This is a genomic window from Gilvimarinus sp. DA14 (assembly GCF_024204685.1).
Taxonomy (GTDB): Bacteria; Pseudomonadota; Gammaproteobacteria; order Pseudomonadales; family Cellvibrionaceae; genus Gilvimarinus.
Window position 1 is genome coordinate 402,782 of sequence record NZ_CP100350.1, and the last position, 57,671, is coordinate 460,452.

At 52.5% G+C, this 57,671-nt stretch carries 55 protein-coding genes and 2 tRNA genes (2 of these 57 running past the window's edge); 40 read left to right on the forward strand and 17 right to left on the reverse strand.

What is annotated here, in order from left to right; genetic code table 11:
• The 5 genes from NHM04_RS01630 to NHM04_RS01650 form a co-directional block, all read right to left on the reverse strand.
• Positions 1 to 1,725: the 5' portion of a bifunctional serine/threonine-protein kinase/formylglycine-generating enzyme family protein gene (locus tag NHM04_RS01630; protein ID WP_256527045.1), read on the reverse strand. The gene continues 840 nt to the left of window position 1, outside the view; only the first 1,725 of its 2,565 coding nucleotides appear in the window; its start codon is at positions 1,723 to 1,725; its stop codon lies beyond the left edge, outside the window.
• A gap of 6 nt (positions 1,726 to 1,731) precedes the next feature.
• Entirely contained in the window at positions 1,732 to 2,571 is an 840-nt protein-coding gene (locus NHM04_RS01635) for a PP2C family serine/threonine-protein phosphatase (protein WP_254265316.1), read from the reverse strand.
• 153 nt (positions 2,572 to 2,724) lie between these two features.
• Positions 2,725 to 5,667 carry an insulinase family protein gene (locus NHM04_RS01640; RefSeq protein ID WP_254265317.1) on the reverse strand — a complete coding sequence of 981 codons (2,943 nt, stop codon included), beginning with the start codon at positions 5,665 to 5,667 and terminating at the stop codon, positions 2,725 to 2,727.
• A 4-nt stretch (positions 5,668 to 5,671) separates the two neighbouring features.
• A complete protein-coding gene (locus tag NHM04_RS01645; RefSeq protein WP_254265318.1) occupies positions 5,672 to 6,181 on the reverse strand; it encodes a tRNA-uridine aminocarboxypropyltransferase in 510 nt (169 codons plus the stop codon).
• Positions 6,182 to 6,236: 55 nt separating this feature from the next.
• Positions 6,237 to 6,527 (reverse strand): GIY-YIG nuclease family protein, encoded by a 291-nt coding sequence (locus tag NHM04_RS01650; RefSeq protein ID WP_256527050.1) that lies wholly within the window; start codon positions 6,525 to 6,527, stop codon positions 6,237 to 6,239.
• 53 nt (positions 6,528 to 6,580) lie between these two features.
• Between NHM04_RS01650 and NHM04_RS01655 the strand changes: the two genes are divergently transcribed.
• Positions 6,581 to 7,387, forward strand: coding sequence for a methyltransferase domain-containing protein (locus NHM04_RS01655; RefSeq protein ID WP_254265320.1), 807 nt, complete (start codon positions 6,581 to 6,583; stop codon positions 7,385 to 7,387).
• Here NHM04_RS01655 and NHM04_RS01660 read toward each other — a convergent pair.
• Positions 7,373 to 7,846, reverse strand: coding sequence for a molecular chaperone DnaJ (locus NHM04_RS01660; protein ID WP_254265321.1), 474 nt, complete (start codon positions 7,844 to 7,846; stop codon positions 7,373 to 7,375). The genes NHM04_RS01655 and NHM04_RS01660 overlap by 15 nt on opposite strands.
• A gap of 156 nt (positions 7,847 to 8,002) precedes the next feature.
• Here NHM04_RS01660 and NHM04_RS01665 point away from each other — a divergent pair, with 156 nt between their 5' ends.
• The 10 genes from NHM04_RS01665 to NHM04_RS01710 all read left to right on the forward strand — a co-directional run bounded on the left by NHM04_RS01665 (position 8,003) and on the right by NHM04_RS01710 (position 17,113).
• Positions 8,003 to 9,781 (forward strand): carboxypeptidase-like regulatory domain-containing protein, encoded by a 1,779-nt coding sequence (locus NHM04_RS01665; RefSeq protein ID WP_254265322.1) that lies wholly within the window; start codon positions 8,003 to 8,005, stop codon positions 9,779 to 9,781.
• On the forward strand, positions 9,781 to 10,341 hold the full coding sequence (locus tag NHM04_RS01670; RefSeq protein ID WP_254265323.1) for a hypothetical protein: 561 nt from the start codon (positions 9,781 to 9,783) through the stop codon (positions 10,339 to 10,341). Before NHM04_RS01665 ends, NHM04_RS01670 begins: the two co-directional genes overlap by 1 nt.
• A 39-nt stretch (positions 10,342 to 10,380) precedes the next feature.
• Positions 10,381 to 11,415: an agmatine/peptidylarginine deiminase gene (locus NHM04_RS01675; protein ID WP_254265324.1), complete on the forward strand. Its 1,035-nt coding sequence runs from the start codon at positions 10,381 to 10,383 to the stop codon at positions 11,413 to 11,415.
• Positions 11,412 to 12,290 (forward strand): carbon-nitrogen hydrolase, encoded by an 879-nt coding sequence (locus NHM04_RS01680; RefSeq protein WP_305881957.1) that lies wholly within the window; start codon positions 11,412 to 11,414, stop codon positions 12,288 to 12,290. Before NHM04_RS01675 ends, NHM04_RS01680 begins: the two co-directional genes overlap by 4 nt.
• A 1-nt stretch (position 12,291) precedes the next feature.
• Positions 12,292 to 12,990: a GGDEF domain-containing protein gene (locus NHM04_RS01685; RefSeq protein WP_254265325.1), complete on the forward strand. Its 699-nt coding sequence runs from the start codon at positions 12,292 to 12,294 to the stop codon at positions 12,988 to 12,990.
• 15 nt (positions 12,991 to 13,005) lie between these two features.
• The gene (bcp, locus tag NHM04_RS01690) at positions 13,006 to 13,479 is read left to right on the forward strand and encodes a thioredoxin-dependent thiol peroxidase (RefSeq protein ID WP_254265326.1); all 474 of its coding nucleotides are present in this window, start codon (positions 13,006 to 13,008) and stop codon (positions 13,477 to 13,479) included.
• A 321-nt stretch (positions 13,480 to 13,800) separates the two neighbouring features.
• A complete protein-coding gene (locus NHM04_RS01695; RefSeq protein WP_254265327.1) occupies positions 13,801 to 14,238 on the forward strand; it encodes a helix-turn-helix domain-containing protein in 438 nt (145 codons plus the stop codon).
• Between the two features lie 121 nt (positions 14,239 to 14,359).
• Positions 14,360 to 14,692, forward strand: coding sequence for a preprotein translocase subunit YajC (yajC, locus tag NHM04_RS01700; protein WP_254265328.1), 333 nt, complete (start codon positions 14,360 to 14,362; stop codon positions 14,690 to 14,692).
• 70 nt (positions 14,693 to 14,762) lie between these two features.
• Complete coding sequence (locus NHM04_RS01705; protein WP_254265329.1) at positions 14,763 to 15,755, forward strand: 1-aminocyclopropane-1-carboxylate deaminase/D-cysteine desulfhydrase; 993 nt, start codon at positions 14,763 to 14,765, stop codon at positions 15,753 to 15,755.
• A gap of 14 nt (positions 15,756 to 15,769) precedes the next feature.
• Complete coding sequence (locus NHM04_RS01710; RefSeq protein ID WP_254265330.1) at positions 15,770 to 17,113, forward strand: sodium:alanine symporter family protein; 1,344 nt, start codon at positions 15,770 to 15,772, stop codon at positions 17,111 to 17,113.
• A gap of 15 nt (positions 17,114 to 17,128) precedes the next feature.
• Here NHM04_RS01710 and NHM04_RS01715 read toward each other — a convergent pair whose 3' ends face one another.
• From NHM04_RS01715 to rne, 7 genes are all read right to left on the reverse strand, one after another.
• A complete protein-coding gene (locus NHM04_RS01715; RefSeq protein ID WP_254265331.1) occupies positions 17,129 to 17,452 on the reverse strand; it encodes a TusE/DsrC/DsvC family sulfur relay protein in 324 nt (107 codons plus the stop codon).
• Between the two features lie 11 nt (positions 17,453 to 17,463).
• A complete protein-coding gene (gene tusB / locus NHM04_RS01720) occupies positions 17,464 to 17,769 on the reverse strand; it encodes a sulfurtransferase complex subunit TusB (protein WP_254265332.1) in 306 nt (101 codons plus the stop codon).
• A complete protein-coding gene (gene tusC, locus NHM04_RS01725; protein WP_254265333.1) occupies positions 17,769 to 18,128 on the reverse strand; it encodes a sulfurtransferase complex subunit TusC in 360 nt (119 codons plus the stop codon). The genes tusB and tusC overlap by 1 nt, the downstream gene beginning before the upstream one ends.
• A 5-nt stretch (positions 18,129 to 18,133) precedes the next feature.
• Positions 18,134 to 18,526, reverse strand: a complete 393-nt coding sequence (gene tusD, locus NHM04_RS01730) for a sulfurtransferase complex subunit TusD (RefSeq protein ID WP_254265334.1) — start codon at positions 18,524 to 18,526, stop codon at positions 18,134 to 18,136.
• A 48-nt stretch (positions 18,527 to 18,574) separates the two neighbouring features.
• On the reverse strand, positions 18,575 to 19,252 hold the full coding sequence (locus NHM04_RS01735; RefSeq protein WP_254265335.1) for a Bax inhibitor-1 family protein: 678 nt from the start codon (positions 19,250 to 19,252) through the stop codon (positions 18,575 to 18,577).
• A gap of 170 nt (positions 19,253 to 19,422) precedes the next feature.
• Positions 19,423 to 19,513: transfer RNA gene (locus NHM04_RS01740), tRNA-Ser, on the reverse strand.
• 136 nt (positions 19,514 to 19,649) lie between these two features.
• A complete protein-coding gene (gene rne, locus NHM04_RS01745; RefSeq protein WP_254265336.1) occupies positions 19,650 to 22,631 on the reverse strand; it encodes a ribonuclease E in 2,982 nt (993 codons plus the stop codon).
• A gap of 673 nt (positions 22,632 to 23,304) precedes the next feature.
• On the opposite strand from rne, the gene NHM04_RS01750 reads away from it, so the two are divergent.
• Complete coding sequence (locus tag NHM04_RS01750; RefSeq protein WP_254265337.1) at positions 23,305 to 24,300, forward strand: RluA family pseudouridine synthase; 996 nt, start codon at positions 23,305 to 23,307, stop codon at positions 24,298 to 24,300.
• A 3-nt stretch (positions 24,301 to 24,303) separates the two neighbouring features.
• Positions 24,304 to 24,942: an HAD-IA family hydrolase gene (locus NHM04_RS01755; protein ID WP_254265338.1), complete on the forward strand. Its 639-nt coding sequence runs from the start codon at positions 24,304 to 24,306 to the stop codon at positions 24,940 to 24,942.
• On the opposite strand, the gene NHM04_RS01760 is transcribed toward NHM04_RS01755, so the two are convergent.
• Complete coding sequence (locus NHM04_RS01760; protein ID WP_254265339.1) at positions 24,914 to 25,531, reverse strand: nucleoside triphosphate pyrophosphatase; 618 nt, start codon at positions 25,529 to 25,531, stop codon at positions 24,914 to 24,916. The genes NHM04_RS01755 and NHM04_RS01760 overlap by 29 nt on opposite strands.
• A 192-nt stretch (positions 25,532 to 25,723) precedes the next feature.
• Here NHM04_RS01760 and NHM04_RS01765 point away from each other — a divergent pair, with 192 nt between their 5' ends.
• From NHM04_RS01765 to NHM04_RS01825, 13 genes are all read left to right on the forward strand, one after another.
• Positions 25,724 to 26,266 (forward strand): YceD family protein, encoded by a 543-nt coding sequence (locus NHM04_RS01765; protein ID WP_254265340.1) that lies wholly within the window; start codon positions 25,724 to 25,726, stop codon positions 26,264 to 26,266.
• 55 nt (positions 26,267 to 26,321) lie between these two features.
• On the forward strand, positions 26,322 to 26,504 hold the full coding sequence (rpmF, locus tag NHM04_RS01770) for a 50S ribosomal protein L32 (protein ID WP_020209689.1): 183 nt from the start codon (positions 26,322 to 26,324) through the stop codon (positions 26,502 to 26,504).
• Between the two features lie 27 nt (positions 26,505 to 26,531).
• On the forward strand, positions 26,532 to 27,524 hold the full coding sequence (gene plsX / locus NHM04_RS01775) for a phosphate acyltransferase PlsX (protein ID WP_256527057.1): 993 nt from the start codon (positions 26,532 to 26,534) through the stop codon (positions 27,522 to 27,524).
• Between the two features lie 49 nt (positions 27,525 to 27,573).
• Positions 27,574 to 28,509 carry an ACP S-malonyltransferase gene (gene fabD / locus NHM04_RS01780; protein ID WP_254265342.1) on the forward strand — a complete coding sequence of 312 codons (936 nt, stop codon included), beginning with the start codon at positions 27,574 to 27,576 and terminating at the stop codon, positions 28,507 to 28,509.
• Between the two features lie 29 nt (positions 28,510 to 28,538).
• On the forward strand, positions 28,539 to 29,282 hold the full coding sequence (gene fabG / locus NHM04_RS01785; protein WP_254266671.1) for a 3-oxoacyl-ACP reductase FabG: 744 nt from the start codon (positions 28,539 to 28,541) through the stop codon (positions 29,280 to 29,282).
• 188 nt (positions 29,283 to 29,470) lie between these two features.
• Positions 29,471 to 29,707: an acyl carrier protein gene (gene acpP / locus NHM04_RS01790; protein WP_020209685.1), complete on the forward strand. Its 237-nt coding sequence runs from the start codon at positions 29,471 to 29,473 to the stop codon at positions 29,705 to 29,707.
• Positions 29,708 to 29,860: 153 nt separating this feature from the next.
• Positions 29,861 to 31,105: a beta-ketoacyl-ACP synthase II gene (gene fabF / locus NHM04_RS01795; RefSeq protein ID WP_254265343.1), complete on the forward strand. Its 1,245-nt coding sequence runs from the start codon at positions 29,861 to 29,863 to the stop codon at positions 31,103 to 31,105.
• 23 nt (positions 31,106 to 31,128) lie between these two features.
• Entirely contained in the window at positions 31,129 to 31,998 is an 870-nt protein-coding gene (gene pabC / locus NHM04_RS01800; protein WP_254265344.1) for an aminodeoxychorismate lyase, read from the forward strand.
• A 23-nt stretch (positions 31,999 to 32,021) separates the two neighbouring features.
• A complete protein-coding gene (mltG, locus tag NHM04_RS01805; protein ID WP_254265345.1) occupies positions 32,022 to 33,044 on the forward strand; it encodes an endolytic transglycosylase MltG in 1,023 nt (340 codons plus the stop codon).
• An 89-nt stretch (positions 33,045 to 33,133) separates the two neighbouring features.
• Positions 33,134 to 34,834, forward strand: a complete 1,701-nt coding sequence (locus tag NHM04_RS01810; protein WP_254265346.1) for a glutamine--tRNA ligase/YqeY domain fusion protein — start codon at positions 33,134 to 33,136, stop codon at positions 34,832 to 34,834.
• A 26-nt stretch (positions 34,835 to 34,860) separates the two neighbouring features.
• Positions 34,861 to 36,252, forward strand: coding sequence for a cysteine--tRNA ligase (gene cysS, locus NHM04_RS01815; RefSeq protein WP_254265347.1), 1,392 nt, complete (start codon positions 34,861 to 34,863; stop codon positions 36,250 to 36,252).
• Positions 36,253 to 36,314: 62 nt separating this feature from the next.
• A complete protein-coding gene (locus NHM04_RS01820; protein WP_254265348.1) occupies positions 36,315 to 36,668 on the forward strand; it encodes a rhodanese-like domain-containing protein in 354 nt (117 codons plus the stop codon).
• A complete protein-coding gene (locus tag NHM04_RS01825) occupies positions 36,668 to 36,877 on the forward strand; it encodes a hypothetical protein (protein ID WP_254265349.1) in 210 nt (69 codons plus the stop codon). The genes NHM04_RS01820 and NHM04_RS01825 overlap by 1 nt, the downstream gene beginning before the upstream one ends.
• Before the next feature lie 34 nt (positions 36,878 to 36,911).
• Here the strand turns inward: NHM04_RS01825 and NHM04_RS01830 are convergent, their stop codons facing one another.
• Together NHM04_RS01830 and NHM04_RS01835 are read right to left on the reverse strand one after the other, a co-directional pair.
• A complete protein-coding gene (locus tag NHM04_RS01830; protein ID WP_254265350.1) occupies positions 36,912 to 38,189 on the reverse strand; it encodes an HlyC/CorC family transporter in 1,278 nt (425 codons plus the stop codon).
• Between the two features lie 81 nt (positions 38,190 to 38,270).
• Positions 38,271 to 39,113: an inner membrane protein YpjD gene (locus NHM04_RS01835; RefSeq protein WP_254265351.1), complete on the reverse strand. Its 843-nt coding sequence runs from the start codon at positions 39,111 to 39,113 to the stop codon at positions 38,271 to 38,273.
• A 164-nt stretch (positions 39,114 to 39,277) separates the two neighbouring features.
• Here NHM04_RS01835 and ffh point away from each other — a divergent pair, with 164 nt between their 5' ends.
• From ffh to NHM04_RS01905, 14 genes are all read left to right on the forward strand, one after another.
• Entirely contained in the window at positions 39,278 to 40,657 is a 1,380-nt protein-coding gene (ffh, locus tag NHM04_RS01840; RefSeq protein ID WP_254265352.1) for a signal recognition particle protein, read from the forward strand.
• A gap of 123 nt (positions 40,658 to 40,780) precedes the next feature.
• Entirely contained in the window at positions 40,781 to 41,218 is a 438-nt protein-coding gene (locus NHM04_RS01845) for an META domain-containing protein (protein ID WP_254265353.1), read from the forward strand.
• A gap of 54 nt (positions 41,219 to 41,272) precedes the next feature.
• Positions 41,273 to 42,958: an NAD-dependent malic enzyme gene (locus NHM04_RS01850; RefSeq protein ID WP_254265354.1), complete on the forward strand. Its 1,686-nt coding sequence runs from the start codon at positions 41,273 to 41,275 to the stop codon at positions 42,956 to 42,958.
• A 43-nt stretch (positions 42,959 to 43,001) separates the two neighbouring features.
• Complete coding sequence (locus NHM04_RS01855; protein WP_254266672.1) at positions 43,002 to 43,532, forward strand: helix-turn-helix domain-containing protein; 531 nt, start codon at positions 43,002 to 43,004, stop codon at positions 43,530 to 43,532.
• Between the two features lie 26 nt (positions 43,533 to 43,558).
• Positions 43,559 to 45,688: a fatty acid oxidation complex subunit alpha FadB gene (gene fadB, locus NHM04_RS01860; RefSeq protein ID WP_254265355.1), complete on the forward strand. Its 2,130-nt coding sequence runs from the start codon at positions 43,559 to 43,561 to the stop codon at positions 45,686 to 45,688.
• Positions 45,689 to 45,698: 10 nt separating this feature from the next.
• Complete coding sequence (fadA, locus tag NHM04_RS01865; RefSeq protein WP_254265356.1) at positions 45,699 to 46,874, forward strand: acetyl-CoA C-acyltransferase FadA; 1,176 nt, start codon at positions 45,699 to 45,701, stop codon at positions 46,872 to 46,874.
• Between the two features lie 173 nt (positions 46,875 to 47,047).
• Positions 47,048 to 48,265: a hypothetical protein gene (locus NHM04_RS01870; RefSeq protein WP_254265357.1), complete on the forward strand. Its 1,218-nt coding sequence runs from the start codon at positions 47,048 to 47,050 to the stop codon at positions 48,263 to 48,265.
• 163 nt (positions 48,266 to 48,428) lie between these two features.
• Positions 48,429 to 48,513 (forward strand) — tRNA-Leu (locus NHM04_RS01875).
• 73 nt (positions 48,514 to 48,586) lie between these two features.
• Positions 48,587 to 49,900, forward strand: a complete 1,314-nt coding sequence (gene tig, locus NHM04_RS01880) for a trigger factor (RefSeq protein ID WP_254265358.1) — start codon at positions 48,587 to 48,589, stop codon at positions 49,898 to 49,900.
• Between the two features lie 168 nt (positions 49,901 to 50,068).
• On the forward strand, positions 50,069 to 50,707 hold the full coding sequence (clpP, locus tag NHM04_RS01885) for an ATP-dependent Clp endopeptidase proteolytic subunit ClpP (RefSeq protein ID WP_254265359.1): 639 nt from the start codon (positions 50,069 to 50,071) through the stop codon (positions 50,705 to 50,707).
• A 115-nt stretch (positions 50,708 to 50,822) separates the two neighbouring features.
• The gene (clpX, locus tag NHM04_RS01890) at positions 50,823 to 52,124 is read left to right on the forward strand and encodes an ATP-dependent Clp protease ATP-binding subunit ClpX (RefSeq protein WP_254265360.1); all 1,302 of its coding nucleotides are present in this window, start codon (positions 50,823 to 50,825) and stop codon (positions 52,122 to 52,124) included.
• 139 nt (positions 52,125 to 52,263) lie between these two features.
• Complete coding sequence (gene lon / locus NHM04_RS01895; RefSeq protein WP_371872569.1) at positions 52,264 to 54,678, forward strand: endopeptidase La; 2,415 nt, start codon at positions 52,264 to 52,266, stop codon at positions 54,676 to 54,678.
• A 278-nt stretch (positions 54,679 to 54,956) separates the two neighbouring features.
• Positions 54,957 to 55,229, forward strand: a complete 273-nt coding sequence (gene hupB / locus NHM04_RS01900; RefSeq protein ID WP_254265362.1) for a nucleoid-associated protein HU-beta — start codon at positions 54,957 to 54,959, stop codon at positions 55,227 to 55,229.
• Between the two features lie 137 nt (positions 55,230 to 55,366).
• Positions 55,367 to 57,232, forward strand: coding sequence for a SurA N-terminal domain-containing protein (locus tag NHM04_RS01905; protein ID WP_254265363.1), 1,866 nt, complete (start codon positions 55,367 to 55,369; stop codon positions 57,230 to 57,232).
• 77 nt (positions 57,233 to 57,309) lie between these two features.
• On the opposite strand, the gene NHM04_RS01910 is transcribed toward NHM04_RS01905, so the two are convergent.
• Positions 57,310 to 57,671: the final stretch of a sensor domain-containing diguanylate cyclase gene (locus NHM04_RS01910; protein ID WP_254265364.1), read on the reverse strand. 565 nt of this gene lie beyond the right edge of the window; the window shows 362 of its 927 coding nt (coding positions 566-927); its start codon lies beyond the right edge, outside the window; its stop codon occupies positions 57,310 to 57,312.

A 57,671-nucleotide genomic window follows, 5' to 3' on the forward strand; every position in this document is an offset into this window, starting at 1 on the left:
GATTTGATATGACCCGGGAGGCAGGGCAATACCATCGCGGTATTTCTCGCGAATATTCATGATCCGCACCCGTGCGTTGGCGGGGGTGGCTTGTACCGTCAGGGTAAAGCTTGCCTTATCGCTAGGGCTATCGGTGCTGGCCTGCGCTGAGCGGTCATTCTGCTTCGGGCCTGTTTGTTCCGGGTTTATGTTTGCAGGGACAGAAAGTTGTGTGGCATTAAAGCCGCCTGGCTCACCCCTGCCTTCCACCGCCGGCGCGGCACTAGCCTTGCCAAGGCTCTGCGCCACCGCTTCGCGGGCAGGGGAGGATTGTGCCGCGTCAACGCTCGACAAGGTATTTAACTCTGCAGTTGGGGGATTTGCGAAAGAGGCGACGGGTTGGTCTTGCCCCTGTGGCGCGAATGTCGGGCGATTGACCTGTTGCTGATCTTGGGTGGACATGACTGCACTCGCCGCGCTGGAGCTCTGCGCTTGTGAGGCAGCACTGCTCAGTGGTGAACTCTGGCCGGAAGTTGGCTCGTTCACCTGCACGACAGCTGGCGGATTAGAATCGATCTGGCTTGCTGACCCCTGCCAGATCAACAAGATCAACGCGATCACACAAACACCACAGGCCGCAACAATCGCCTGTCTGTGACGCAGCGGCAATTCTCGCCAGGCCAATAGCCAGCCATTGCTCTGCAGCTGAGGATGTACCTTGGTGGCGACCAGAGTGTTTTGCTGGGTCAGGCGATCGCCGGAATCCTGCTGTTGTGCCTGTTGTCGGTAGAAGCCGCGCGCTTTGCTAAAGCGCATTGAACCTAGCAGGCTTGCACTGGTGTTTAGCGTGTTTTTCAAGCCGGATTGGGTACGTCTTAGCAGCACGTTGAGTAAGTTGCCTAACTGGCTGGCGATACTACCGGACGAGGATAAAAAGTCATTGCCTTGCTCGCGCATTTGCAGTTGCAGCAGGTCAATGTCGCTGACCAGCTCACGGCCTTGCTGGTAGCGCTTGGCCGGGTCTTTATCCAGCAGTTTGTCCAATATCGGCTGAAAACGAATGTACTGGGCAGGAAGTGTGGGGAGTGGTGAGGCCAGGTGTTTGAGGGCAATGGCTACCGCTTCTTCGCCCTGATAGGGGACTGCGCCGGTGAGCATTTCGTAAAATACTATGCCCAGACTATAAAGGTCTGAGCGCGCATCCACGGCTTTACCGCGGGTTTGTTCTGGGCTCATGTAATGCGGCGTACCCACTACGGTACCCGCGTGGGTTGCGCGTGAGTTTAATGACTGAGCCCTTGCTACACCAAAATCGGTGAGTACGGCTGAACCGTCGTCGCGGAACAATACGTTCTCTGGTTTGATATCCCGGTGCACGTAACCCTTTTCGTGCGCGTGATCCAGCGCTGCGCCAATTTCCTTTAAAATTTTCAAAGCCGCGGCAGCGTCAATGCCGGCGAGCATTTTGTCGTGAATTGACCCGCCTGGCAGGTAATCCATGGCGATGTAATTCAAATTGTCGTGCTTGCCGATATCGTAAATCGAGACAATGTGTGGGTGCGACAATTGGCCCACGATATTGGCCTCGCGCTGAAAGCGTTCGCTAAAGCTGGGGTCCCCATTGAGCGCCGGTGACATTACCTTCAGGGCCACTACGCGGCCGACGCTTTCCTGAATAGCCAGGTATACGGTAGACATGCCGCCGTGATTTATTTTGCGAATTATTCTGTAGCCAGGAATCTGCATGTCGGTTTAGAAAATCGTCCAGTAAAGCAGTGCGAACAGCACCAACAAAGCGAGGGTGTAGATAATGGCATCCAGACGGCGGCTATGAGTAAATATCGGCACCCAGTGTGCCAATGCTGCCCGCATGCTAGGTTTGGGTTGACTGGGGGCGGCGATGACTTGCACCGTAATGTTATCCCGGCCACCGGCATTGAGAGCGGCTTTTACCAGCTCTCGGGTGGCCTGATCTGGGGTGCGGTAGCGCTGTAAAATAGCGCTAATTTCCGCGTGGCTAAGTTCATCGGTTAGTCCGTCGCTGCACAACAGCAACCATTGTTCTGGCTGCCAGGGGCGGGTCAGTGAATCAACCCTGACGGTTTCCATTTCCTGCGAGCCGAGACACTGCGTGATGATGTTTTTATCCGGGTGACTCTCGGCATCGATGGAATTAATAGCGCCGCTCTCGAGTAGCATTTGAACATAAGAGTGGTCGGTGGTCAGTGCCTGCAAGCCCAGCTCGGGGGTGAATTGATAGGCGCGACTGTCGCCCACCCAGGCAATTTCAAAGTTCTCGCCGTGGTGTTTGAGGGCTACAATGGTCGAGCCCATGCCCTCGGCGCCTATGCCATTTGCCGCTGCATCTAAAATAGCCTGATGGGCGCGTTGGATGGACTCTGACAGAGGAAGGTCCGGGTACTTGGCGAGGGTGTCGCGCACTATGGCACTGGCTACTTCACCGGCGTCGTGGCCGCCCATGCCGTCGGCTACCATCCACAAATCCTGAGCGGGCAAGCTTAAGAAGCAGTCCTCGTTATTGCTTCTCTTGCTGCCCGGATTGGTCATCGAGCTTGAATCCAGTTCTGGCATAGCTGGCGCTTTCATCCCGGTTATGGCTTTACGTCAGAGTGTACAAGCCATATTACTCCATCGGTTATTGTTGTGGGCGGGACTCAATTGGTGTTTTACGCAATTTTGCGCCCGCCGTTTCTTGTCTGTCCTTGTGCGATAACTCGCGCCAGTTTACAGGTTTTTTATTTCCAGCCCCATAGTTTCTGCGGCCTGTTTTGCCGCTCCGGGAATGACGGCGGCAATACTTGCACGCTCCGGGCGTAAGTAGGTTTGTGCCACACGTTTCAGATCGTCCTCGGTAACCTCGAGTACTCGGGCGCGGAAGGACTCACGTTTGGCGCGGCTGCGACCAAACAGCTCGGCGTGAAACGTTTGCTTGGCTTCGCCTGCGGGTGAGGCGGGCTTGTCGATACTGCTAATTATGCCGAGGATGGACTGCTCAATCTCATCCGCGTCGATGGGCTCTTGCATAACCCACTGCACCGATTGGTCAAAATCGGCCAGGGTTTCGGCAAAGCGCGGATCTCGGTAGGAGAAAAACCGAAAGGCGCCGCTGTTGTTGTCTTGACTCGCGCCACCGCCGTAAGCGCCGCCTTGCTCGCGGATGCGAGTGTGCAAAAAGCCATTGCGTAACACCCCCGCCAGAACCGTCAAAGCCGGGGCATCGGCATGATCCGAGGCGACGGTAGGGTAGGCCTTGGCGCAAAAGTTTACTTGAGTGTTGGTTATCCAGGCTTGTTTTATTTGCTTTTCGGTAGGTTCGAATGACAGCGGATCTACAGCCGCTAGCGGAGCCTCTTGCCACACCTCGCCCAATTGCGTGCGCATGCTATCCAGCTGTTCGGGCTCCGCCACCAGCAATAGTTGGCGCGGTGCCTGCGCTAGCTTTTGATGTAATCGTTCAAGTTTGCTAGCCAGCTTTGCCCGTCCTTCGCTAGTGGCGTTGGCGTTATCCAGGGCGATCAAGCGTGCTATTGCCTCCAGGCCGCCCAGTTCATGAGACAAGCGCGCCGAGGGTGAAATACCTGCCGCCGCCGCGGTCATCGCCAAACTGTGGCCATTGCCGGTAATGGATTGCTCGCGACGTGCGCGCGCCTGGGCAATAAGCTCGCGTAGCCGTTCGTGCTCGTCGAAGCGGGCAAGGTTAAAAGTATTGCTCATCAGCTGTGCACAGGCTTGGGAGTTGCGCGCTAACGCCTTGGCTGAAAGCGTCAGGTAGGCGGCAGTGTTCTGCGGGTCAGTGCCGTCGCTGCGAATCGCAACCCGTGCACTAATGGCGCCCACTAACTCTGCCTGGCGCTCTTGCACTGCCAAATAATCCAAGTCGCCGTGTCCGACTTCGGTCAGGCACATACAGTAGAGTGCCAGTAATTGTTGTTCGCTTTCGTCAAGCTCGGGCAGTTGCACCACCAGCTGCTGATAGACCAAGCCGTTGGTGCCCACGCCGTAGCGGCGCAGCGGGTAGTCACCCAGGTTTTCGTGACTGCCTGCGGTGTAGGGCATGGTGGCGGGAATGTCTTGCAGGGTTACTTTGGGCAGAATGCTGTCGTCGTCTTTTTGCTCCTGACGCTCCAGCAGCGCCCGGGCTTGCTGCACAATGGCCTGGGACTGTTGCTCGCTTAACGCGTTTTTAATAGCTGCCAGACGCTCGGTTTCGGCCTGCTGCATTCGAGCGCCCATTGCCGTATCCGGGCGTAGCGTAAGCGTGACGCGGTGCGAATTTTCTAAGAACAGTTCGCGTATCTTGCGCTGGACAAAATCTGCTTGCGATACTTTGGCCCGCAAACTGGCCAGCGCGCTGTCCAGGTCCAGCTGGGCGATGGGGTCGCCGCGATGGGTGGCGGCTGTAAGTGCAGTCATAATCAACTGCAAGCCATAGGGGAAGCCATCACCGCCGATTTCGCGCTGGGATAGCTCTAGCTGGTGCAGCGACGATTCCACCGCCGAAGCGGGCACCCCGTCACGCGCGACTTGCTCGAGGGTCTCGAAAATCAGCTTTTCTACCTCTCTGGTCGCGTCTCCGGCGCAGCCCTCCAGGCCGCAGACGAAGCTCATTTCGTATTGGCTGTCATCCAAGCCGCACAAGGGGGATGGCGCATGCCCGAGGTCGGATTGCTCCAGCGCTTTTTGCAGAGGAGAGGCGCTGTTGTCCAGTAACACACTGGCGATTAGATGCGCCTCGAGGGCGGCTTCTAAATCTGTTGCTTCTTCCAGTAGCCAGCCGACCACGATATGGGTTTTACGGTGTGCGCTGTCGTCTTCAGTGTCGCCGGCATCCAAAGGGTAGGCGTCTTCAACCCGAATAGGGCTGTGCAGACGCTTAAGAGGCGAAACGGCGATTTTATGATCCAATGCATCGAAGCTACTAAGGGCTTGCTCGTGAAATCGGGCTTGATGCTCGACGGCATCAATATCGCCGTAGGTCATAAAAATAGCATTACTGGGATGATAATGGCTGCGGTAAAACGCCAGTAGCTGCTCGTAGGTCAAGTCGGGGATATGTTCGGGGTCGCCGCCACTGTTGTAGTGATAGGTGTTGCTGGGAAATAAATGACTTGATAATTTCTGCCACAACTGCGCAGGTACTGAGCTCATGGCGCCTTTCATTTCATTGTATACAACCCCTTTATAGACCAGTTCTGATTCGGGGTTGTCTGCCTCGGCAAATTCCAGGCGATGCCCCTCCTGGGCAAAATCCAGCGGGTCTAAGGAGGCGAAGAAAACCGCATCCAGATAGACATCTAGCAGGTTGTCAAAATCTTTGCGGTTTTGGCTGGCAAACGGGTAAGCGGTCCAGTCAGAGCTGGTAAACGCGTTCATAAATGTGTTCAAAGAACGCCGGGTCATCATAAAAAATGGGTCGCGCACCGGATACTTGGCGCTGCCACATAAAGCGGTATGTTCCAGAATATGCGCTACCCCGGTCGAGTTTTGTGGCACTGTGCGAAGTGCCACTAAAAAAACGTTCTCGCTGTTATCGGCGGCCAGATGAATATGCTGGGCGCCGGTAGCGTCATGGCGGTAAAGTTCAACCCGCAGCTTCAGGGCGTCTAAGTGAACACTGCGCTCTAAGGTAAAGGCGGGGTGGGCGTTGCTCATATTTTGCTCACTCATTACGTTAACTTCTGTTGGGGTCATAGCTGACCAGCTTGTCGATAAAGCGATCAAAAGAGTGCAATAGCGGGAGATATTTAGTCTCGGAGCTTTCCAGTTGCTGCAAAGCGTAACAACTTGCCTCCAGAGTGGAAAGCTGGTGAGGGTTTTTCGCCTGTCGTATGCGGTAGTTGCTTTGCGTGTTGCTGGTAATGGATAAACGCGGCAGCGCGCCAAGAGCCGGATTTAAAAAAAGCATTTTGCGGCTCTTGCGCCAGTTGGCATCGATAATCACCAGTGTATCAGGACATGTACCTGGCACGCTCACAGGCACGCAATAATCGGCTGTTTCTGGATAGAGCAACACGGCATTTTCTAAAAAGGGATTGAGCTCGGCGCCTCGAAACTGTTCGCCGATCAAAAGCTGCGAATTTTGCAGCGAGCGGTGCAGTAACTCGCCGGTATTCTTGGGGTGACCGGCTTCATCCGGGTGTTGCAAAATCAATGCGAAAGTATGGTTCTCGGTGGGTGCCACAAACGCGCATAAACAGCGCTGCAGAGGCCTGCCGCATTGCGGACACAAGATGCGTTTAGCGCTCACAGAAAGCCGGTGGGAGTGTGGGCAGGGGAACAGGAGAGGCCGTGCTGAGTAGCTGCAGCTTTTGCTGGCGGTTGAGTTTTTTGATGGCCGCTTCGCGTTTGCTGGCGCTGGAGCGATCCGGGTGGGACTCCAATCTGCAGAGCTTACGCGGAGCGCTGGTGCGAAAAAAACGCGCTCCGGTCCTCCCCAAGCAGTGCTCGCGCCAGCGACGCTCCACATCGGTAGTGATACCGGTGTACAGCTGGCCGTTTTCACATTCGATCATATAGGTGTACCACATGGCGCTATAATAGCGCCGCCAGCGCCAGACGGCGAGTACTAAGCGGAGCCTCTATGCCCAAACAAACCACAGACACTGATCGAAACTTTGATGATCTGGCGGAGCGTTTTGATCGCAATATTTACGGTGGACTTAAAGGGCAAATCCGGCTGGCGGTATTGCAGCGCGATTTTGCCGACTATTTACCCATCGCTCCATATATTCCACTCACGCCCGAGGGGCGGTTGCGCGTACTTGATGCCGGTGGAGGTCAGGGGCAGTTTTCGCTGCCCTTGGCGGCAGCAGGTCACGATATGGTTTTTTGCGATATTTCACAGAATATGTTGCTTAAAGCCAAGGCGCGAGCCGGGGCTCTGGGGTGTGAACAGAGGGTGGAATTTAGACACCAGTCAGCGCAGTCGCTGGCACCGGCTGAAGCCTTCGATCTGGTAATTTGTCACGCGTTGTTAGAGTGGGTGGTGGAGCCAATGACGCTATTAGAGGGCTTGCTGAACAGGGTAAAGCCCGGCGGGTATATGTCAGTTATTTTCTACAATCAGCATGCGCTGGTGTATAAAAATCTACTGCGTGCGAATTATAAGAAAGTTCTCAGCCAAGATTACGCTGCCTACCGAGGCAGTCTCACGCCGATCAACCCCTTGCTGCCAGAGCAGGTTAGGCAGTTTTGCAGTGAGCGAAAGTTTAGTCTCTTGTGCTGCAGTGGTATCAGGGTGTTCCACGACTATATATTGGACGCCGAGCAGCGCCAGGCCGAGCCAGAAAGTGTGTTACAGCTGGAGCTGACCCATTCACGCCTGGCCCCTTATCGTGACCTGGGTCGCTACGTCCACTTATTGCTGCGCCGTTCAGCTGGGGATTGATTGCAGCAAGACAGTTTTTGCCTCATTGATGCGGCTGGCCAGATAATCGTTGCCACCGCGGTCCGGGTGTACTTTCTGCATCAGTCGTTTGTGAGCACTGATCACCATATCTCTATTAAGTTGCCTGGCCTGTAGCTCACGCTGTAAGCCGAGTACTTCGGCCGCTTCAGCGGTATCCATTTTTGCGGATCTGCTCGGCGGGCTTTTGCGGCGCAAAAAAGGCAGAATCTGTGGTAACAAGCCCAGCAAAGGTTTTGCCAATGCAAGCAGGGCACCCAGTGCGGCACCGAGCCAGTGAATTCTGCCGGTAACCGCTAAAACCACCAGTAGCAGCACCAAGAGTGCTGCTAGAAGCTGCATAATGGCTTTGCGTTTTTGTGCTGTCGGCTGTTTTTTGAGCCAGGAATAGCCCAGAAAAATCAGGCCCAGTATCAGTAAAATCGGTATCAGTCGAAACATGGAGTAAGGTTGCAGTTTGCAGGTGCTGGAGAAGCTACTTTAGCAGATGGGCAAGAGTCTCGGTAGCGCGGTTTTATGGTCGCTAATTGGCGCGGCCTCGGTTATGCTTGCTGCCCAAGAGGCATTGACGTAAGCATCGGACCCGGAGAGATATTCATGTTGTATTCGCTATGCCCAGCGAGAGTGCGTCAAGCCCTAGCGATGATAGCGCTTTTGTCGCTACTAGGCTGTGGCGGAGCTGGCTCCGGCGATGGCTCGAGCTCTAGTCAAAGCAGTATCGTTTCGTCCAGCTCGTCCAGCGTGACATTTTCGGCCAGCTCCTCAAGCTTGCCATCTTCAACCAGCTCGAGCGTCTCGTCCTCGTCTGTGCAGTCATCTGCGATTAGCAGCTCCAGTTCAACCCCGGGACAAACGACAGTCAACTTATCCGGTACTCTCAGCTACGATTTTGTCCCTTTAACCGCTCGTGGTCTGGATTACAGTGCCACCGAGCAGCGACCGATTCGCGGTGCTATTGTCAATGTTTTGTCTGCGTCAGGCGATGTTATCAGCAGTGGTGTGTCAGATGCTGAAGGTGGATACCACTTTGCGTTGGCGCCTAGGCAACAGGTTCAGCTTGAGGTAGAGGCGCGTGCGAGGCAAACCGGTCAGCAGCGCTGGCACCTGCGCGTGGAGGACAATACGGCGGCAAATGCCATTTATGTACTACAGGGCAGCCTGGCGTCCGTGGGGGATGAGGATTCCGTGCGGGATTTGCACGCGCCGTCCGGTTGGACTGGCGCGGCGTATGGAGCGCCGCGGGCGGCAGCGCCTTTTGCAATTTTAGATACCGCCTGGGACATATTGCAGCAGCTGATCGCACAAGACCCCGAGCTCGCATTACCTGTCGCCAGGTTTCGTTGGTCGCCAGCGAACAAGCCCAGCGCCGGGGAGATTGCTGACGGTGACATAGGCACCAGCTACTATGATGGCGAAGCCCTCTATATTCTCGGCGCAGAGAACTCGGATACCGACGAGTATGATCGCCATATCATTGCCCATGAATGGGCTCACTTTTTTGAGGACGCGATAGGGCAGCGATTAGATTCCATTGGCGGGCCCCATGCTCAGGACGACAAATTGGATTTGCGGGTTTCTTATTCAGAGGGACTTGCGAACGCGCTGGCCGGCTACACTCTAAACGACCCTGTCTATTTGGATAGTTTGGGGGCAGGACAGCAGCAGGTAGCCGGCTTTGATATAGGTAGCAGCAGCGGCGCGGATGGAGGCTGGTATAGCGAGGAGTCGCTGCAGCAAGTTTTTTATCAATGGATGAGTGAAGTAGGGTTGGGACCCTTGTATCAGACGCTAGAGTCCTCCGGTTATCAGGACAATGACGCTTTTGCCAGTGTGTTTTCATTTGCAGAGGAACTCTCGATTGCAGCACCTGCCTCGGCTGAACGTTTTAACGCTTTGGCTAGAGCGCACAACATTAACAGCGCACAGAGTTTTGCCCCAGGCGAGAGCAATGATGGTAATACCTCAAATGCTTTACCCGTCTACCACACTCTTACCGATGGTCAAACCATCAATGTTTGTAGCTCTCAGGAAAACGGTGTGGCCGGTGCAGGTTTTGCGCAGAATTTTAACAAGCTCGGATACAGCAGTTTTATTCGCTTTACACCACCGGTGTCGGCGGTCTATCAAATAACGCTTATCACCAGTAGTTCGCCTATCAGTGAAACAGATCCGGATTTTGAGGTTTACTGGCGCGGCGATTTTATCGGCAGCGGTTTTAGTTCGGCGGTGGACAGTGAGCAGCAAACGCTAGAATTGTTTGCCAACCGCGAATATATATTCGCGGTCTACGATTACGCCGCTCACCCAGATATCGGCAGCTTTTTCTATCAGCCCAGTTGTATCGACGTCAGCGTCAACGCCGTGGGGGAACTGTAATGCAATTGAGAAAGTTTCTGTTTGTTTTTTGCTCTGCTTTATGCGCTCTGTTGGGGTGTGAGCCAAACGCCGGTGCGCGGGTTTATTCTGCAGATAACCTACAAAAGGCTGCTCCGGCTGCCTCAACCAGTTTGGAGAAAAAGCACGCACCTGAGCACAAAACCTTGGGTAAGCCTTCGCTAAATGCACATTTGAGCGAGTCTGAATTTACTCTGCCGTTGAATGAGTTTACGGATATTGCGCTAGAGGTTCTTTTGCCAAAATCCCAGGCAAACGTAAAGCTGAGTATTAATCATGGCTCAGAGATTGAGCTATCGGGTTCATCCGTGCATGAGCTATGGGTGAGCGATGCGGTGGTCGCGGTTGATTTGCGTCTGCGGGCACTGTCTGCAGGGCGGCATCTGTTACACGTATTGCTGGAAATGCCCGAGAGCGGCGGGCTGAGCAGGCAGTCTTTTACCCTTGTCTTAAATGTTGGTGAGGCCGTCTCGCCGCGTCAGTTTAAGTCGCACACTGAGGCGAAAAAGGTTATTTTGCCCGCCCAGGAAAGCGTCTACTAATTCCTTTTTAAATCGCTCTTTTACTTTTTGAGGCGTGTTGTGAATCGATTTTCTCTATTGCCGGAATGGTCCCCCCAGGCGGCGGTCATGCTGACCTGGCCCCACGAAAAAACCGATTGGGTTGATATTCTGGAGCGCGTAGAGCCAGTTTATGTTGAGCTGGCCGCAGCGATTGTCAAACGCAGTCACCTGCTTATTGTCGCGCCGCAAAAGGCACAGGAACGCATCGGCGCGCTTTTGTTGCGCGCAGGCATCAACAAAACGCAGTACACACTCTTTGCTTGTCTCACTGACGACACCTGGGCGCGTGATCACGGCCCGTTAACACTGAGCGATGGTGAGAAATTAAAGATGCTGGACTTTACTTTTAACGGCTGGGGAGAAAAATTTTCAGCTGACTTGGACAACCAAATCAATCGCAAACTGGCGGCGGCACAAATATTCCGCGCTCCCATGCAGACCATCGACTGGGTGCTGGAAGGGGGTGCGATCGAGATAGACAGCAGCGGCGCACTGCTAACCACCAGCGCGTGTCTGCTGAATCAAAATCGCAATCGGCAAAATAACCGGGCGGAAGTTGAGCAGTATTTAATGGAATACTTGGGAGCGCGCAAAATCAACTGGGTCGATTACGGCTACCTCGCCGGTGATGATACCGACAGTCATATTGATACCCTGGCCCGCCTGGGGCCAAACGCTGCGCTGCTTTACGTCGGCTGTGATGACACGGACGACGAGCACTACCGCGAACTGCAACAAATGGAGCAGCAGCTGCTAGGGCTTACCGATGCCGAGGGGCAGGCGTACGATTTGTACCGGCTGCCCTGGCCCCGGCCGGTTTTTGACTCCGAAGGACACCGACTGCCCGCCACCTATGCTAACTTTTTAATCTTGAACGATGCGGTGCTGGTGCCGATCTACGATGACCCGGCCGATGAAGCGGCACTTGAGATCATTGGCCGCGCTTTCTCTGGCTATGAGATAATCGGTATTAACTGCTTACCCTTGATTGAACAGCATGGCAGCCTGCACTGCATAACCATGCAAATACCTGAAGGAGCTATTGAATTTTGAGCCAATTAAACGTCGGAATAGTACAGCACAGTTGCTCGGCAGATCTGCAGGCTAACCTGGAAAAAAGTCTTTCCGGCATTCGCCGTGCCGCCGCTGATGGCGCCGAGCTGGTGGTGTTGCAAGAGCTGCACCGGGGGCTGTATTTTTGCCAGCGTGAAGATGTTGCCGAATTTGACCAGGCCGAAACTATTCCTGGCCCCAGTACGGACAGCTTGGGTGGGCTGGCGCGTGAACTCGGGATTGTGATCGTAGCTTCGTTGTTCGAAAAACGCACTACCGGCTTGTATCACAACACCGCCGTCGTAATAGAGCGAGATGGCAGTATTGCCGGCAAGTATCGCAAAATGCATATTCCGGACGATCCGGGCTTTTATGAAAAATTTTACTTTACCCCAGGGGACTTGGGGTTTACTCCCATAAACACCTCAGTAGGAAAGTTAGGCGTATTGGTTTGCTGGGATCAGTGGTTTCCGGAAGCCGCGCGGCTGATGGCCATGGCCGGTGCAGAGCTGCTGATTTATCCCACAGCGATCGGTTGGTTTCCAGGCGACGAGCAGGCCGAAAAGCAGCGCCAACAAGACGCCTGGGTAACCGTGCAGCGCTCTCACGCAGTCGCCAATGGCGTCCCGGTAATCAGCGTCAATCGTGTCGGCCACGAGCCCGACCCTGAAGGTGGGCAGGGCATTGATTTTTGGGGGCACAGTTTCATTGCGGGGCCTCAGGGTGAGTTTTTGGCTAAACTGGGCGATAGCGAGACCGTTGCGGTGGTGGCCGTTGATAAGCAGCGCTCTGAAGATGTGCGTCGTATATGGCCGTTTTTACGCGATCGTCGTATAGATCACTATGGTGATTTGACCAAACTACTGCGTGATTGAAGTGGCAGGTTCCGACTCATCCGAAAACGCTAAAACTTGTCCCAAGCACGGCGATGTCTGCCCCTGGTACGATGAGGTTCTGGCACTGCGTGAGGAGGTTCAGCAGTTGTCGGAGCAAGCGCGCACCGACGCTCTGACGGGCCTTTATAACTACCGCTATTTCAATGAAATGCTCGCCTGTGAAATGGAGCGGGTACAGCGCACGGGGCAGCCTTTATCACTGGTATTGGCCGACGTAGATCACTTCAAACGGTTCAATGATCGCCACGGACACGAGCTGGGCAACAAACTGCTGCAGAAAATTGCCGCTTGTTTTGGTCAGCAACTGCGCAAATTGGACGTCGCTTGCCGCTACGGCGGCGAAGAGTTTGCCCTGGTGCTGCCCGCCACAGATCTGTTCGAAGCGCGCGCAGTAACCCAGCGAGTGCGTAAGGCTGTAGCCGGCATATCGGTAAGCGACGCTGGTAGTGAGTTCAGCACGACCATGAGCTTTGGTATTGCCTGCTATCGGCCGAGCCATATTAGCAGTGCGAGTGAGTTAGTTGAGTTGGCCGATGCCCAGCTCTACCAGGCAAAAGAGCAGGGGCGTAACAGGGTCTGCGTTGCCGAGACACAAGCGAAAGTTGAATCGGTTACTAATGAAGAAAAGGCGGCTCTGTTTGCCGCTTTACGACAGGATGTCGATACCCCTGACAGTTAGACGATAGGAGTAATAATGAGTTTTCCCAAAATTGGCAATCTGGCCCCCGTGTTTACCCTGCAGAATCAGCGCGGCGAGAAAATCGCTTTGAAAGACTATCGTGGCAGCAAAAATGTGGTGGTTTATTTTTATCCCAAGGCGATGACCCCCGGTTGTACCACCCAGGCTTGTGGTATTCGTGATACCAAGCAAGAACTTGCCGCACTGGATACTGTGGTGTTGGCAATTAGCCCCGATCCCGTCGCCCGTTTGGCGAAATTTGAAGAGAAGCATGAGTTGAACTTTGATTTGCTCAGCGATGAAGATCATAAGGTCGCTGAAAAGTACGGTGCCTGGGGCTTAAAAAAGTTTATGGGGCGTGAATTCATGGGCGTGCTAAGAACGTCATTTTTTATTGATAAAGAGGGGCGTCTGCGACACGTATTCGACAAAGTTAAAACCAAGAGTCACGACCAAGATGTCTTAAGTTATTTGCAGCAGAACTTCTAGTCCAGCTTAGGAGTGTGCCATAAGTACTTATTTTTGCAGGCTTTATGATCGGGATGCAGCCGGATTGTGACCGGCTGCATAAAACGACATAAAAGCCGAATGTTCGCTCAAAAATATCCGCCACTTCGCTTATACTCTTTCCAGCCCAGTCAATCGGCGTTGAGTTATATGCCCCTGGCTTCTAAGGTCAGGCGCCTTGCGGCAATAGTAATCTTAATAATGCGCCAAAGTTGATTGTTATTCTGGCGCGATAACTATATATTTTTGCAGACGACAGAGACGTATATCTATGCTTTCAGCAAACGGCACAAGGAGCGCCCCATGATTCAGTTACAGCGGTTGAGCCCTCAGGTCACAGATGCGGACGGCTTTACCCGTTCCGGAATTCGCTCGTATCACGAATATGTAGTTCTAGCCCAGTTGCCAGAAGTTGAAGGCGTATCCGCCAAGGTGATTGAAGCGCTACAGAAGCGGGTGGGCCACTCTCCCATGGCGATTGAGCACATTGCCGAAGACTTAACCCTATCCAAACGCACCCTGCAAAGACGCTTGCAGCAACAGGGCGCAAGTTTTGCTCAGCTGCGTGATAGCTTGCGTTTCCACTATGCGATTAAGTATTTGATCGAAGAACATATGAGCGTCGACTCTGTGTCCACTGCCTTGGATTTTTCAGATCGCACCAGTTTTACCAACGCTTTTAAGCGCTGGACCAATCTCTCGCCCAGTGTATTTCGCAAGCTTTTTCGCGATTACGCCTAGCTCAGTTATTCTGGTACTGTCTCATGTAAAACGGCCGCTTGAGCGGCTGTTTTTCGTTTACGTTGCCCAGTTGAGGTAAAAACGGTAGAGTTACGCCTTTTTTAGCCTACGAGGTAATTGCATGAGTTTTTTCGTCCAGAGTGCTTGGGCTCAAGCTGAGGCAGCCCCCCAGGGTGCCCCCATGTTCGTCAACCTGCTGATGTTTGGCGGTCTGTTTCTGTTTATGTACCTGCTGATCATTCGCCCTCAGCGCAAGCGTCAGAAAGAGCACCAAAACCTGGTGTCTGCGCTGCAAAAAGGCGATGAAGTATTGTTAACCAGCGGCATGCTGGGAAAGGTCGTTAAAGTTGACGACAACTATATTGTGCTGGAAACTGGCAATAATATTGAGCTTAAATTCCAGAAAGTAGCCGTACATGCCGTGCTGCCAAAGGGCACTATCAAGTCGATTTAATCGCACAAAACTTAAGTTTTTGGTTATTCTGGCTCCACCTATGATGTATTGAACACAGGTGGAGCTCAGGATGAACCGGCTAAATTATCCCCCGCGCCTGCATCTGGCGCAGTTACCCACGCCTCTAACCCCTCTGCATTTGCCGCAGCTGAGCGGCGCCCAGCGCTTGTGGATCAAGCGCGATGATCTCACTGGCTCGTTGTTGAGTGGCAATAAAGTACGCAAACTGGAGTTTATCCTCGCCGAAGCTCAGGGGGCTGATACTCTAATCACCTGCGGTGGCCTGCAATCCAATCATTGTCGTGCGACTGCGATAATCGCTGCGCAACAAGGCTTACACTGTGAGTTGATATTGAGAGGAGAGGCCGCTGGGGCCAGCGATGGCAATCTATTGCTGGCTGAACTGGCGGGCGCTCAGGTGCACACCTACTCAGCTCAAGAGTATCAGCGCAATCTATCGCAGTTGCTCAGCGCACGGGCGGAGCAGCTGATTCTGGAGGGGCGAAAGCCTTATATTATTCCCACTGGTGCCAGCGATGAAGTTGGCTTATGGGGGTATGTGGCAGCGGCCCGTGAGCTGGCCGAGGACTTTCGTAAAGCGCGAATCGATAACCCCTTGGTGGTGTGTGCGGCGGGTTCGGGCGGCACCTTGGCAGGGCTTGCGGTAGGTCTTGCTAACTACTGCCCTCAGGCAGAGGTGCTGGGTATAGCGGTGTGTGACAACGAGAGTTATTTTTGTCGCCGCGTCGAAGAAGATGTGCAGGCTGCAATAGCGCGCTACCCGGGCTCAGGGCTGAAGCTACCCGTTAATTTTACTATTAATGATGCGTATATTGGCCCCGGTTACGCTCTGGGTTATCCAGCTTTGTTCGAGTCTATTAGTACATTAGCTGCGGGTAGCGGCATCATTCTCGATCCGGTGTATACCGGCAAGGCGTTTTACGGCATGCTGGATTTACTTGAGAGAGGTGAGCTGAGCCAGCGAGATATTGTTTTTGTTCACACTGGCGGCATCTTCGGTGTTTTTCCGCAGCGCGATAACCTGCAACTTCGAAAAGTCTAGGTACCGGAAATCTTATGGAATCATTAGAGCAGTTTTTCTCGGCATTAAGCGGTTTTATTTGGGGTAAATATTTTCTTCTCTGGCTCTTGCCTTTGGTTGGTGTTTTTTTGATGTTGCGCCTGGGAGGGTTTCCGCTGCGGAATATAGTGGCGGCGTTTGCGCGCCTGTGGCGTGGCCGCCAGAGTGAAGCCGAAGGCGAGGTAACACCCTTTAATGCCCTGATGACGGCTCTGTCGGCAACTATTGGTACGGGCAATATTGTCGGCGTTGCCACCGCTATCGGGCTCGGTGGTCCGGGGGCGCTGTTTTGGATGTGGTGCATGGCCCTGGTGGGTATGGCAACCAAGTACGCGGAGGCTGTGTGTGCGGTACATTTTCGCGAGACAGACGCTGCCGGTCACAATATTGGCGGCCCTATGTATTACATCAAAAATGGTCTGGGCGCGCGCTGGCTTTGGTTGGCTGGTGCTTTTGCCTTTTTCGGTTGTATGGCTGGCTTTGGTATTGGCAATACGGTGCAGGCCCATTCCGTGGCCGATGCCCTCTACGGCAGCTGGGAAGTGCCCAAAGTCGCCACCGCACTTGTGTTAATGGTGTTGGTTGCGATAGTGCTCGTTGGTGGGGTGAAGCGCATAGGGGACGTTGCAGGGCGATTGGTGCCCGCTATGGGTGTCGCGTATGTGCTCTGCGGCCTGATTGTGGTGGGGGTTAATGTTTCTGCGCTGCCCGATGCCTTCGCTTTGATTTTTGATAGCGCTTTTAACGGCACGGCCGCCGTTGGTGGCTTTGCTGGAGCGGGTGTGGCAATGGCCATTCAGTTCGGTGTTGCACGCGGCGTGTTTTCCAATGAAGCGGGGCTTGGCAGTGCGCCCATTGCCCATGCCGCTGCAAAAACCAACAGCCCGGTGGAGCAGGGTATGGTGGCTATGTTGGGGACTTTTCTCGACACTATTGTAGTGTGCTCTATCACTGGATTGGCCATTATTTGTACCGGCGTGTGGCAGGGTGAAGCCCAGGGGGCGCAGATGTCTCAGGCCGCTTTTGCCGCTGGCCTGCCCGGGGCCTTTGGCGAAATAGTGATTACGCTCGCTATTGCACTTTTCGCTTTTACCACGTTACTGGGATGGAGTTACTACGGCGAAAGGTGTGCGCAGTTTTTGTTCGGCGCGCGGATCATAATGCCTTTCAGAATTATATGGGTATTGGCAATATTCGCTGGTGCCACGGCAGACTTGTCTGTGGTGTGGATTGTCGCGGACGTGCTGAATGGCCTGATGGCAGTGCCCAACCTTATTGCATTGGTGCTGCTGTCGGGTTTAGTGGTTAAGTTAACTCGCGAATACCGCAGAGGCTCTTAAGTGTTAAGGCTGGCCTTAAAAACAATTGGCCGGGCGGGGCAGTCCGGCCAGTTTATTGACGATTAGCGCCGGGTGCGGTGGGAACAGCTGGAGCAAATAAATACTGCGGCCTTTATCTTTACCCAGATGTTGCTGAACATAACGCACCAGGGCTCGGCTGGCAGGGGAAAGCTCAAATTCGCGGTAGAACTGCTGCACCAGGTGAATGACCTCCCAGTGAGCCTCGGATAGAGTGATATTACTTTGCTGGGCGAGTTGTACCGCTACCTCAGGGGTCCAGTCTTGCAGATTACAGAGGTAGCCGTCTTTATCCACTGCGGGCAAAATCAAGTCGCTCATCGCCGCTGTGCCTAGTACCAACTTTGAATGCACTGATGCTCGCAGCTAAGGCGAACAAAATCCTGATCGTTAATTAGAGTTATACCGTCAATTACGTCAAGTTTTCCCCGCGCTCGCGCATCATTTTCCAGTGCATAGACTGAAACGCCAGAGGCAATTTTTGCGCGAAGCTCGCTGGCACAGGGCGAGTGGTTGGTGCCGCCGTAGACGCCGTCTTCAATTAGCAGCAGGCTGTCTGAACTGGCGCACAGCAGCAAACAACTGCTCAGGCAGTTGTCATTGAAGGGAGATTTGTTAACGGTATGCAGTGTGCTCATTAGAAGCTAAGGAGTTGATCCTGCGACGCTATCAGCGCCTGAGTCTGTTCATTACTAAGCAATTGTACGTTATTCAAGCTAAGTGAGTCACGGTTTAGGCCGCGCAAAATCAACGAAGGTTCGTGCACGTATATCTCCTCAACTCCGAATACGGGTAGAGCGCTAAGGTTTTTGCTCAGATCCCTCTGTTCAATCAGCTCTGGGGTTTGCACTTGGCAGAGCTGCCACACGCCTTCGTCCATTAACAGCAAGTTTATTTCCTGCTCAAAAGCGGCTGCGGCGAGCACCGCATCAAGTGCCTCACGGGCAAGCGATCGTCCGTAAGGTGCGTGTCGACTGACGCAGAGTATTTTGCTCATTGCCTCTATGCCCCAAAAGTAATGGTTCTGTCGCAGGTGGCCGACGACTCTATTAGTTGTCCGAGGCCGCTTAGGGTAAAACCTGCGGCGAGATTACTGGCGCTTTTTCGATAACGGCTCTGCTCTTCTGTGTCCAGAACACCCCTTTTTAGTGCCGCTGCGATGCATATTACGGCGTCCAGGTTGTGCTCCCTGATAAGGGCCTGCCACAGTGCGGGTAAATTTGGCTCATCCTGGGGTGGAGTAATCAGTGTCGAGCCTGTGTGTACGGCATCGCCGTAAAAGAATACGCGCTTGACGCTATGTCCCTGTTCAAGGGCGGCGTGACAGAAGCGGTAGGCGGTAGAGCTCGCTTCGCTGGCGTAGGGAGCACCTAATACAACAATGGTAAAAATCATGAGGGCAAGAAAAAGCCCCTTGCGGGGCTTTTTATGAATGGCGATTACTTAATCTTCTGCTGCGCCCAGTAAATGAAGCAGGCTGGTGAAGATATTAATGATGGCTAGATATAGGCTGGTGGTTGCCAAAATGTAGTTGCGCTCACCACCATGAATAATGGCGCTGGTTTGAAACAGAATGATCGCTGACATGAGCAGAATAATGCCAGCAGAAAACACTAGGTGCAGAGTTTCAAGATGATAGCCGAACAAAGAGGCGCCTATAAGTAGCAGCATGGCGCCCAGCATAATCATAACGCCCATGACCACAAAGCCCTGCAGAAAACTGAAGTCTTTGCGGCTAATCAGAGCGTAGGCTGAGAGGCCTAAAAAGGTAAATGCAGTGCCGCCCAGCGCTTGTAATACGATGGTGCCGCCATTTGCGGTGGCAAGGTAGTAGTTCAGAATTGGGCCGAGGCTAGCGCCGATTAGACCGGTAAAAGCGAATACAACCACCAAACCTGTAGCTGAGTTGGCGGTGCGTGGCAAAACAAACCAGATAAGACCCATTGCTACCAAGGACATCACGATGCCGAGGGTGTGTGGCATATTGACGGCCATGGCGATGCCAGCTGTCAATGCACTAAAGGCCAGGGTGACGGCCAGGAGTAAATAAGTGTTGCGCAAAACGCTACTGACTTCAGCGGACTGCGCAATTGCAGAATCAACAGTGCGTATTTGTTCCATGGGGGTTCTCCAGTTCAGTTTAACTGCGCCCAATCATACAAGTTTGATGGGGCAAAGCAAAGATATACCAGTACTTATATTGGGGGCGTCGGGAGCGGGTTACAAGGTGTCTGAAACAACATTGAGACATAAAAAAAGCGCTTTACTCATGGAGCAAAGCGCTTTCGATATGGCGGAAGGGCAGGGATTTGAACCCTGGGTAGGCTATTAACCTACGCCGGTTTTCAAGACCGGTGCATTCAACCACTCTGCCACCCTTCCGAAGTGGGGCAAATTATACATAGGTTTTATTTTGGGGCAAGCGTTGTGTGGAAAAAAACACTATTTTTCCGTTACTTATAGGGTGGTAGCAAAAATAAAAGCCGGGCTCTGCCCGGCTTTTATTCAATTTGCCCGATTACTGAGCAGGCTTGCCGTTGACCCTCGGGTCATTGCTGGGACGCTGCAATGGCCGAGGGTTGTGGTTTACCCGTGCCGGCTGACTGGTATCCAGCGCTCTCGGCAAAGGGCGACTGCGAGTTTCGGTCAGAATCCGCACCTGCTGCACAGGCTTGGGGGTAACACGTGGATCGTTTTGCGCTCTGCTGAATTTGCGCACTGAGGTCTGGGAGCCATCTTTGCTCGCGATTGTCAGGGTTTTTTCTTGCCCTTTCGCAGCAGAGGTTTTCTCTTCGTCTTCTGCAACCGTTTCGTTGGCTTTCGCTTCAGTGATTTCAGCTTGCGCAGGTGCTGGCTCCTCGGGTGAAGGTGTGTCCGCCTGAGGCTGCGCTATCGGTGTTTCTTGCACAACGGCTGCTTCCGCCTCTACCTTGGTGTCGTTCTGCGAAGGCTCCGACACAGGGTTTGCTGCGGTGACAGGCTGTTCGCTTGCTTGTTCTGCCGCTGCAGTTGCGTCGATCTCGTCTTGCTTTTCCTTTTCGGCTACCGGCTTCTCTGTCGAGGTGTCGCCTTCTTTAGTCACGGCATCCGCTTCGACCTTGACCGGCTCCTGTACTTCTGCCTCAGGTTTCTCGGCGGGAGCCTTTTCTTCTGCAGACTTCTCTGACGATCTAACTTCGGCCTTACTGACTTGTTCGGCGGGCTTGCGTTCTTGATCGCGCTCCATCTTAGCTTGCGGCTGCTGATTGCCGTCGGCCGCTTTTGGGGCGCCGGCTTCTTTTGCCTTGTCGCTCGTTACTGATGCTTTGTCGCTGGCTGTTGGCGTTTCTTGTACGGCAGCTTCTTGAGCATCGATCGCCTGGTTGACCTGGGCGTGCAGCTCTTGGTTAGAGGTGCTGTCCTCACGGCGACGGCGGCGTTGGTTGCCGCGGCGGCGACCGGAAGGGCGTTTGGCCGGGCGTTGCTCATCATTGCCTGAGCTGCTCTGGTTTTCCTCCGCCGGGTTTTGTGGCGAAGCCTGGCTATTGCTGTCGCTGTTTTTACCCTCGGGTTGATTGTTGCGCTGCTCATCGCGGTTGCGGTTGCGATTGCGGTTGCGTCCGCGACGATTGCGGTTGGGGCGCGACTCTGAGCGCTGCTCGCCGTTATCTTTATCTTTGCTATTGCGGTCTTTGCTTTCGCTTGGCTCTTTTTTGCCTTTTTTGCTCTTGTCGTCGCTCTCGTCCTGACGGCGTTGACGGTTCTGTGGGCGACTGCGGCGCGAGCGTTGATCGCCACCTTTGCGCTTGTGCTTGGGGGCGGGCTCGGGCTTCTCCTCACCTTCGAACAGTTCCTGCAGCCAGCTGATAAGACGAGCAATTAGGCCCGGCTCGGCCTTGGCCACAGGTGCGGGCGCCTGCTCGGCAGGTGCAGTAGGTTGAACCAGTGGCTGAGGCAGCTTAACGGGAGCGGCCTCAGTAATCTGCTCGTGTTCGGTGTGCTCTTCAGAAGCAACAATCTTATAGCTGGTTTCCAGGGTGCCTTCGTCATCATCGCGAAGTCGTTGTACTTCGAAATGCGGAGTGGTCATCTCATTGTTGGGTACAACTACTACACGGGTGTTGTTGCGCTGCTCAATGCTGAAAATGGTTTTGCGCTTTTCGTTCAGCAGATAGGTGGCTACAGACGTTGGCGCAATGGCGCGAATTTCTGCGCTGCGCTCTTTCTGCGCCTCTTCCTCTACCAGACGCAAAATAGACAGTGCCAGCGAGCGAGTGCCGCGAATGGTGCCCTGGCCATTGCAGCGCGGGCAAACCTTGGAATGTACTTCGCCCAAGCTTGGGCGCAGACGCTGACGCGACATTTCCAGTAGGCCAAAACGCGAGATGCGGCCAATCTGTACGCGCGCGCGATCCATTGCCAGGGCATCGCGAATGCGGTTTTCTACCTCGCGCTGATTGCGACTTGCCTGCATGTCGATAAAGTCGATAACCACCAGGCCGCCCATATCGCGCAAGCGCAATTGGCGCGCAATTTCATCGGCTGCTTCTAGGTTGGTTTGCAGTGCAGTCTCTTCAATGTCGCCGCCTTTGGTGGCGCGCGAGGAGTTGATGTCGATAGAAACCAGTGCCTCGGTCACATCGATCACAATCGAGCCGCCAGAAGGTAGCTTTACTTCGCGCTGAAAGGCGGTCTCGATCTGGCTTTCGATTTGGTAACGGTTAAATAGGGGGATGTCGTCCTGATATAGCTTAACCTTGCTGCCAAAATTAGGCATGACTTGGCGAATAAAGCCTGAGGCCAGGTCGAAAGATTCTTTGTTGTCGACGATAACTTCCCCGATATCCTGGCGCAGGTAATCGCGAATGGCGCGGATGATAACGTTGCTTTCCTGGAATAAGAAAGTAGGGGCCTTACAGTTTTGCGCTCCCTGATCGATCGACTCCCAAAGCTGTAGCAGGTAGTTTAAATCCCACTGCAATTCTTCGGCACTGCGGCCCACGCCCGCGGTGCGGATAATAATGCCCATGCCATTGGGGATTTCAATCTGGCTCAGGGCGTCGCGCAATTCGGCGCGATCTTCACCTTCGATGCGGCGCGAGATGCCGCCGGCGCGAGGGTTGTTGGGCATTAAAACCAGATAGCGTCCGGCCAAACTGACAAAAGTCGTGAGGGCTGCGCCTTTGTTGCCGCGCTCTTCTTTATCGACTTGAACGATAACCTCTGTGCCTTCTTTAACAACGTCTTTAATCTTGACGCGGCCGTCGGAATCACCGGGAGATTTAGCAAAATATTCGCGGGAGATTTCTTTGAGTGGTAAAAAGCCGTGACGCTCGGCGCCGTAATCAACAAACGCGGCCTCGAGGCTGGGTTCAACCCGGGTGATTCGGCCTTTGTAAATATTGGCTTTTTTCTGTTCGCGGTTGCGGTTTTCAATATCCAGGTCGTACAGCCATTGGCCGTCAACCAGTGCTACGCGCAGCTCTTCTGGCTGGGTAGCGTTTATCAGCATTCTTTTCATGCGTTTCCTAGTCTTTCCTGTTGGGCGCAGCGGGCCCCTGGCGACTAATCAACGCTGTGTGTCTTGCACAGCCATATTGCGCTCTGCGTCCTGAGGGAGGCAGTGGCGGCTGTCGGATTGTTATTGAACTTCGTCGTCGGTTTGTGCGCATTAGGCGCTGGTTTTGCAAACCGAAGTGTCAATATTGTCTTTAAAATCCGTTTTACCGAGTTAGCCGGGTCTGTCCGGCGCTGTCATTTTGCTTGTCTGTGCAGCAGGCAAATGCCTTCTTTCCTATGAGTCTATCGGGAGCAATTGGTGCTCTCTCATCGTTCAAGTTTCTGCCAGAGATCAGCTGGTATATTACAAAACACATCGAGCGGATTAATCGCATTGCGCCTGCTGCGCAATGGTTTTGGTGTTCGCGCTGCCTTAAGCTTGGCTTAGCTAAATAGCTTTGGGCGCGCGTCGCACCTCTCATCACTTCACCTGGTGCGCCACGTCAATCGTATATTAAGTTGGGCGGCACCTCGGCTGGCAGCGGTATTTCCTCGCGACACGCCTGATACGCAATGTCCGGAAACCTGCCTGTCCCAGCAGGGCCGAATATAACAGCTAAGGCAAAGCGCGGCAAACGTATTTTTGCCGCTGTCGGATGTGCCCGCGCAAAGCGAATACTGGTAAAATCCGCGCCATGAATACAAAACCTCCCTCTTTTAATGACCTTGATGAGCGCTTTAGTCAGGTTCAGTATCTCACTATCGATGCCGATCAGGCTGGGCAGCGGGTAGATAATTACCTGGTGGCACGGTTAAAGGGGGTGCCGCGTACACACGTTTACAAGTTGCTGCGCAAAGGCGAGGTACGGGTCAATAAAGGGCGGGTGCGAGCCGAGAGCCGCCTTGCCGCGGGCGATGTAGTGCGCTTGCCACCGCTGAAAGTTGCCCGTCGCGAGCCTCCCAAGCAATTAAGTCAAGGGTTAGGCAGGCTGCTGGATCAGTCGATCCTGTTCGAAAGTGATGGCTTGTTGGTGGTTAATAAGCCGCCCGGGCTTGCTGTACACGGTGGCAGTGGTGTCAGTCTCGGTTTGATTGAAGCTTTGCGTCAGCTGAGGCCTGAGGCTCGTTATCTTGAGTTGGTCCATCGGCTGGATAGGGATACCTCCGGTTGCATTATGGTGGCCAAAAAACGCAGTTATCTTCGATTTTTACAGCAGTCGCTGCGGGAAAAAACAGCCGGGGCAGGCGGTATTACCAAGGTTTATCAGGCGCTGGTAGTGGGTGCCTGGCCTGTTAAAGCGCATAAAGTGGATGCGCCCTTGCTTAAGCTTGAGGCTTCTGGCGGTCGCGAGCGTATTGTCAAAGTCCATCCCGAGGGCAAACGCAGCCTGACCCAGTTTAAGATTTTACAGTGTTATCAGGGGTTTACTCTGGTCGAGGCGAGGCCAATTACTGGGCGTACGCATCAAATTCGTGTGCACGCTCAGTACAAAGGTTGCCCCTTGTTGGGGGACGAAAAATACGGTCGTGATGATGTGAATGAAAAGATGCGTCGCAATGGTGCAAAGCGGCTGTTTTTGCATGCCAGTGCGCTGCGTCTATGTCTACCTGACGGGCAAGAGATTATGGTTGAGGCGCCTTTGCCGGGTGATCTGCAGTCAGTCTTGGGTGGCTTAAGGCCGGAGGAGTAGGCTTTGCTGTATATCTTTGATTGGGATGGGACTCTCAGCGATTCCACTGACACCATAGTGGCTGCCATGCAGCGCGCCGCCGAGGATATAGGTTGGCAGCGGCCGGAGGACGATACGGTGCGCAATATAATCGGCCTGGGTTTGCCGGAGGCTTTACGGGTGATGTACCCGGATGAATCAGTACAAAGTCTGGATGCTATACGTGACCGCTACCGACATCATTACCTGCAGATGGACCAGGCCAAGCCCGCAGAGTTATACCCCAGGGTTCAGGAATCCTTGGATAAGTTGCGGGCCGATGGGCATATTCTGGCGGTAGCGACGGGTAAAAGCCGCAAGGGACTCGATCGTATTTTTGCGGCGATGGGGCTTGACGGATATTTTCATGCCAGTCGTTGTGCCGATGAGACAGCCTCTAAGCCGGACCCTTTGATGTTGCATCAGCTGTTGGCGGAGTTATCTGTCCCCGCCGCTGAAGCCGTAATGGTAGGCGACACCGAGTACGATATGGAAATGGGGCGGCGCGCCGGAATGGCGCGTATTGCAGTCAGTTACGGAGCTCATAAACCCGAGCGCCTGTATCCTTACGAGCCTGAGCTGTGCATGAGTTGTTTCAGTGAAATTCTGTCCTGGCGTCGCTAGGTTGCGATTTGAGCACATCGATTCCCACTTTACCCAGTAGCTGTGTAAGTCTTATCAGTGGCAGGCCGATGAGGGCGTTGGGATCATCCCCCTCCAGTCGTTCGAATAAGCTAATGCCCAGAGCTTCGCATTTAAAGCTGCCAGCGCAATCATAGGGCTGATCCTGCCTTAAGTAATAGTCTATTTGCTCGGTGGTTAGAGGGCGAAAATATACGCTGAAGCTTTCCACCGCAGTAAGGGGTTTCATTTTCAAGGAGTCCAGTAGGCACAGGCCGGTATAAAAAGTTACTTTTTTGCCGCTCGCCGCTTGCAATTGAGCCAATGCTTTTTCATGGTTGCCGGGCTTGCTGCAGGGGGTGCCGTCCAGGCTTGCAACCTGGTCGCTACCAATAATCAGGTGAGAGGGGTAGGTGGCCGCCAACGCTTCGGCTTTTTGTTGCGCCAGGCGCAGGGCCAGTTCGTGAGGAGTCTCATGCGGTATAGGTGCTTCGTCGATCTCGGGCGATACCGCAGTAAAAGGTAGGTTCAGCCTTTTCAGCAGTTCGCGACGCTGAGGCGAGCTGGAGGCGAGTACAATTTCTCGTTGCATTGGTGTTGTCTCCGCTGTGCTGGTACGGCCAGTGGCGCCGAGCCGGCTTGGGCGTTTTAGGGGTTGAGTGCCACTGTTGCGGGTTCCAATTAATTCGCGGGGCACTTAAATGGCCCGATACCTTGTATTTATTGGCCGAAAAGGTCAAATGTCTTTGACAGATGGACGGTCTATCCCTATTATTGCGCGCTTATGTCTCAAGCACCCTCAAGTCAGTCATTGCCAAGGCGCGGCGACCCGCGTAAATACGCCCAGCAGGGCGTAGAATTGACGGGCGTTTTGGCTCTTGAGGCGCTGCCGCGTCTACAGGGTGCAGTGGCTGGTGACAGTGCGAGTTTTCAGGTGCTGTTATCGTTCCGAATTGATGAAGATGGCAAAAAGGTACTGGAAGGAGCAATTGACGGCGAGGTCAGTATGATCTGTCAGCGTTGTCTCGACCTTGTTCAGGTGCCTTTAAGTTGTAATCTGAGGCTCGGTATTGTGTGGAGTGAGGATCAGGCTCGGGCCTTGCCGCGCGATCTCGATCCTTGGGTTGTAGGTGAGGGTGCAGCTGACTTTTACGATATCGTGGAAGAAGAGTTGCTGTTGAGTCTGCCGGCGGTGGCCTATCATGACTATGCGTGTGTTCCCAGTGAGCACTTTCGCAGTGAGGCACCCGAGGCTGAGGTAAGCAGTAAGCCCAAGCAAAACCCGTTTCAAGTTCTGGAGCAACTTAAAGGAACGCCGAAAAAGTAGTCTGGTCTACCAGAGGCGCCCCTGCTTCAGTTTATTGTTATATAGGAGTTAAATCATGGCCGTTCAACAAAACAAAAAGACACGTTCTAAGCGCGGTATGCGTCGTTCTCACGATGCGCTGACCGGGCAGACCCTGTCTGTAGATCCTACCAGTGGTGAAAAGCACTTGCGTCATCATGTGACCGCCGACGGTTTTTACCGTGGTCGTAAGGTGATCGATAAAGCATCTGACGAGTAAGTTGTCTGGCAGAAAGACGATTTAACATTGTCTACTCCAATACGACTGGCACTTGATGCTATGAGCGGGGACTTCGGTCCCCGCATTACTATCCCCGCTGCGCAAAAATTCGCGCAGGCAGTACCCCATGTTCAACTTCATTTGTTCGGTGATCCGGAGGCCATTAACGCCGCCGCCGACCGCCCCCTCTCTAGCAATATCAGCATACAGCCGACGCAAAGTGTGATTGCGATGGATGCCGACCCGCGCCAAACATTGCGCCAGGGAAAGGATTCGTCCATGTGGCAGGCGTTACAGGCGCTTGCTGATCGCAGGGTTCAGGCCTGTGTCAGTGCCGGTAACAGTGGCGCATTGATGCTGATTAGTCGCCGTGTGCTAGGGGTTATTCCAGGTGTAGAAGTACCGGCATTCAGTAAAATTATGCCGGTGGAATCGGGCTTTACACTGATGCTAGATCTGGGAGGGAATCTACACTGCAGCGCCGAGCAGTTGCTGCAGTTTGCCCGCATGGGGCAGGTTCAGGCCAGGGCTTCGGGGATCGAAAACCCGAGGGTTGCGCTGCTTAATATTGGAGCGGAGGCGGGTAAGGGAACCCGAACTATTCGCGATGCGGCGCAGCTACTGAAAAGTGCTAAGGATATAAATTTTTCCGGTTACCTTGAGGCTGACGCCATTTATACCGGTGCTGCAGAGGTAATCGTAAGCGATGGTTTTAGTGGCAATATCGCCCTTAAAACCAGCGAGGGTGTGGCTAGGGTGCTAACCCGCCGAATCGAGAAGAGCTTTTCGACCGGGCTGGGGCGTTTGGCGGGCCTGCTAATCTGGCCGATCGTTAAAAGTTGGCGCGCCGAGTTTAACCCCGACGCTTATAATGGCGCAGTGCTCGCTGGGCTTAACGGGGTGGTAGTCAAGAGTCATGGTGGCGCGGGAGTAAATGCTACCGTCAATGCCCTGAACTTGGCGCTTGAGCAAGCGCAAACAGCGGTGCCAGAAAAAATCGCTACTGCCGTTGCCCGGTGAATAGGAGCAACACAAGATTTTAGTTCTAACCATATAAGAGTTAATGATTATGACCGTAGCAAATCTCGCATTTGTATTTCCGGGGCAGGGATCGCAGAAAATTGGCATGCTCGCCGAACTTGCGGCCCAGTATCCTATTGTTGAACAAACTTTTGCTGAAGCTTCGCAGGTGCTTGGGTACGACCTCTGGCAGCGTGCGCAGCAGGGGACTCAGGAGGAGATTAACCTAACCGAATGCACTCAGCCTTTGTTGCTCACGGCGAGTGTTGCTTGTTGGCGCGTTTGGTGTGAGCGAGGCGGCGCTGCGCCGGCAATGATGGCGGGTCATAGTTTGGGCGAATGGTCGGCCTTGGTGTGCGCGGGCGTGGTTGCTTTTACTGATGCTGTTGCCCTGGTGCGCCAACGGGGCAAGCTGATGCAAGAGGCAGTGCCGGCTGGCGTAGGCGCCATGGCAGCGATTATTGGCTTGGATGACGCAGAGGTTAAGTCTGCCTGTGAAGCGTCAGCGCAAGGCGAAGTCGTAGGGCCGGTGAATTTTAACTCGCCGGGGCAGGTAGTAATTGCAGGGCACGCCGATGCGGTGGCACGTGCTATTGAGGCGTGCAAAGAGGCAGGAGCCAAGCGCGGCTTGCCGCTGCCGGTTAGTGCTCCTTTCCATACTTTATTGATGCAGCCAGCTGCGGAGCGTCTTGCTGAACAGGTTCAGGCAACTGAGTTTAATGCGCCCCAGGTGCCTGTGGTGCACAATGTGAATGCCGCGGCCGAGTCGGATCCAGAAAAAATTAAAGCGCTGATGATTGAGCAAATTTATTCGCCAGTGCTATGGGTTGACTGCGTTAAAACCATGCAGGCGGAAGGTGTCGAGCGCTTGATTGAATGCGGACCTGGCAAGGTGTTGGCCGGTCTTGCAAAACGGATCGATCGCGCTATCAGCGCGACTTCAGTGGAGACTCCCGAGGAGTTCGAAGCGGCTTTAGCCTCCTAGAAAGTCACTAAAGGATATTTTATAAGATGATGAATTTAGAAGATAAAGTGGCACTTGTAACTGGTGCAAGCCGCGGTATTGGTGCGGCGATTGCCGAACAGCTCGGTGCCGCCGGTGCCGTGGTGGTTGGCACCGCGACCAGCGAAAAAGGCGCCGCCGCCATTACCGACAATATTCAGTCTGTGGGGCACAAGGGGTGTGGCATGGTGCTGAATGTTACTGAGCCGGAATCGGTAGCCGAATTGCTCAAGCGGGTTACAGATGAGTATGGCGCGCCAGCAATATTGGTAAACAACGCCGGTATCACCAAGGATAACTTGCTGATGCGCATGTCCGATGAAGAGTGGTTTGACGTGATCAATACCAATCTCAGTGCAGTGTATCGATTGAGCAAAGCTGTATTGCGCGGCATGATGAAGGCTCGCTGGGGGCGTATCATTAATGTCGGCTCCGTGGTTGGCTCTATGGGCAACCCAGGGCAGGCGAACTACGCGGCAACTAAAGCCGGTGTAGCGGGTTTCGCGCGTTCACTGGCGGCTGAAGTTGGTTCGCGCGGTATTACCGTGAATACTGTGGCGCCTGGGTTTATCGATACCGATATGACCAAGGTTTTGCCGGACGAACAAAAAGCGGACTTGCTAAATCGCATTCCTCTTGGCAGGCTGGGCAAGCCTGAGGAGATTGCCGCAGTCGTGAGCTTTTTGGCTTCTGACGCCGGAGGTTATGTTTCCGGTGAGACTATTCAGGTGAATGGCGGCATGTATATGGGATAATTGCTTTTCTAAGCAGTTGTTTTTTATAAGAAAATACTCGCAGGGGAAAGTTTTTTTGCCCGATGCGTTACAACGCGGCGAAATTCGATGTAAAATGCGCGTCGATTTCGCCGTAGATAATCTGGAACCGCCACTGTGGTTCGGGTGACGGTTTCGTCGATACTACCTACTAGGAGTTGAATTAGATCATGAGCAGCATTGAAGAACGCGTAAAAAAAATCGTTGCTGAGCAACTGGGCGTTAAAGAAGATGAAGTGAAAGCCGAGGCTTCTTTCGTTGAAGATTTGGGCGCGGACTCTCTGGATACTGTAGAGCTGGTGATGGCTCTGGAAGAAGAGTTTGAAACCGAGATTCCGGATGAAGAAGCCGAGAAAATCACCACTGTTCAGTTGGCTATCGATTACATCAATGCCAATCTGGCCTAATCTGCGCATTCTTTGAATCCAGATTCAGCGAAAGCCGTATTATTGAAAAATAGTACGGCTTTTTCTTTTTTAGTATCGCGTGCTCGTGCATGTCGGTATTCAATCAAACAGGCGAGCAGAGCATTCGCGTTTCTGCAGCGGGAGATTAAATAAGTGTCGCGTAAGAGAGTAGTTGTTACCGGGTTAGGTATGGTCAGTCCCTTGGGGAATACGGTGGCGGATACCTGGGATGGGATCTTAAACGGTAAGAGCGGTGTCGCTCCGATCACCAGCTTTGACGCCTCTGCGTTCAGTACACAATTTTCCGCGTCGGTGAAGGATTTTTCTGTCGACGGTTATTTTGCGCAAAAAGATGCGCGCAAGATGGATCGTTTTATCCAGTTCGGTATGGTTGCTGGCATTCAGGCCATGCGTGACTCGGGGCTTGAAGTTACCGAAGAAAACAGCGCCCGTATGGGGGTCTCTATTGGCTCTGGTATCGGCGGTATTGGCACTATCGAAGATGGCACCTTGGTCGTTGAGCAAAAAGGCCCACGCCGTATGTCGCCGTTTTTTGTGCCGGGTGCAATCATCAATATGATCGCAGGTAACTTGTCTATTCATTACGGCTTGCGCGGGCCAAACCTGGCCGTTACCACCGCGTGCACTACCGGTACCCACTGTATCGGTCTGGCAGCTCGCTCCATCATGTACGGTGAGGCGGATGTGATGCTCGCTGGTGGCGCGGAAATGGCGACTACGCCAGTAGGTTTGGGCGGTTTTGCTGCTGCTCGAGCTCTCTCCGGGCGCAACGATAATCCGCAGGCGGCCAGCCGACCCTGGGATAAAGACCGCGATGGTTTTGTACTGGGTGATGGCGCTGGGGTTTTGGTGCTGGAAGAGTACGAGCATGCCAAAGCCCGTGGTGCGAACATTTATGCTGAGCTGGTCGGCTTTGGTATGAGCGGCGACGCCTACCACATGACGTCTCCTCCAGCCGACGGAGCAGGTGCGGCCTTGTCGATGCAAAACGCGATCAAGGACGCCAATATCGCTCTCGAAGACATCAACTACATTAACGCCCACGGCACTTCTACTCCGGCAGGGGATGTGGCTGAGTGTCGGGCGGTGAAATCTGTGATGGCCTCAGCGGTTGATCAGGTGGCGGTTAGTTCCACCAAATCTATGATTGGTCACCTTTTGGGCGCCGCCGGTGCCGTAGAAGCGATTTTTAGTGTGCTTGCTATTCGCGATCAGGTGGCTCCGCCCACGATTAATCTCGACAATCCAGACGAAGAGTGTGGTGATATCAACCTTGTGCCGCATACGGCGCAGGAAAAAGAAATACACGCTGTGCTGTCGAACTCGTTTGGTTTCGGTGGCACCAATGGTTCGTTGGTGTTTTCGCGCCTGAAGTAAACCTACCGTTAAGATATTGGGCAATGGCCGCTAGCAATATGCCGCAAATCTGGATTGATGGCACACCTGCTGCCGGTCTTTCCCCTCTGGACAGGGGACTGGCCTACGGAGATGGTGTGTTTGAAACTATTTCCGTGAATCGTGGTGCGCTACCTTTACTGGCCTATCATTTACAGCGTCTGCAGCGCTCCGCTGCCGAGCTGGCCATCGATTTATCCGATGCAGCTTTAGCTCGCGCAATCGAGCCAATATTTGCGCAGCTTAACTCTGTTAGTTTTGGTGTGATAAAGATCATTTTAACTCGAGGTGATGGCGGCAGGGGGTATGACCCGGCGGGCGCCGAGCGAAGTCGACTGATCTGTTTTTATTTCCCGGCCGATGCGGCAATAGCAAATGAAAAAGAGCCCTGCACTGTGCGTTTGTGTAAGCAAAGACTCGGGCGCAACCCGACGCTGGCAGGGCACAAACACTTGAGCCGTATCGAGCAGGTAATAGCACGCGCCGAATGGAGTGACTCGGCCATTGCAGAGGGTATCTTGTGTGATTCAGAGGGCGAGGTCATTGAGGCTACCTCGCATAACCTGTTTATATGGCAAGATGATACTTGGCTGACGCCCTCGTTGGATCAGTGTGGTGTAAAGGGGGTCATGCGACAATTGCTATGCGAGAGTATCATTCCCGCGACGGGCGCTAAAGTGCGCGAGGACTCGCTACGGCTTGAAGATATAAAAGCCGCCGAAGAGCTCTTTATTTGCAACAGCGTTAAAGGCGTTAGGCCTGTCGGCGAAATCGTGGATGACGAAGGAAATCTTTGGTTTAGACTGCCGAGCAGTGATCGTGCTCAGCAGCTGCAGGCTGCGGTGAACATGTATTTCGAAAAGGCTGTAAATTAATGGTACAGCTCGCGGTAAGCTTTTTGAAGAAAGTCATACTGTTAGCGCTTCTGGGCGCTCTGGTGGCCGGGCTGGGTGCCTTTCAGTATTTTAAAAAGTGGCTTAATGAGCCTTTGATTGTCGGTGACGATGGCCTGGTTTATGAGCTGCCCGCTGGCGGCAACCTCAGTCAGGTGACAGCTGATTTGGCGGCCCTTGAAGTGCTTGAGCATCCGCAGGTGCTGGTATTATATGCTCGCCTCAGTGGGCAGGCTGCAGTCCGGGCCGGTGATTATCGTTTTGAGCCAGGTATAACGCCTGCCGACTTGGTCAAGGTGTTGCACACAGGTAATGTCATTGAGTACGCCGTGGCTATTATTGAGGGGTGGACCTATGCGGACGCTGTCGCAGCCTTGGCGCGCGCCCCCAGGATTACCTCTGTATTGCAGGGCAAGACAATGGAGGAGCAATTGGCTCTGTTGGACCTGCCTGTTGATCACCCGGAGGGATGGTTTTTTCCGGACACTTATCATTACGACGGCGGTACCACCGACGTTGAAATTTTGCAGCGCGCTTATCGCAAAATGGCGGCTACTTTGGATGAGTTATGGCAGGGACGCGATTTAGGTTTGCCCTACGAGACCCCCTATGAAGCGCTAATTATGGCCTCTATTGTTGAGCGTGAAACGGGCGCTGCATGGGAGCGGCAGAAAATAGCCGGGGTTTTCGTGCGTCGCCTGCAGCAGAATATGCGTTTGCAGACTGACCCGACTGTGATCTACGGTATGGGCGAGAGTTACCAAGGCAAAATCGGCCGCGCCGATTTGCGCCGCCCAACCCCGTACAATACCTATACCCGCCATGGCTTGCCGCCTACTCCCATCGCACTTCCCGGCGAGGGCGCTTTACATGCCAGCATGCATCCCGAAGCTGGTGACGAGCTGTATTTTGTCGCCAAGGGCGATGGCACCCATGTTTTCTCCGCCACTTTGGAAGAACACAACAAGGCGGTGCGTGATTACCAGCTGCAAAGACGCAGCGACTACCGCTCCACAATAGGCCCTTGACGCGCTAACGGTAGGAAATACCGGGCGCAGGCTATACAATACCCTGCCTAATTTCGCCTGTTTTTATTCTCGTTTGGATTCTGAGCTATATGAGCGACTCCTCCATAGCGGATGCGCCGGCTAATGAAAAGCCCGCCCACTTTCTGCAAAATATTATTAAGCGCGACCTTGCCGAAGGTAAGGTCACCTCGATTTCCACCCGTTTTCCGCCCGAGCCAAATGGTTATTTACATATCGGACACGCCAAATCCATATGCTTGAATTTTGGCCTGGCGCGTGAGTTCGGTGGCAAGTGCAATTTGCGGTTTGATGACACCAACCCGGAAAAAGAAAGCGAAGAGTTTGTTGAATCCATCAAACGTGACGTCACTTGGCTGGGGTTTGAGTGGGCTGGGGATATTCGTTTTACTTCGGATTATTTTGACCAGTTGCACGATTGGGCACTGGAGTTAATCCGAGCCGGCAAAGCGTATGTTTGCGATTTGAGCCCAGAGCAGGCGCGTGAGTTCCGCGGCACTCTAACGGAGCCTGGTCGTAATAGCCCCAACCGAGATCGCAGCGTTGAGGAAAACCTGGCTCTGTTTACCAAGATGAAGCAGGGCGAGCTAGAAGAGGGCAGTTGTTCGCTGCGAGCAAAGATTGATATGGCCGCTCCCAATATTAATCTGCGTGATCCAGTGATCTATCGCATTAAAAAAGTACGTCATCATCACACCGGGGATAAATGGTGCATTTATCCTTCCTATGACTTTGCCCATGGCCAGAGCGACGCGATTGAGGGTATTACCCATTCCATTTGTACATTGGAGTTTGAGGATCACCGCCCCTTGTACGAGTGGTTTATCGAAAATTTGTCGGTGCCTGCCTCTCCTAAGCAGTACGAATTTGCGCGGCTGAACCTGAACTACACCGTCACCAGCAAGCGCAAGTTGCGCCAGCTTGTAGATGAAGGCTTTGTCGATGGCTGGAATGATCCGCGGATGCCCACCATATCTGGTATGCGACGCCGCGGTTACACACCGGCTGCGCTGCGCAACTTCTGTGAACGTATTGGTGTTACCCGGTCTGACAGTGTTGTCGACGTAGGAATGCTTGAATACTGTGTGCGCGATGATTTGGATAAAAATGCGCCGCGTGCCATGTGTGTATTGCGTCCATTGAAGTTGACCTTGACCAATTACCCAGCAGACAAAACCGAGGTGTTCAATGCTCCTGGTCATCCTAATCGTGAAGATCTGGGTGCTCGTGAGCTGCCGTTCTCGGCGACTCTATACATAGACGCTGAAGATTTTCGTGAAGAAGCGAATAAAAAGTATAAGCGCCTGGTTATTGGTAAGCGTGTACGTCTGCGCAACGCTTATGTGATTGAAGCGGATGAGTGCGTAAAAGATACCGATGGCAATATTATTGAAGTTAAAGCACGGGTTATTGAAAACACTGTAGGCTTGGACCCTGAAGATGGCGTTAAACCCAAAGGTGTTATTCACTGGGTGTGCGGCAAAAATCACCTGAAATGTGAAGTGCGACTCTACGATCGCCTGTTTAGTGAGGCTAATCCGGGGGCAGGTGGAGAAGACTTTTTAAAAGCCATTAATCCGGCGAGCCTTGAGGTTTTGAGCGGCTGCATGGCAGAGCCCTCATTAACGAATGCTGCTGCCGAATATGCCTACCAATTTGAGCGCGAAGGCTACTTCTGTCTGGATGAAGAATACAGTAAAGACGGCAAGCCGGTTTTTAATCGCACAATTGGCCTGCGTGACAGCTGGGCCAAAATTTCGCAGCAAAACTGAAGGGAACGGCAATTTCTGCAAACGCTATGTCATTAAAAATATACAGCACCTTAAGTAGACAGAAAGAAAACTTTACTCCGTTGCAGGCTGGGAAAATCGGTCTGTACGTGTGTGGTATTACGGTTTACGACTTTTGTCATATCGGCCATGCACGTGTGTTGGTCGCTTTCGATGTTATCACTCGGTATCTGCGATCGCAGGGCTGGGAGGTAAATTATGTACGCAATATCACCGATATTGACGATAAAATTTTGCGTCGTGCGGAAGAAAATAAAGAACCATACACGGACTTAACAAGCCGCTTTATCGAGTTTATGCACGAAGATGAGCGGGCCCTGGGTATATTGCCTCCGGATCAGGAGCCCCGTGCGACTGCACACATTGACGATATTGTTGCCTTGATAACTGCCCTAGAAGAAAAAGGTTTTGCCTACCGGGCTGAAAATGGTGATGTTTACTACCGCGTGTCGCGGTTTAATGACTATGGCAAGCTCACGAACAAGAAACTGGATGAGTTGCTGGTTGGGGCGCGGGTAGAAGTTGGCAGTGCCAAAGAAGATCCTCGTGATTTTGCCCTCTGGAAGGCCGCAGCAGAGGGCGAAGTAGGATGGCAGTCCCCGTGGGGTATGGGCCGACCCGGATGGCATATTGAGTGCTCGGCCATGAGCAAGCACTGTCTGGGTAGCAACTTCGATATCCACGGTGGAGGCCCGGATTTACCCTTTCCTCATCACGAAAACGAGATTGCCCAAAGCGAGGCAGCCAACGGTTGTCAATACGCCAATTATTGGATGCATGCCGGTGCGGTACGTCTTGACGGTGAGAAAATGTCGAAATCGTTGGGCAACTTTTTTACCATCCGCGATGTTCTGGCGAAATATCATCCCGAAGTGATTCGTTATCTGTTGATAAGTAGTCACTACCGCAGCCCGATCAACTACTCTGAAGATAATCTGATTGAAGCCAAGGCTGGCTTGGACCGTTTTTACAGTGCCTTGCGTGGCCACGAAAGTGTCGAGCCTGTGGACTTAAATACTCTGCACGCGGATGGCTATTATCAGCGCTTTATCGAATCGATGAACGATGACTTTAATACGCGAGAAGCTCTGGCGGCCATGTTTGATTTGGCTAGAGCGCTGAATGCCGAAAAGGATCAGGCTGAAGCAGAAAACCTTGCTTCGCTACTCAAAGCATTGGGTAGTGTTTTGGGGTTGCTGCAATCTAAGCCTGAAGAGTTTTTGCAGCAGGGCAGTGAAGACGCCATGCCCGCCGAGCAAGTAGAGCAGTTAATTGAGGAGCGCGCCACAGCTAAGAGAGAACGCAATTTTGCTCGTGCCGACGAAATTCGAGATCAGCTGGTAGCCGCTGGTATTGTGCTGGAAGATTCGCCGGCAGGAACCAAGTGGCGCCGCGATTGATCTGGATGTTAGCGATAGTGCAGTTCCGGTTCCTGCGGGCGAGCAAAGGGAGTCGATCGACTATGAAGCGAAAAACACTCCAACTGCTAACATTATTGGCGCTTGGGTTTGGCTCTATGCTCGCCAGTGCTGAAGATATTCTGTGGGTGGATGTTCGTACTCCTGCAGAGTATTCTTCTGCTCATCTTGACGGTGCGCTGAATATTCCACACGATCGAATTGAAGCGGGTATCGCTGAGTTGGAAATCGCGAAAGATCAGCGCATTGTGCTCTATTGTCGTAGCGGTAGGCGTGCGGACATAGCTATGGATGCCCTGCAAGCATTGGGTTATACCGAGGTAGAGAATGCGGTTAACTTACAGGGGGCTAAAGCTCTGCGTGACCAAAGCTCAGCCTCTTCAGAGAGTCAGTACTGATGTTGTTTAAAAGCTTGGGGCGCTATCGGCGCTTAGCTGCCACGTGTTTTCTCTCGTGTCTGTGTTTTATTGGTTTGGCCGTTTATGGTTGGGGCGTAACCTGGGGGGAAGTATTCAGTTACGCTTTTGCCGCTATAGTCCTGCTGGTTGCCACTATGGCCTTGGCGGCTTTGACCGGCTGGGTGCTGCATAAGCTGCGCAGGCGTTAGTGTTGTGCTATTGCCTGCCAAGCTTTTCGGTGTTTTACGTTAGGCTCTCGTCCATTTTCACTTTAAACCAGGTCACCATTTTGTCCGATATCTCTTCGGTTTCAAATATGTACTGATCGAGTGAAAAGCTGATGTTGGCATCTGGGATGCGCTCTAGGTACTCCATTGCCAGACCGTTTAGGGTTTTGGGTCCGTCAATCGGTAGCGACCACTCTAGCGCGCGATTGATGTCGCGAATAAAAGTCCCACCGTGAATTCGATACCAGTCATCTGCCTCGGGAATAATATCCTGCTCGGTATCCTCTGCGATGTTGGTGGTAAACTCGCCTACTATCTCTTCCAGTAAATCCTCCATGGTCACAATTCCTTGCACTTCGCCATACTCATTCACCACCATGGCAATACGGCTTTTTTGTGTCTGGAAGTTCATAAGCTGAGTGTGCAGAGGGGTAGACTCGGGCACGAAGTAGGGCTCGTCGGCGTAGCTGACGATCAAATCGCTGGTTACATCGGTGTCGGCGCCGTTTAAAAAGCGGGCCACATTGCGCAAGTGTAAGATGCCTGCGACGTTATTAAGGTCAGCGGTGTAAACCGGGAGCCGGGTGTACTCGGAATTGCGAATTTTGTTGAGAAGCGTATCGACATTGTCCTCTAAATCTAAGCCTTCCACTTCGTTGCGCGGAATCATGATGTCTTCCACAGTGGATTTTTCCAAATCCAGAATGTTCAGCAGCATGCCCTGATGTTGATCGGGGATGAGCTCGCCGGCCTCGTCAACCACCGTGCGCAGCTCATCCGGATCTAGATGTTCGATGTGTGAGTGTTTTTTCTCCAGTCCAAACAACTTGGTTACCGAATTGGATATACCGTTTACCAGCAGTACCGCCGGATGCAAAATGTACGATAGAGGCTTTAATACTAAGCTGGCGAAAAATGAGATGCGCTCTGGGTAAAGTGTGGCCAGAGTTTTTGGCGCTACTTCGGCGAAAACCAGCATAAACAGTGTGAGTACCAGCCCGCCGATGGCTGGACCAGAATCCTCGCCTAGCAGCTTGACCCCAATCATTGCAGCGACGATGGCGGCGAAGTTATTGGCCAGATTGTTGCCGATCAGAATCAGGCCTATCAAGCGATCGGGGCGAGCCAGCAGTTGCTCGACGCGAATCGCTCCGCGGTCACCTTTTTTGCTCAGGTGCTTAAGGCGGTAGCGATTGATAGACATCATCGCCGTCTCTGAGCTAGAAAAGAAGGCCGAAATCACTAGCAGTGCGGCCAGAACGCTAAACAGCAGTTCTAAAGAGACTTCATTCAAGGGTACTTATTGCCTGTATTGCTTGCCGGCCGGCTATCTTGAAGCAGTTTGGCGTATTGCGCAATACACCATTGCCGTGACTTAATTAAGGATAAATTCCAGCACTAATTTACTGCCGAAATACGCCAGCATTAGCATTGCAAAGCCCACCAGGGTCCAGCGAATCGCGGTGTACCCTCGCCAACCCAGCTTATAGCGCCCCCACAGCAGGGTGCTGTAAATAAGCCAGGCTATTATCGTAAATACGGTTTTGTGCACCGCGTGTTGCGCAAAAATATCGTCGAGGAAAATAATGCCAGATACGATGGAGGCGCTGAGCAATATTTGACCGGCCCACAATATCTCAAACAGCAGAGACTCCATGGTTTGCAGAGGCGGCATAAGCTGCGGTGGTGGCAGCGTGCGCTTATGCTTGAGACGGTAATTTTGAAGTGCTAGGAACAGCGCCTGCAAGGTGGCGATGGTCAAGACGCTGTAGGCAAGCACCGAGAGCAGTACATGGCTAGCAAGCCCCATAGTGACGGGTAGCACGGTGCGCTGACCTTTAAACAGGAGGGCTGCAGTGATGGCTAGTGCCGTTAGAGGGAACAAGAGCAGAAAAAGGTTCTGTACCGGGCGGCGCAGGGCGCTGAAAAGCACAATGAAATTGACGCAACAAAACACCAGCGATAAAACCCCAAACAACTGCAATGCCAAGCCGTCGGGCGTCATGATCAAGCGGTAGCAGCCGGCCATATGCAGAGTTAAAGCGATTGCGGTAAGTGCAAATAAGAATGGCTTTCGCGGAGCGGAAAGCTGCTTAACGCTGTATGCCAAGTAGAGCCAGGCGACAAGGTAACCGCCAATAGCCAGTATGTTCGTCAGGTGTGGGGACATCAGTTCGATCATTCCACGCAAGTATCCATAAGCCGCAAAGTGTCGCATAGGACGTCCGACATGAGAAGGCTGGAAATGAGAATTAGTCTTGGCCTAGCTTCAATAGTATTGGACGCGGGTTAGACGTTATAATGCCCCTTTACAATGGCTGTGGTCGCGGCAGTGCCAGCGGCTGGTCAAAATGTGGCCTAACTGGAAAGCGATATTCAACTATGTTCGATAACTTACAAGACCGTCTTGCGGGTACATTTAAGAAGATTACCGGCAAGGCGAGATTAACCGACGACAATATCCAGGCGACCTTGCGCGAAGTGCGTAAAGCCCTGTTAGAGGCCGATGTTGCACTGCCGGTGGTCAAAGACTTTGTCGGCAGGGTGAGGTCCCGCGCGTTGGGCACCCAGGTAGGCAAGGCGCTCAACCCGGGGCAGCAATTTCTCAAAATTGTTGAATCTGAACTGATTGCCGTGATGGGCGAGGCCAATGAGTCACTCAATCTGGCCACTCGCCCGCCAGCGGTTATTTTGATGGCCGGTCTGCAGGGGGCGGGTAAAACCACCTCGGTCGCGAAGCTGGCCAAGTTTCTGACTGAGCGCGAAAAAAAGAAAGTATTGGTGGTCAGTGCTGACGTATATCGCCCAGCGGCAATCGCCCAGCTGCAGACGCTGGCCCAGGAAGTAGGGGTCGAGTGTTTTCCGTCCAGCGAAACAGATAAGCCTGAGGCCATTGCAACGGCGGCCATTGATCATGCTAAACGGCAATTCTTTGATGTATTGATTGTCGATACCGCTGGGCGTTTGCACATTGATGCAGCGCTCATGGATGAAATTCGCTTGCTGCACGAGGTCACTGACCCGGTTGAAACCCTGTTTGTCATTGACGCTATGATCGGCCAGGATGCGGTTAACACGGCGCAGGCGTTTAACGACGCTCTGCCTCTGACAGGGGTGATTTTAACCAAGGCTGATGGCGACGCACGCGGCGGTGCGGCACTGTCGGTGCGTCAGGTAACAGGCAAACCGATTAAATTCCTGGGTATGGGCGAAAAGGTCGATGCACTCGAGCCTTTCCACCCCGATCGTATTGCCTCGCGGATTCTCGGTATGGGCGATGTCATGTCGCTTATCGAAGAAGCCGAGCGCAAAATTGACAAGGATAAAGCCGAAAAGTTGGTAAAAAAAGTGCAAAAGGGCAAGCGCTTTGACCTGGAAGATCTGCGCGACCAACTGCAACAAATGCAGGACATGGGCGGGCTGACCGGCCTTATGGACAAATTGCCCGGTATGGGCAATATGGGCCAGATGATGCAGCAAGCCGATATGGGGAAACAGTTTAAGGTTATGGAAGCGCTTATCGGCTCGATGACGCCTTGGGAAAGACGTAATCCCGATGGTCTGACGAGCTCGCGTAAGCGACGTATTACTCAGGGCTCGGGTACCAACATTCAAGATCTCAACCGTTTGTTGAAACAGCATAAGCAAATGGCGAAGATGATGAAAAAGATGAAAGGTGGCGGCATGTCGAAAATGATGCGCGGCCTGGGTGGAATGATGCCTGGAGGCGGTGGTGGCCTGCCGCCCGGTATGGGGCGCTGATGCTGTGTTTACACAACACCGGGCTTTAGCCCGGTGTTTTTATATGGGCGTGTAATTTTTCTGAAAACTGGCTAAGATCAAAAGGTTGCGGCACCTATCGGTATTTTCAAGGAGGCAAGGGAAATGGTTGATGTGAAAACTTGGTTGGGGATGGCAGCGGCCATGGTAGTAACAGCTTGTACCCACCAACCGGCCTCTCAGGCTGACCCAGAGCTGTTGGGCTCCCTGATGCAAAACTCTTGGCGAATCGAGTCAATTGCGGCCGGTGGCGTGATCGATTACAGCCCAGCGCAACTCACCTTCGCCGCAGATGGTACCTTTTCGGGAAATGGCACTTGCAATCGGATTTTCGGTGATTACAAACTTGAAGGTGCACTATTATCCATTGCCCAAAACATTGCGGCAACGAGAATGGCGTGCCCCGAGGCGTTGATGAATCAAGAACAAAAATTACTGCAGGTTTTACCTGGTACGCATAAAGTAGTGTTAGACAATGCTATTTTAACGCTGACTAACAGTGCCGGGAAGGAAGTGATTAAAGCTGCCGCGACAGCACCATAATATTTAGCTGGCTGTTTGAGTCAGAGTACGCCGTGAATAGCTCAAGGGGATAGCGTGAACACCAGACCGATATACATACCTTTTGCCGGGCCCGCTCTATTGGAAGCTCCGCTTTTGAATAAAGGCAGCGCGTTTAGCCGTCAGGAGCGACAGCAATTTAATTTAGAAGGCCTGCTACCTTACAACATTGAAACCATTGAGGAGCAAAAAGCCCGCGCTTACGAACAGCTCTGCTCGTTTGCTTCTGACATCGATAAACACATATTTTTGCGTAATATCCAAGACACTAACGAGACCCTGTATTTTCGTCTAATTACGGAGCATTTGCAGGAAGTCATGCCGTTAATATATACCCCGACAGTGGGTAAAGCCTGCGAGCTTTTTTCTAAAATTTATCGGCGTAAGCGTGGCTTGTTTGTCTCCTATCCCGACCGCGATAGGTTGGATGATATCTTGCAAAACGCCACCAAGCACAACGTCAAGGTTATTGTGGTTACCGACGGTGAGAGGATTCTTGGGTTGGGCGATCAAGGTATAGGCGGTATGGGTATACCTATCGGCAAGCTTGCGCTCTATACCGCATGTGGCGGTATTAGTCCGGCTTATACTCTGCCCGTCGTGCTGGATGTCGGGTGTAACAACCGCGCTTTGGTGAGTGATCCCATGTACATGGGGTGGAGACACGAGCGTATCAGCGACGCCGAGTACTACGATTTTGTCGATCAGTTCATCCAAGCTGTCAAAGTACGCTGGCCGAATGCGCTATTACAGTTTGAAGATTTTGCCCAAAATCACGCAACGCCGCTTCTACATAAGTACCGTGATGAGCTTTGCTGTTTTAATGATGACGTGCAGGGTACGGCGTCTGTGACAGTGGGAACTTTGCTGGCTGCTTGTCACGCTAAAAACGAGAAGTTGTCAGAGCAAACCATTGTTTTTGCTGGCGCCGGTTCTGCCGGTTGTGGCATTGCCGCGCAAATTGTCGATGAAATGTGTGCAGAAGGGCTAACTCGGGAACAAGCGCTAAATCGAGTTTTTCTTCTGAACAGGGATGGTTTGTTAACCAATAGCTCTTCGGGCTTGCTGGAATTCCAAAAAGAGTTCTGCAAGGCCGATGGCTTAACGGCCGATTGGTTGCTGGATAAGCCTGGCAGGCTCGGTCTGGCGGATGTTATTCGCAATGTTCAGCCCAGTGTGTTGGTTGGTGTTTCTGGCCAGCCCGGCCTGTTCAATAAAAACATTGTCGAGTCAATGCAGGCTCACTGCGAGCGGCCGATTATTTTGCCATTGTCAAACCCAACCAGCCGAGTTGAAGGCTTGCCTGTGGATATTCTTCGCTGGACCTCAGGCCTGGCAATTGTGGCGACCGGAAGTCCTTTTGAACCCGTGGATATAGGTGGCGTAAAGTACGAGATCGCGCAGTGTAATAACAGTTATATCTTTCCCGGTGTAGGGCTCGGAGTGATCAGCGCCAAAGCCAGTAAAGTAACCGACACCATGATGCTTGCGGCCGCTCGAGCACTTGCCTCTTTGTCACCTTTGGCGACCACCGGCGAGGGATCGTTGCTGCCAAATTTGGCCAATATTCGCGAAGTGAGCAAGGCAATTGCAGTGGCCGTTTATAAGCAGGCAGTGGCGGATGGTGTCGCTGTACCAGTGCCCGAAGAATTAATCGGCGAGCGAGTGGAGAAAAACTTTTGGTATCCGCGTTATCGCACTTATCGTCGTACGTCCTTCTGAGGTAAATCGTTTGGATACTTCTGAGACTGCAAAAGCATTAGGGGTGCGCTTAAAGGCTGTTCGCGAGGCTAACGGTTTATCCCAGCGCGAGTTGGCAAAAAGGGCGGGGGTTACCAACAGCAGTATTTCTATGATTGAGCAAGGGCAGGTCAGTCCCAGTGTGCAATCGCTGGAAAAAGTGCTTGCCGGTCTGCCTATGTCCCTGTCGTATTTTTTTTCCTGTGGGGTTGAAAATAACAGTGACAGTTTTTTCTTTCGCGAGCAGATGTCGAAGCACGACAAGCCTTACGGTTTTATGCAGCTCGTGGCGGAAAAGTTAACCCAGAGGCGCGTCACTTTAAAGCGATTTGTGTTCGAGCCGGGAAAAGATACTGGCGATTCACCTCTGACCAGTTTCTTTGATCAAGCCGGCTGTGTTTTTCAGGGTGAAATTATAATGTCTGCCGGCCAGCAAGTTCGAACTCTTGTGCCCGGTGATTGCTTTTATTTAAGGGCTTATACGCCTTTTCGCGCCCGTAATTCGTCCGCTACTGAAACAGCTGAAATAATGGTGTCTTCCGCCGCGGGAGAATAGCAAACTTAACCGTAAACGGTGGCAATATGTTGCAAGGTAAATCGATTCGTCTGGAGGCTAAAGGAGACTGTGCTCATCTTATTTTTGCTGCGCAGGACTCGGTCAACATCTTTAACAAAAATGCGGTACAAGAGCTAACCCAGGCCCTGGATCTGCTAGAGCAGGAAGGTTTTAACGCTCTGTTGATTCGCAGCGAGCAAAGCGATTTTATTTTTGGTGCCGATATCAGTGAATTTTTGCCTTTGTTTGAGGCTGGCGCCGCAGCGGTGGAAGAGTACCTGTCAGTTAATATCGATAATTTCAACCGTCTGCAGGCTCTGCCATTCCCTACAGTGGCGCTTCTTAACGGTTTGGTGTTAGGGGGCGGCATGGAGATGGCGCTAGCGTGCGACTTTCGCGTTGCCGACAGCACGGCAAGGCTCGGGTTGCCGGAAGTAAAATTAGGCATTATCCCCGGTTGGGGGGGGGCGGTGCGCTTGCCGCGGATTGTGGGCGCAGACACGGCCATTGAATGGATTTGTAGTGGCAAACAGTACCGCGCCAACGAAGCGTTAACAGCCGGAGTGGTCGATGCTGTAGTCGCCCCCGAGTCGTTGCTGCACGCTGGTGGCGAGTTGCTCGAGCAGCTTATTGCTGGTGCGCGTGATTATCAGCACCGACGCAAGGTTAAATCTGCGGCTCTCGGGCTCAATTCGATTGAGGCGCCCCTCGTTTTTCAATCCAGTATCGCCTTTGTCGCGGCCAAAGCAGGAAAACATTATCCGGCGCCGCTGGCGGCGGCGAAGGCTATACAAAAGGCGGCCGGAATGAACGCTTCTGAGGCTGAGCAAGTCGAGCTGGAAGCTTTTCTGTCTGTAGCTGTTAGCGAAACAGCAGCTTCGCTTATCAGAATCTTTTTATCTGACCAGGCGCTGAATAAAAAAGCCAAACAATGGGCAGCGATGTCTCCCAAGCCCTGCGGCAAAGCGGCCGTTATCGGCGCAGGCATCATGGGTGGTGGCATTGCCTATCAGTCGGCACTGAAGGGGGTGCCGGTGGTGATGAAAGACATTGAGCAGAAGGGCTTAGAGTTAGGCTTAAAGGAAGCGAATAAATTGATCCTAAAGCAGCTCGAGCGCGGACGTCTGGATGCCGCGCAGGCGACTGCAGCGCTTACAAGAATCGCCCCGACGCTTAGCTACGGCGATTTTATAAATGTCGATGTGAGCGTCGAAGCCGTGGTGGAAAACGAGCGGGTTAAGCAAGTTGTATTAAGCGAAGCTGAGCAGGCGCTGTCGGAGGAGGCAGTATTAGCTTCTAATACCTCTACGATTTCCATCAGTCGGCTGGCCAAAGCTTTGGAAAAACCTGAGCGGTTTTGCGGCATGCATTTTTTTAACCCTGTGCCCGCCATGCCTTTGGTTGAAGTGATTCGCGGCGAGCGAACCTCGGAGAGCACTATCGCGCAGGTTGTAAGCTATGCCCGTCAGCTGGGCAAGAAGCCGGTGGTGGTAAATGACTGTCCCGGCTTTTTGGTTAATCGCGTTTTGTTCCCGTATTTCGGCGGTTTTTCCCTTTTAGTGAAAGATGGGGTGGATTATCAGCGTATCGATAGGGTTATGGAGGCTTTCGGTTGGCCTATGGGGCCGGCCTATTTGCTTGATGTAGTGGGGCTAGATACGGCGCTCCATGCGGAAGCTGTAATGGCAGAAGGGTATCCCGAGCGCATGAAGCGTGATTACACTTCTGCCATGGAGTTGTTGGTGCAACATAAGATGTTGGGTCAAAAGTCAGGCTCAGGCTTTTATGTTTACGATACTGATAAAAAAGGCAAGCTGGTGAAAACCGTCAATCCTGAGGCGCAGCAGTTGCTTCCAACCGTCGAGCAGCTAGATATATCCGACGAAGATATCCTTCTGAGAATGATGATACCCATGGTAAACGAGTTAGCCCGTTGCCTTGATGAGCAGATAGTGGAGTCGGCAGCAGAGGCTGACATGGCGATGCTTTACGGGACTGGATTTCCCGCTCATCGAGGCGGTGTCTTGCACTGGTTAGAAGGCCAGGGTGTAGACAAATTCGTCGCCGATATGCAGGCCTATCAACATCTGGGCGCGCTTTATCGACCAGCCGAGTTTTTGCTGAACAAAGCCCGTCAGGGTTCTGGTATTTATTAAGGAGGTTGACGTGGCATTTAAACCCAATGACCCGGTAATAGTTGACTATGCCCGCAGCGCTATGGGGCGCTCTAAAAATGGCTGCTTCCGCCATACCCGTGCCGACGATATTTCCGCCAGTGTTCTGCGCGCACTTGTGCAAAGAAATCCGCAGCTCGATCCCGCTGAAATAGATGATTTAATCTGGGGATGTGTGCTTCAAAGAGAGGAGCAGGCATTTAATATAGCGCGCTACGCCTCGCTACTGGCAGGGTTGCCGCACTCGGTTCCGGCGCAAACCGTTAACCGGTTGTGTGGCTCATCAATGGCGGCCTTGCACACGGCTAGCGCGCAAATTCGCGCCGGTTTGGGGCATGTCTATTTGGTCGGCGGGGTTGAGCACTTGGGGCATTTGCCCATGTACGAGGCGATCAATCCCAATCCCAGGCTCGGGTTAACCGTAGCCAAGGCCGCCGGCAATATGGGTATCACCGCGGAATATTTGGCCCAGCTGCACGGTATTGAACGCCAGCAAATGGATGAATTTTCCCTGCGCTCACACAAACTTGCAGGAGCAGCTCGCCGAGCGGGTTTGTTTGCGCGTGAGATTGTCTCCGTTGAAGGGCACAATGATGCGGGCAATACTGTGCTCGTAACTCAGGACGAAACCATTCGTGAGGACACGACCGCCGAAGGCTTGGCCGCACTTAAGCCGGTATTTGATCCGGTAAATGGTAAGGTGACCGCTGGCAGCTCTTCACAGCTTTCAGATGGTGCGTCGGCGATGCTGGTTATGTCATATCAACGAGCCCAGGATCTTGGCCTAACACCTGTCGCGCGCGTGCTTTCGCAGGCGATTGCCGGAGTGGACCCGTCGATTATGGGCTATGGCCCTGTACCAGCCTCCATAAAGGCCTTAAAGCTTGCGAGCGTTGAGATGGTTGATATCGACTGTGTGGAGTTAAACGAGGCCTTCGCCGCGCAGGCGTTGCCGGTGTTAAAAGATTTGCAATTGCTGGATGCAATGGATGAGAAGGTCAATTTACATGGCGGTGCTATCGCTTTAGGTCATCCATTCGGTTGCTCCGGTACCCGTATTACGGGTTCTTTGTTAACTGTTATGGAGGCGCGTGAGGCAACTCTAGGGCTTGCAACCATGTGTATTGGCTTAGGGCAGGGGATATCAACAGTTATCGAGCGCTGCTGATCTGGTAAACTGCCCCGTTTTGCGGCTGAGAGGGTGGATTGGTCTTGCGGATTCAGTTTACTGAGGATCCCGAAGGATGGTTGCAGCAGGTAAAACGGCAAAGTGCCTACTCCTTGCAAGCAATTCGCTTTCGGCACCATTGTTTTTATCGGGCCCGTTCTGAGGATGAGTCCGTGTTGGCTCTCGTCTCCAAAGGTGATGCGGGGCTGGAGGCTGCCATGGTGGCGGATACGGCCCATGCTCGTCAGCTGATTGAAAGCGCGGGCGGCAATGTGACCATCCAAACCCTTGCCGCAGAGCTGAACACGCCTGTGTTGTCAGTGGAAACCGCTGTGCCTCTGCTGCCTACTCACATTGCCAAACCCTGGGGCCAGGAAATTTGGTATACGGGAATGGAAGTACGCGGTGTATCTCACGTCGGTGATGAACTGCACTCTGTTCCCTTACCTTGGTTGCTGTCGCTGATGCCAGAGGCCTTTTGTAACGGCAAGCCTGAACAGCTCACGCTATTAAAAATCCTGGATCCACTGCCCGATGAGGTCTACGGGGATCTGTATTTTGAAATGCATGAGCGCAAACAGGAAGTCTATGTAGTCACCCATGTGAATAAGCAGGCCTGGCCGGATGGTCGCGGGGGAATTCGTTTCGGGTTTAATCAAAGAGTCCGCGCAAAATACGCTAGTGATGACGAGTTTAAAGCCGCTTATCTGGAGACGGTTAAGCGATACGAATCGGTCCGCCGTCGCATAGATGAGTGCTTGGACGGTATCAGGTTGCAGCAGGGCGTTGGGCTGAATGACCCGGTAGAGCCTGCGAGAATAGATGCCTGGCTCGCACAAGTGCCTGACTTACTAGTGGTTCAAGAGGCAGAGCTTCGAGCGCAAATGGATAGCTTTAGCAATCTAATGCCGCTGCAGGTTGGTGATGTGGTCCGTGTGCCTTGCATGACTCCGCACTCTCTCTTACACGGGGTACGCACGGTAGAGTTCCAGACGCCTGTCTATGAGCGCAAAATTCTCTCTTTTGCACAGAAGGTTCTCACTCAGCAATGGTGGGATACTGAGGAGGCTTTGCAGGGGGCGAATCTGGATGTTGAAGCCGCGCAGTTGTCGGCTGCCGTGGAAGTGGTGCCCGGCTTAACTCAGCAAGAGATAGTCGACTTCGATGACTTCAGGGTGTGGCGCCTGCGCGCCCGGGCGAGTGTCGAGCTGTCACTGGCTGGAGCGCAGAGTTACCAATTGTTAATGGCGGTAAGCGGCAAGGTGAGGGTTGCACAGCAGGATCTGGCTTGTGAACAGGCCGCGCTTTTGCCCGCAAATGGTGCATCTGGCTGCTGCCTGTTTATGGAGTCTGGTGCCGTGGCACTGTTAGCGGCACCAATTAAAGGGTAATTGCGGTGCTTAGTGTTATTTAATTGACGCGCTTATTGAACCTCTTGCCGGTCTATGGCAAAATTGCCACCCTTCTCGTAACCGGCAGCTCGATTTTTTGAAAAAACTTATAAAAATCAGAGTGTTAGGGTTATTGATTTGATTTTGCCTGTGTCTGGGCAACGCGGTCGTGGTGGAATTGGTAGACACGCCAGATTTAGGTTCTGGTGCCGCAAGGTGTGAGAGTTCGAGTCTCTCCGACCGCACCATTTAATGTAGACGTGTCAGACAAAGTCTGGCACCAAACGATGTCTAAGCATCGAAGTTATGCACGAGGATACTATGCAGGTTTCAATCGAAACGACTTCTGGTCTAGAGCGTCGCCTGACTATCGGCGTACCCGCTGATACCGTAGAAGGCGAAATTGAAAAGCGACTGAAAGAGGCCGCTAAAAACATTCGCATTAACGGTTTCCGCAAGGGTAAAGTGCCCTTGAAAATCGTCAAGCAGCGCTATGGTGCTGGTGTGCGCCAGGAAGTTGTTGGAGAGGTGATCAGCCGCTCTTTCTACGAAGCTGCACAGCAAGAAGACGTTAAGCCCGCCGGCCAGCCAAACATTCAGCCCAAACAGATGAAAGAGGGCGAAGATCTGGAGTTCGTGGCGACTTTTGAGGTGTATCCCGAAGTTAAGTTGGGCGATGTGAGTGGATTTAAGGTAACTCGTTACACCGCTGATATTACCGATGAAGACATCGATAAGATGATCGAAACCCTGCGCAAGCATCAGGCAACCTGGAAAGAGGTTGATCGTGCGGCGGCCGAAGGTGATCAGGTGAATATTGACTTCACCGGCACTAAAGACGGCGAAGAGTTTCAGGGTGGTAAAGCACAGGGTCACAACCTGGTGCTGGGCTCTAACTCGATGATCCCGGGCTTTGAAGACGGCATTGTCGGCATGAAAGCAGGCGAAGAAAAGACCATTAAAGTGACCTTCCCTGAAGACTATCAGGCAGAAGAGCTGAAAGGCGCAGAGGCGGAATTTGCCATTAAGGTTAACACTGTTTCTGAGCAAGAGTTGCCCGAGCTGAAAAAGCCGTTTTTCCAAAAGTTTGGCCTGGAAAAGGGGGGTATTAAGACCTTCCAGAAAGAAGTGAAAACCAACATGGAGCGCGAACTGAAAAATGCGCTCAAGGCCAAGGTTAAGTCACAGGTTATGGATCAGCTGCTTGAGGCCAATGAGGTTGAGCTGCCCAAGGCTTTGGTGGCTAATGAGATTCAGGTGTTGCGCAATCAGATGATGCAGCGCTTCGGTCAGCAGCCTAAGGGTTTCGACGCCAAGTCAATGTTACCGGATAGCATGTTTGAAGAAGACGCTAAGCGTCGTGTAGCGCTTGGGTTGATTGTGGGTGAGGTTGTAAAGACTGCCAAGATCAAGCCAGAGGCCAAAGCTGTGCGTAAGATGGTTGAAGAGATCGCCAGCACTTACGAAGACCCACAAGAGGTGATCGACTACTACTACGGTCAGCGCGAGTTGCTCGCCGGTATCGAGTCAGCAGTATTGGAAGATCAGGTGGTTGAGCACATCGTAGAGCAGGCAGAAGTAACTGAAGAGTCAGCAACTTACGATGAAATCATGCAGCCAAATGCTGAAAAATAACGCTTATTGAGCAAAAAAACCGCGAAACGCCTGTTTCGCGGTCTCCCCCTCCAGCTTTTCTCTTTCTTTACTGGCAAAGCGCCGCGTCACAGGTTAAGCTCCCAGCTATTGGGTTTGCTTTATCGCAAATCGTCATTTTGGAATGTACGACAGAAGGGTGTTTCATTGATGTCTTATGAGCTAAACGACAGCCGAACGCAAGAAGTCACCGCCAGCGGTCTGGTGCCTATCGTAGTCGAACAGACTGCAAGGGGTGAGCGTTCTTACGACATTTACTCTCGACTGCTAAAAGAGCGGGTTATCTTTTTGACTGGTCAGGTCGAAGATCATATGGCGAATTTAGTGGTCGCACAGCTGCTGTTCTTAGAGGCAGAAAATCCCGACAAGGACATTCACCTGTACATTAATTCACCCGGCGGCTCGGTTACCGCGGGTATGTCAATTTACGATACCATGCAGTTTATCAAGCCGGATGTGAGTACTATGTGTATGGGGCAGGCTTGCTCTATGGGAGCTTTCTTGTTGGCCGCCGGCGCCGAAGGCAAGCGCTATGCGCTGCCCAATTCACGGGTGATGATCCATCAGCCCAGTGGCGGGGCCCAGGGCCAGGCATCTGATATCAATATCCACGCTCAGGAGATACTGAAAATCCGTCGTCGTCTGAATGAGCTGTTGGCAAAGCATACCGGGCAGTCTTTAGAGCAAGTAGAGCTGGATACTGAGCGAGATAAGTTTATGTCCTCTGACGAGTCAAAGGAATATGGCATTATTGACTCTGTTGTGGACAGCCGGGTTCAGGCAAAATAGGCTGTTTAGATTAGAGACGCGAGGGCTAGCTGTGCCTTATTGGGGCGCCGGGCTTGAAAATTGGGATTAAAGGGCGCATCTTTTAATCCGTGGCAGAAATATTGGGAGTGGTTTAATGACCGATCACACCGGAGAAAACGGCGACAAAAACGGCAAGTTGTTGTACTGCTCGTTTTGCGGTAAGAGCCAGCATGAGGTTCGCAAATTAATTGCGGGCCCCTCGGTGTTTATTTGCGATGAATGTGTCGATCTTTGTAATGACATTATTCGCGAAGAGATTCAGGAGAGTGCTACTGAGGGGCAGTCGGAAAAACTGCCCAAGCCCAGTGAGATATCCGCAATTCTTGATCAATATGTTATCGGCCAGCAGCGAGCCAAAAAAGTGCTTGCAGTGGCTGTATATAATCACTACAAGCGCCTGCGTGTAGGCAGTAAGGGTAAAGACAAAGATGCGGTAGAGTTAGGCAAAAGTAATATCCTTCTAGTCGGGCCGACTGGTAGTGGTAAGACTTTGCTGGCTGAAACCCTGGCGCGTCTGTTGAATGTGCCTTTCACCATTGCCGACGCTACCACGCTGACTGAAGCCGGTTATGTGGGTGAGGACGTTGAAAACATCATCCAAAAGCTGCTGCAAAAATGCGACTACGACGTTGAAAAGGCGCAGCAAGGCATTGTGTATATTGATGAAATCGACAAGATTTCCCGTAAGTCTGACAATCCTTCTATCACTCGCGACGTGTCTGGTGAAGGGGTTCAGCAGGCGCTTTTGAAGCTTATTGAGGGAACGGTTGCTTCAGTCCCTCCGCAGGGTGGACGTAAGCACCCACAACAGGAGTTTTTGCAGGTTGATACTGGCAATATCTTGTTTATTTGTGGTGGTGCTTTTGCAGGCTTGGACAAAGTGATTCGAGATCGTTCTGAGCGCGGAGGCATTGGTTTTGGCGCCGAAGTGAAAAGTAAGAATGATGACAAGAGTTTTGGCGACACCCTGCACGAGCTTGAGCCGGAAGACTTGGTTCGTTACGGTTTGATTCCAGAGTTTGTAGGGCGCCTGCCGGTAATCGCCACCCTGGACGAGCTGGATCGTGAGGCTTTGGTGGAGATTCTTGCAGAGCCTAAGAACGCGCTCACCAAGCAGTATCAGCGCTTGTTTGACATGGAAGGCGTGGAGTTGGATTTCCGTCGCGACGCTCTGGAAGCGGTAGCACAGAAAGCTATGGATCGTAAAACCGGTGCACGGGGTCTGCGCTCGATAATGGAGTCGGTACTGCTTGATACGATGTACCGTATCCCTTCTGAAGAGCATGTGAAAAAGGTAGTGGTAGACGAAACGGTTATTAAAGGTGAGTCGGACCCTATTCTTGTGTATGAAAATGCAGAGCCAGCTCAAAGCCGTGCGGCTTCAAAAGATGACTGACGGCGATCGTGTTCTCGTTTAAAAAAGGGTGCCTCTGGCACCCTTTTTGCGTTTTAAAGTCGGTGTCGAACTTGTAATACGACATATCTGCCCCAACAACCAGGGTAGATCCTAAAGTTATTCGCTAAGGGGGTCAGAAATGTATCAGAGCGAGCAAGGTGATATGAATACAGATTTACCCTTACTGCCATTGCGAGACGTGGTGGTGTATCCGCACATGGTCATCCCACTATTTGTGGGCCGTGAAAAATCTATTGAAGCACTGGAAAGTGCTATGCGAGCGGATAAGCAGATTGTCTTGGTGGCACAGAAAAACGCTTCAGATGATGATCCTGCCCCTGACGCCCTGTACAAAGTCGGGACTCTCGCAACTATCTTACAGTTGCTCAAGCTTCCCGATGGGACCGTCAAAGTTTTGGTCGAGGGGGGGCAGCGAGTCTCCATTGACTCTGCCGATGAGCAAGATGGTCACTACAGAGTTTCGGTTACTGTTCACCCCGATGAGCGCTTAGAGACAGATGAGTCGCAAGAGTTGATCAAGACCGCGAAAGAGCACTTTGAGCAATATGTTAGCCTCTCGCGAAAAGTGGCTTCTGAAGTGATGAACTCCCTCAGCGGGATAGATGATCCTGGCCGATTTGCCGATACCATCGCAGCGCATATGGCCCTAGAGCTTGAGCAAAAACAGGTAGTGCTTGAAATAACCAATGTGCGAGAGCGCATAGCAAGCTTGCTTGAACTCATGGATGGACAAATTGACTTGTTGCAGGTCGAGAAAAAAATTCGTGGCCGAGTTAAAAAGCAAATGGAGAAGAGCCAGCGGGAATACTATTTGAATGAGCAAATGAAGGCTATTCAAAAAGAGCTGGGTGATATGGGCGAAGAGGCCAACGAGGTCGATGAGCTGGAGCAGAAAATCGCCGACAGCGGCATGCCCGAAGAAGCCAGCGAAAAAACCCGTGCCGAGCTCGCCAAGCTTAAAATGATGTCGCCAATGTCTGCGGAAGCTTCGGTGTTGCGCGCTTACATCGACTGGATGATAAAAGTACCCTGGAAAAAACGCAGCAAGGTGCGTCACGACCTTGATCGAGCGGAAGCGGTGTTGGAGCGCGATCATTATGGGTTAGAAGAGGTTAAAGAGCGCATTCTTGAGTACTTGGCCGTGCAAAAGCGGGTAAAGAAAATTAAAGGCCCTATCCTGTGCTTAGTAGGTCCTCCAGGTGTCGGTAAGACTTCTTTGGGTGAGTCTATAGCGCGGGCTACCAACCGTAAATTTGTCCGTATGGCCCTGGGCGGGGTTCGAGATGAGGCCGAGATCCGTGGCCACAGGCGTACGTATATTGGTTCATTACCAGGTAAGTTAGTGCAAAAAATGGCCAAAGCGGGTGTCAAGAATCCCCTGTTTCTGCTGGATGAAATTGACAAAATGGGTATGGACAATCGGGGCGATCCGGCTTCTGCTCTGTTAGAGGTGTTGGACCCTGAGCAAAACAATCACTTCAACGATCACTACCTGGAGGTCGATTACGATTTATCCGATGTAATGTTCGTCTGTACGTCAAACAGTATGAATATTCCGGGCCCCTTGCTTGATCGTATGGAAGTGATTCGCATCCCCGGTTATACCGAGGATGAAAAAGTTAATATTGCGCGTAAATACCTTATTCCTAAGCAGCTTAGGGCTAATGGTCTCAAAGAAGGTGAAATGATCCTCGAAGATGAAGCGATTCGTGATGTGATCCGTTTTTATACTCGTGAGGCTGGTGTGCGTGGACTCGATCGCGAAATTGCCAAGCTGGCGCGTAAAGTAGTGACGCGCCACGTAAAAGACAAAAGCCAGAGCAGTGATCACATTGGTCCGGTCGAGCTTGAAGGCCTGCTGGGCGTGCGTAAATTCGATTATGGCCGCGCCGAAAACGATGACCAGGTAGGGCAGGTTACCGGTTTGGCATGGACCCAGGTCGGCGGCGAATTGCTCACTATTGAGTCGTCAGCAGTTAAGGGCAAAGGACGGATCGTAAAAACGGGTTCGCTCGGTGATGTCATGCAGGAGTCTATTCAGGCGGCTCTAACCGTTGTGCGTTCGCGTGCTCAGGTTCTCGGCATCGCGCCTGACTACCATGAAAAGATGGACGTACACATTCACGTTCCTGAGGGTGCCACCCCGAAAGATGGTCCCAGTGCCGGTATTGCAATGTGCACTGCGTTGGTTTCTGTTTTGACTGGTATCCCCGTTAGGGCGCAGGTTGCGATGACTGGAGAAATTACTCTGCGTGGCGAGGTGTTGAGAATCGGCGGGCTAAAAGAAAAATTACTGGCAGCTCACCGCGGCGGCATTAAAACGGTATTGATTCCCGCCGACAACGAACGCGATTTAAAAGAGATACCAGATAATATTAAGGCGGATCTCGAGATTCGACCGGTTAAATGGATTGACGACGTACTGCAAGTTGCGTTGCAACATACTCCTAAGCCTTTGTCCGATGAGGAGTATCAGGCTTTGGAGAAGGCGGCGGAAACCAATGCGGCAGGGGCCAGAATAAACACTCATTGAGTGCTGATTGATTGTTACTTTGCGTAACCAAGGATGATCGCGGAAACATTTGTAAGCCCCGTATGACGGGGCTTTTGTTTAAAACACGACCAATTTTGCAATTGCTTTCCGAATTCGCAAGCGCGGCCTTGACCCGCACTCTAGCAGTTGGTATAAATCGCAATTCAATAGTGAGTGGTGGTGCTGAGCCGCACTGGGTTAGCCTGATGTCGCCAAATCAAAAAAACACTGCACAACTATAAACACGTGTTCTGGAAAATCTACTTAAGGGGTTAAACGTGAACAAAACTGAGCTGATCGAAGCCATTGCCGCATCTGCGGATATTTCCAAAGCTGCTGCTGGCCGTGCATTGGACGCCGTTGTCGACGGTATCACAGATTCATTGAAGAAGGGTGACCAAGTTGTGCTGGTTGGTTTTGGTACCTTTTCTGTTAAAGAGCGTGCCGCTCGCACTGGCCGCAACCCGCAAACCGGTGCTGAAATTCAAATCGCCGCTGCTAAGGTTCCCAGCTTTAAAGCCGGTAAAGCTCTAAAAGACGCCGTAAATTAATCGGCTTCGATCGAGATAAACATCGGTAATTAAGATTGTCGCTATCGATGAGAAAAGGCGCATCCCGGATGCGCCTTTTTTATGTTTAACAAGTAAATAGTGTCAAACACAGGCACACACGGGTCTGGGAGCAGAATATGTTACAAACCATGCGAGACAACTCTAAGGGTGTCGTTGCGGGTATACTGGTAGGCCTGCTGGTCATTATTTTTGCGTTGTCAGGTGCAGAGGCCTTATTCAGCAGTCGCAACAATACGCAGATAGCACTGACAGTAAATGGTCAGGAAATATCTGAAACGGAAGTATTGCGTGCGGTGGAACAGCAAAAAACTCAGTTGCGAAATCGTTTTGGCGATTCTGTCCCCGAGAGCTTTCTCAGTAACGAAAACTTACGTCAGCCAGCTATCGATCGCTTGGTCGATAGAACTTTGCTTACCCAGGCAGCACGCGAAGCCAATATGGCGATTTCCCGTCAGCGTATTGACGATGTGATTGTATCTATTCCCGCTTTTCAGAATAGTGCTGGTCAGTTCGATCCGGACGTCTTCACCATGGCGTTGCGTCGCCTCGCCTACACCCCAGCGAATTACCGTAATGAACTATCGCGTGATTTAATGGTAAGTCAGCTGGCAAACGGTATTACTAATTCTGGTTTTGCAACTGAAGCAGAAGTCGATTATTTGGCCGAATTGAATAATCAGACCCGAGACTTTGCCTACGTCAGTTTAAGTATTGATGATCTATTGGATCAGGTTGAGGTGTCCGACGCTGAAATCGCAGCATATTATGAAGCTAACCCCGAACCATTCACGGAGCCAGAAAAGCTCGTTGTTGAGTTTATCGATTTGAGTGTTGATCGCTTAATGGCAGCTGAAACCCTCTCAGATGAAGAAGTTAGACAGTACTTTGAGGAAAATGTGGACGACTTTACTCCTGTGGTAGAGCGCCATGTTGCGCATATTTTGCTCGAAGAGGCTGAGGGTGGTGAAGTGGCTGAAGTGCAAGCGGCGCTGGAGGCCGGCGAGGACTTTGCGGAGTTGGCGCAACAATACTCAGACGATCTTGGCTCTAAAGACCTTGGTGGCGACCTCGGAGTCACCACCGGCGATGCATTTCCGGAAGAGTTTGAAGAGGCGCTGGCCCAGTTGAGCGTCGGTGAGGTTTCGGATCCTGTAACTACCGAGGCGGGCACCCACTTTATCAAGCTGTTGGACAAGTCAGGTGGTGAGGCGCCTGATTTCGACGCCGAGCGCGACGCAATCGCCGCGCAAATAAAGCGCGCGCGCGCCGAGGGGCGTTTTGTTGAGCTGCTCGACAGCCTAGAAGACTTGTCCTATAACGCTGAATCTTTGGAGAATGTAGCTGACACCTTAGGTTTAGAGGCCCAGCGTAGCGATCCATTTTCTCGCGACGGTGGCTCAGGTATTGCGGCCTATGATTCTGTGGTGAAAGCCGCCTTTGGGGAAGAAGTGCTGGAATTTGGCAATTCTAGTGAGCTGCTTGAGTTGGCCTCTGATCGAGTTGTTGTAGTCAAGCTTCTTGAGCGTGAGTCTAGCTACGTTAAACCTTTAGATGAAGTGCGCGGCAATATTACAGCTATTCTGTCGGAGCAAAAGGCTGCGGACATTCTTAGAGAGCGTGGCGAGAGTATTGTCGAGCGTGTTGCCAGTGGTGAAGACTTCGCTACCTTGGCCGCCGATGAGGGGATGGAGTTGGTACAAGTAACCGATATATCCCGAGCCGATACCGAGCAGCCTCGAAGTGTGGTTGAGTTTGCTTTCTCTCTGCCTCGCCCAGTAAATGGGCCGGTTGTGGAAGGCTCGGTCAGCAATGGTGAATATAATGTGGTGCAGCTGAAGGAGGTTGCAACGCCAGAAGCCGATGAAATGCCACAAGAGCAGCGCGAGGCTATGCTACAAGGCGTAGCGGGGCTCTATAGCTCTGCAGACTTTGAGTCGTTTAGCCGTTATTTACGTGAATCAGCTGAGATAGTGGTTGAGTGATTTAGTTTGATTTGTTGATTGATTTAAAAAGGCGTGCTCCATGTGGGCGCGCCTTTTCTTTTTCTGGCCTAGTCCTTTCAAGTCCTCTCCTGATAACCCGCCAGGCTGCTTTGGTTGCGGCCTTTTTCTTTGCTCTGATAAAGCGCTTGATCGGCTCTTTCGATCCATTCGTTGGTGTCTTTTATCTCTGTTGTGAGTTCACAAATACCGAGACTGATAGTGACGTGAATATCTTCCTCTAAGTTTAGGCGCTGCGAAACAACACGGTTGCGTAGCCGTTCGGCAAATTCGAGTCCGCCGCTGGCGTCTGTCGCTGTAAGGACAGTGCAAAACTCCTCTCCGCCGTAGCGTCCAGCAATATCCGTTTCTCGCATTTCATCCCTTAGGCATTGGCTGATCATGCGGATCACCTCGTCGCCGGTGCTGTGTCCATAAGTGT

Coding starts and splice junctions, on each gene's coding strand:
- NHM04_RS01665 (WP_254265322.1), top strand. CDS start 8,003: ATGTTGTATTCGCTATGCCCAGCGAGAGTGCGTCAAGCCCTAGCGATG.
- tusB (WP_254265332.1), bottom strand. CDS start 17,769: ATGAGCACACTGCATACCGTTAACAAATCTCCCTTCAATGACAACTGC.
- NHM04_RS01810 (WP_254265346.1), top strand. CDS start 33,134: ATGAGCGACTCCTCCATAGCGGATGCGCCGGCTAATGAAAAGCCCGCC.
- NHM04_RS01710 (WP_254265330.1), top strand. CDS start 15,770: ATGGAATCATTAGAGCAGTTTTTCTCGGCATTAAGCGGTTTTATTTGG.
- NHM04_RS01650 (WP_256527050.1), bottom strand. CDS start 6,527: ATGTGGTACACCTATATGATCGAATGTGAAAACGGCCAGCTGTACACC.
- fabD (WP_254265342.1), top strand. CDS start 27,574: ATGACCGTAGCAAATCTCGCATTTGTATTTCCGGGGCAGGGATCGCAG.
- NHM04_RS01635 (WP_254265316.1), bottom strand. CDS start 2,571: ATGCCAGAACTGGATTCAAGCTCGATGACCAATCCGGGCAGCAAGAGA.
- NHM04_RS01735 (WP_254265335.1), bottom strand. CDS start 19,252: ATGGAACAAATACGCACTGTTGATTCTGCAATTGCGCAGTCCGCTGAA.
- NHM04_RS01825 (WP_254265349.1), top strand. CDS start 36,668: ATGTTGTTTAAAAGCTTGGGGCGCTATCGGCGCTTAGCTGCCACGTGT.
- NHM04_RS01750 (WP_254265337.1), top strand. CDS start 23,305: ATGAATACAAAACCTCCCTCTTTTAATGACCTTGATGAGCGCTTTAGT.
- bcp (WP_254265326.1), top strand. CDS start 13,006: ATGAGTTTTCCCAAAATTGGCAATCTGGCCCCCGTGTTTACCCTGCAG.
- NHM04_RS01660 (WP_254265321.1), bottom strand. CDS start 7,846: ATGTTTCGACTGATACCGATTTTACTGATACTGGGCCTGATTTTTCTG.
- NHM04_RS01705 (WP_254265329.1), top strand. CDS start 14,763: ATGAACCGGCTAAATTATCCCCCGCGCCTGCATCTGGCGCAGTTACCC.
- NHM04_RS01760 (WP_254265339.1), bottom strand. CDS start 25,531: ATGCAACGAGAAATTGTACTCGCCTCCAGCTCGCCTCAGCGTCGCGAA.
- rpmF (WP_020209689.1), top strand. CDS start 26,322: ATGGCCGTTCAACAAAACAAAAAGACACGTTCTAAGCGCGGTATGCGT.
- NHM04_RS01640 (WP_254265317.1), bottom strand. CDS start 5,667: ATGAGTGAGCAAAATATGAGCAACGCCCACCCCGCCTTTACCTTAGAG.
- NHM04_RS01765 (WP_254265340.1), top strand. CDS start 25,724: ATGTCTCAAGCACCCTCAAGTCAGTCATTGCCAAGGCGCGGCGACCCG.
- NHM04_RS01715 (WP_254265331.1), bottom strand. CDS start 17,452: ATGAGCGACTTGATTTTGCCCGCAGTGGATAAAGACGGCTACCTCTGT.
- NHM04_RS01695 (WP_254265327.1), top strand. CDS start 13,801: ATGATTCAGTTACAGCGGTTGAGCCCTCAGGTCACAGATGCGGACGGC.
- fabG (WP_254266671.1), top strand. CDS start 28,539: ATGAATTTAGAAGATAAAGTGGCACTTGTAACTGGTGCAAGCCGCGGT.
- NHM04_RS01845 (WP_254265353.1), top strand. CDS start 40,781: ATGGTTGATGTGAAAACTTGGTTGGGGATGGCAGCGGCCATGGTAGTA.
- NHM04_RS01905 (WP_254265363.1), top strand. CDS start 55,367: ATGTTACAAACCATGCGAGACAACTCTAAGGGTGTCGTTGCGGGTATA.
- yajC (WP_254265328.1), top strand. CDS start 14,360: ATGAGTTTTTTCGTCCAGAGTGCTTGGGCTCAAGCTGAGGCAGCCCCC.
- ffh (WP_254265352.1), top strand. CDS start 39,278: ATGTTCGATAACTTACAAGACCGTCTTGCGGGTACATTTAAGAAGATT.
- clpX (WP_254265360.1), top strand. CDS start 50,823: ATGACCGATCACACCGGAGAAAACGGCGACAAAAACGGCAAGTTGTTG.
- rne (WP_254265336.1), bottom strand. CDS start 22,631: ATGAAAAGAATGCTGATAAACGCTACCCAGCCAGAAGAGCTGCGCGTA.
- NHM04_RS01670 (WP_254265323.1), top strand. CDS start 9,781: ATGCAATTGAGAAAGTTTCTGTTTGTTTTTTGCTCTGCTTTATGCGCT.
- tusC (WP_254265333.1), bottom strand. CDS start 18,128: ATGAGCAAAATACTCTGCGTCAGTCGACACGCACCTTACGGACGATCG.
- clpP (WP_254265359.1), top strand. CDS start 50,069: ATGTCTTATGAGCTAAACGACAGCCGAACGCAAGAAGTCACCGCCAGC.
- cysS (WP_254265347.1), top strand. CDS start 34,861: ATGTCATTAAAAATATACAGCACCTTAAGTAGACAGAAAGAAAACTTT.
- NHM04_RS01835 (WP_254265351.1), bottom strand. CDS start 39,113: ATGCGACACTTTGCGGCTTATGGATACTTGCGTGGAATGATCGAACTG.
- tig (WP_254265358.1), top strand. CDS start 48,587: ATGCAGGTTTCAATCGAAACGACTTCTGGTCTAGAGCGTCGCCTGACT.
- pabC (WP_254265344.1), top strand. CDS start 31,129: ATGGCCGCTAGCAATATGCCGCAAATCTGGATTGATGGCACACCTGCT.
- acpP (WP_020209685.1), top strand. CDS start 29,471: ATGAGCAGCATTGAAGAACGCGTAAAAAAAATCGTTGCTGAGCAACTG.
- NHM04_RS01820 (WP_254265348.1), top strand. CDS start 36,315: ATGAAGCGAAAAACACTCCAACTGCTAACATTATTGGCGCTTGGGTTT.
- NHM04_RS01655 (WP_254265320.1), top strand. CDS start 6,581: ATGCCCAAACAAACCACAGACACTGATCGAAACTTTGATGATCTGGCG.
- lon (WP_371872569.1), top strand. CDS start 52,264: ATGTATCAGAGCGAGCAAGGTGATATGAATACAGATTTACCCTTACTG.
- tusD (WP_254265334.1), bottom strand. CDS start 18,526: ATGATTTTTACCATTGTTGTATTAGGTGCTCCCTACGCCAGCGAAGCG.
- fadB (WP_254265355.1), top strand. CDS start 43,559: ATGTTGCAAGGTAAATCGATTCGTCTGGAGGCTAAAGGAGACTGTGCT.